This window comes from Pseudomonas carassii, assembly GCF_036324045.1.
GTDB lineage: Bacteria > Pseudomonadota > Gammaproteobacteria > Pseudomonadales > Pseudomonadaceae > Aquipseudomonas > Aquipseudomonas peradeniyensis.
Genome location: NZ_JAZDCT010000038.1, coordinates 1 through 56,860, shown reverse-complemented (window position 1 = coordinate 56,860; position 56,860 = coordinate 1). Strand labels below are relative to the sequence as shown.

Here is a 56,860-nt window from a genome sequence, read left to right as displayed (position 1 = left end):
CCGCCTTCTGAGCCTGCTGCGCTTGGCCAAGGTGCAGCGCGTCGCGCCCATCGCCCACCGCGTGGAAGGCAAGGCATCGCTGGACATGGACACTGCCATGGCGATCCTCAACAACCGCTTCCAGATCATGGCTCAGTACCGCAAGCTGGTGATCGGCCCGCTGGTCAAGCAGGAGCTGGACAAGGTCGACGCCTCGGTGCGCCACCGTTTCCGCCGTGCCAAGCGCCTGCTCTCGCGGGAAACCAGCCTGCTGCAGGACCGCCACCACGTGCGCATCGAGTCGATGCTGGCCCACAGCCAGGCACTCAAGACCATCTATGAAAAGCGCCTGGCGCTGCAGCAGATCTGGGCTCGCACCAGCGCCAATGGCCACGACATGCTCGCCGCGATGAAGGATTGGGTACACGAGGCCGAGGCCAGTGGCATCCACTCGCTGCGTGACTTCGCCGCCCAGCTCAAGACCTACTCACTGCGCCCCAACGGCGCCTGAGCACCGTTGATCGGCATGCCCCGCAATGGGGCGTGCTGACCGGAACTTCCCCTGCGCAAATCGACTCAAACCCGGCATATCGCCCGCGTGGCGGGCCGGACCGTGGCCGCACGCCCATCGTCGAGAAACGTTCCGTGCTCATGGCCAAAGACCTCCCACCCACACCTGCCGGCACTCCGCGCCCAGAAGCCGCCCAGACCCTGCTGGCCCTGCTCCACGCCCAAGGCGAAGTGGCTCGCTTAAGCGAACGCGAGCAGCTGTACAGCTCGCTGCTCGACAGCGTCAACGCCGTGCTCTGGGCCTTTGACTGGGAAACCCGCCAGGTGCTCTACGTCAGCCCCGCCTACGAGCGCATTTTCGGCCGCCCGGCCAGTCTGGTTCTGGCCGACTACAACGAATGGCGCGACGCCATCTACCCGGACGACCTGGAGTACGCCGAGCGCAGCCTGGCCCAAGTGCTGGTCAAGGGCACCGTCGAGGACCGCGAGTACCGCATCCTCAATGCCGCCGGCGAGGTGCGCTGGCTCAGCGACAAGTGCTACATCAACCAGCAGCGCGAGGGCGACCAGCGGGTGATCATCGTCGGCATCGCCGAGGACATCACCGATAAGAAGCAGCTCGAAGGCGAGTTGCAACGGCTGGCCACCACCGATGTGCTCACCCAGAGCAGCAACCGCCGGCACTTCTTCGAATGCGCCCAGCAGGCCTTCGACAGCGCCCGCGGGGATGGCACGCCGATGGCTTTCCTGCTGCTGGACATCGACGATTTCAAGCATATCAACGACACCTACGGCCACCAGGAAGGCGACCAGGTACTACAGCGCATCGCCGACAGCGGCAAGGCCGTGTTGCGCCGTGGCGATCAGTTCGGGCGTATCGGTGGCGAGGAGTTTGCGGCAGTGTTCCCCGGCTGCACTGCACAAGTGGCCGAGCAGATTGCCGAGCGTCTGCAGCGGGAAATCCAGCGGTTGAGTTTCATCCATGGCGAGCACACCTACGGGGTTACCGTAAGCCAAGGGCTGACCGGGCTGCAGGATGAGGATGAAACGCTCGACAGCCTGTTCGCCCGAGCAGACGCCGCCATGTACCGTGCCAAGCGCCAGGGCAAGAACCAGATCGTTAAAGGCTGAAGCGGATCACTTCACGGCTGCGGTACTCCACTCGTAATCGATCGGCCCGCTACGTGGCCCAGCCAGTTTCCCCCCGGGCTCTTTCTCCAGACCTTCCTTGAAGCCGACTTCAAGAAAATGCCATTGCTGATCGGTGATTTCACCCGCCAGAGCGATGGCTTGGGCTGTGTAGCGTTTGATCAATGCAGCCTTCCTGGAATCTTTCGAATAGCTCATAGGTACCTCCGATATGTGGAAAGTACATTGCTGGCTCATAGCCGCAACGGGTAGAACGAGACTCCCGGCTGAATCGCGAACGAAGCCAAGCGACTGATACAGGGGTTCAGCCCCCGGGTCGGGCTGTTGAACTTCGATTCGCGAGTACTTGAGCATCCTTGCGTACTCCGCAACCGCCAGCAGCGACAGTGATGCCACCAGTCCTCTCAGTGGGTTCCCAGGACCTGGCTTGCCCTCCAGCAGGATGATCTTGATGCAGCGCCTGCTTTGCCGGGGACTGGCATAGCAAAGACCGCAGAGCTCTCGTTCTGACCACAACGACAGGTCGAAACCTTTGAGATCGCAGTCAGTCCATCGCGGCACCTCCTCCCAAGGGAAGTGGTGAGTCTGCTCGCCCCAGCGCTGAAAAGCCTCGACAGCCCTGTGACCAATGGGTTCGAAACACAGCTTGTCGACGTCAAGCCCAGGCCTGAGCGAACGTTGACTCCTGCAGAATGCTTGCAGGGCGAGCTTTCGCGCCTGTGATCAATAGACCAGATAGCGCAGACCACGGTGTCTGTACGTGCTCATCTTCAGCCGCAACCTTCCTGCCATTCCGTTGATGGAGTGAAGGGAAAGCTACGCCTGAAGGACTTCTCTGGATACGAACAGTCGTCCGCAAAATCTGTAGGAAGGGTCCCAAGCCTGATACAACCCCGGCGATACGCCGATCAGGCCTGGCGCTCCTCGCCCTCGGCCGAGCCTGCATCGGTAGCCGGCGCAATGATCGGGGCAACCTCCGGCTCGCTCGCGACAGCTTCCGCCGCCAGACGCTCGGCCTCCTCCCGCGCCAGCGCCTCAGGGTCCACCTTGCGCAACCGCGTCAGCTCCGGCAACCCAAGCTTGAGCAGGCGCGCCGTCTTGCTGCTGGCGACCTTCTCCAGCCCTTCGCTGGGCTTGAGCCGCGACAGCTGTCCGGCCAGGTTCATCGCCAGGATTTCCCGGGAGTAGACGCCGCCGCCCAGCTGGTACACCGCGGCGATCAACTCGCGCAGGTCCAGCGGCAGACGCCAGCGGGTACGCAATGCCGAGCCGAACGGCGCGCCGAACTCGTTGAGCGACAGCTCCACCTGGTCCTCGTCCAGCTCGCCACCGGCCAGGCGCCACTCCTGCAAGGTGCGCAGCACCGCCAGGTCACCCAGGCAGTGCAGCAGCCCCGCGCAGTAGCAGCGCGCTTCGTCCACCTCGAGCATGCGCGCCAGGGTGCGGCCGTACTCGGCGGTGTGCAGCGACAGGTTCCAGTAATGGGTGGCGTGCCGGGTCAGCAGCGGGTCGGTCAACCGGGCGCTGCGCTTGAGCGTGAGGCCGAGGATGAGGTTCATGCTCTGGGTACTGCCGAGTTTGTTCAGCGCCTGCAGCAGGGTCTGTACCGGCGCTTCACGGTGCAGGGCGGCACTGTTGGCGGCGGCGATGAGCACGCCGGTGATCTGCGGGTCGTTGCGAACCTCTTCCTCGAGCACCTTGAGGTTGAGGCCATGGGGATTGAGGGCTCGCTTGACCGCCACCTGCACATCGGCGAACAGCGGGCCGCCATCGGCGGTGGCCCGGCGCTGTTCCAGGTAGGCCGGCAGTTGCGCGCCGGGTTGCAGCGGCGGTACCGGACAGGCGATCTGCTCGCCCACTGCCAGCAGCAGGTTCTCCAGGCGCTTGCGCAGGTTGTCCAGGTCGAGCGGTTTGCTCAGGTAGGCGGTCGGGTGCAACGGCAGCGCCTCGCGCACACTGGCGCTGTCGGTGCGGTCACTCATGAGGATGAACGGCAAGCCGGGCTTGTCGCCCTTGGCGCGTACCTTGCGCAGCAAATCGAGACCGTCGAACCCTGAGAGTTCACGGGCGGCGATGATCAGGTCGGGTTTGGCAGCCAGCGCGCTCAGCGCCTCGGAACCATCGGCACAGACCTGCAGGCGGGCGTCGCAGCGCACGCTGAGCAGCATTTCGCTGAGCATGTCGCGCACCCAGGGATCGCCTTCGGCAATCAGCACGCAGGGGGGGACGGGGTCGACAGCGCTCATGGGCTATTCTCCAGGCTATGACGCGCGATCCATCGCAGCTTCCACGGAATCCTCGTACAACCTTAGCGCCTGATGCCGGCAAACGGCACAAAAAAAACCCGCCGAGGCGGGTTTTTTTCTGAAGCGTGTCACATTTTTCAGGCCAGTTCGGCGAAGCACTCTTCGATGATGGCCAGGCCTTTGTCCAGCAGCGCGTCTTCGGCGGTCAGCGGAACCAGGATCCGCAGGACGTTGCCGTAGGTGCCGCAGGACAGCAGGATCAGGCCCTTGTCACGAGCCTTGGCGACCACCTGGGCAACAGCGGCGGCGTTCGGGGTGTGGGTGCCTTTCTCGAAGACTTCCACGGCGATCATCGAGCCCAGGCCACGGACATCGCCAATGATCGGGTGCTTCTTCTGGATTTCACGCAGGCCGGCGGTCAGGCGCTCGCCGACAGCCTTGCTGCGGTCCAGCAGCTTCTCTTCCTCGAACACTTCGATCACGGCCAGGGCCGCGGCGCAGGCGATCGGCGAACCGGCATAGGTGCCGCCCAGGCCGCCCGGGGCGATGGCGTCCATGTACTCGGCCTTGCCGCACACACCGGCCAGCGGGAAGCCACCGGCGATCGACTTGGCGAAGGTGGTCAGGTCAGGCGCGACGCCCATCTGCTCCATGGCGAAGAAGGTGCCGGTACGGCCGGCGCCAGTCTGCACTTCGTCGGCGATCAGCAGGATGCCGTGCTGGTCGCACAGGGCGCGCAGGCGCTTCATCAGCTCTTTCGGCGCTGGCAGGAAACCGCCTTCGCCTTGTACCGGCTCGAGGATGATCGCGGCGATGTCGCGCGGCTCGGCGTCGTTCTTGAAGATGCGCTCGACCGAAGCGATGGCGTCGTCGACGCTGATACCGTGCAGTTCGCTCGGGAACAGCGCGCGGAAGATGCCGCCTGGCATCAGGCCCATGCCGGCGGAGTACGGCACGACCTTGCCGGTCAGGCCCAGGGTCATCATGGTTCGGCCGTGGTAGCCGCCGGTGAAGGCGATCACGCCGGCACGGCCGGTGGCGGCACGGGCGATCTTCACGGCGTTTTCAACGGCTTCGGAGCCGGTGGTGACCAGCAGGGTCTTCTTGTCGAAGTTGCCTGGGACCAGCTTGTTGATCTTCTCGCACAGCTCGACGTAAGGCTCGTAGGCCAGTACCTGGAAGCAGGTGTGGCTGACCTTGGTCAGCTGCTCTTGCACGGCGGCAACCACTTTCGGGTGCAGGTGGCCGGTGTTCAGTACCGCGATGCCGCCGGCGAAGTCGATCAGTTCGCGGCCTTCGACGTCGATCACCGTCGAGTTCTTCGCGGTATCGACGAAGATCGGGTGAATCTGGCCGACGCCACGTGGGACGGCGGCGACACGGCGTTGCATCAGGGATTCGTTGGTCTTGCTCATAGTGCCCTCAATTGCGCCGGTTCTGCGGCGCTTTTATTCGGGGGTGGCTGGATGCAGGCGTGCACAGTATTCGTTGATCGACTGCCACACATGCCCTGGCCACCAGGTACCGCTATGTCAAAAAGGCCAGCGAGACGTCGCTCTCGCGCCCCGCTGGCAGAGGTAAAAGCGTTTACCTGGCGATCAGACGCTGATGCACAGGTATTTGATCTCGAGGTAGTCCTCGATACCGTACTTGGAACCCTCACGGCCCAGACCCGAAGCCTTGATGCCGCCGAACGGTGCCACTTCGTTGGAGATCAGGCCGGTGTTGATGCCGACCATGCCGTATTCCAGGGCCTCGGCGACGCGGAACACGCGGCTCATGTCACGGGCGTAGAAGTACGAGGCCAGGCCGAACTCGGTGTCGTTGGACATGGCGATGACTTCGGCCTCATCCTTGAAGCGGAACAGCGGCGCCAGCGGGCCGAAGGTCTCTTCCTTGGCGACAGCAGCGGTCTTCGGCACGTCGACCAGGATGGTCGGCTCGAAGAAGTTGCCTTCGATGATCTTGCCACCGGACAGCACCTTGGCGCCCTTGGCGACGGCGTCCTCGATGTGCTCCTGGACCTTGGCGACAGCCTTGCCGTCGATCAGCGGGCCAGTGGTGGTACCTTCTTCCAGGCCGTTACCGATCTTCAGCTTGGCGACCGCAGCCTTGAGCTTCTCGGCGAAGGCGTCGTAGACACCGTCCTGCACGTAGATACGGTTGGCGCAGACGCAGGTCTGACCGTTGTTACGGTACTTGGAGATGATCGCGCCCTCGACCGCCTTGTCCAGGTCGGCGTCGTCGAACACGATGAACGGCGCGTTGCCGCCCAGCTCCAGGGATACCTTCTTGATGTCCTTGGCGCATTCTTCCATCAGCTGGCGGCCGATTTCGGTCGAGCCGGTGAAGGAGAGCTTGCGCACCAGGGAGTTGCCGGTCAGCTCGGAGCCGACTTCGCCGGCGCTGCCGGTGATCACGCTCAGCACACCGGCCGGGATGCCGGCACGGGTAGCCAGCTCGACCAGGGCCAGGGCGGAGTACGGGGTCTGCGAAGCGGGCTTGAGCACCATGGTGCAACCGGCGGCCAGGGCCGGGCCGGCTTTGCGGGTGATCATCGCGGCCGGGAAGTTCCACGGGGTGATGGCGGCGGTGACACCGATCGGCTGCTTGATGACGATCAGGCGCTTGTCCGGCTGGTGGCCAGGGATGACGTCGCCGTACACACGCTTGGCTTCTTCGGCGAACCACTCGATGAACGAGGCGGCATAGGCGATCTCGCCCTTGGCTTCGGCCAGTGGCTTGCCCTGCTCGGTGGTCATCAGGCGGGCCAGGTCGTCCTGGTGCTCGATCATCAGCTCGAACCAGCGACGCAGCTTGCCGGCACGCTCTTTGGCAGTCAGTGCGCGCCAGGCCGGCAGGGCCTTGTCGGCGGCCTCGATGGCGCGGCGGGTCTCGGCGGCGCCCATCTTCGGCACGGTACCGATCACCTCACCGGTGGCCGGGTTGGTCACCTTGATGGTCTGACCGCTGTCCGCATCCAGCCATTCACCGTTGATGAAGGCCTGCTGGCGGAACAACTGAGCGTCTTTGAGCTGCATGTCGGCTTCCCTTTACTGCGAATTATTGATTGTTGAAAAGGCGCCCCCGAGAAGGGGGCGGCCGTCACAAATTCGTGCACCAGGGTGTTCGACGCCTGGGTGCCGAGCGTTTGAAATCTCAAACGGAATGCTAAGCGGGGGTTGGGGTGTTGGACAATAGGCTGTTCGAAAAAAAGAACGAATGGTCGGAATTCAGATCAGTGGAAATGCATCGCGGGGCAAGCCTGCTCCCACGCAGTCCGTGTAAAGACTACGTGGGAGCAGGCTTGCCCCGCGATAGGACCCTGGAAGGTTAGTCCATCAGAACGCCTTGTCGAGATCGATCACCAGCGCCCGGTAGCCCACGCTGCCCGGCTGGCGACTGTGCACTTTCAGCTCCACCGCCACCTCCTGGGTGCCGCGACGCACTTCATTGAGCACGCTGGTCGTCATCTTCTCGGGCGTCAGGAAATTCACCGAAGCCGAGTAGATGAACTGGGTATCGGTCTGCGCCCGGTACGCCACCACCGAGGTGATCGGGCTGTACCACTCGTCACCGCGCTCCTTGCCGTACTGCCACACCTGCTCGACCGTGCCCTTGGCCTCGTCGATGCGGTACTCCACCGCCCGGCTGTAGTTGCCGCTCAGTTTCGTCGGCCCGAAGTCCCGGCCCCAGCCGTTGTCGAACACGGTCAGCGTGCCACGCCCGGTAAGCCAGGCGGTGTGCTGGGTCCAGGACCACTCGAAGCCCTCGCCCACCGGTTTGAGCACTTTGTCCTGCAAACGTGCCGGCCAGCCTTGCGGCGCGGCGAGAATCCACTTTACCTGCTTGTCGCGGCCGATCTTCACCACGCCCTGGTGCCGTGCTGAAACGATGATGCTGTCGTCATCGGCATCGTAGTCGATGGCATTGACGTGGGCCCAGTTGCGCCCGGTACCGACGCCGGGCGTGTCGCCGAACGGCAGGTCGCCTTCAGCCAATTCGTTGGCCAGCCGGTCATCCTGTTTTTGCACACCGTCCGGCAGCTGGATCGCGGCCTTGCCCAGGGTTTCCAGCAACTCGCCGCGGTACGGGTCGAGGATCTGGTTCAGGTCCCAGAAGTCCAGCACATCGCCGGCCTCGTTGACCTCGATGATATGGTCGCGGATCGAGCGCACGCGCTTGCCATCCGGGCGGCGGTAGTCGCTGGTGCCGACCCGCAGCAGGTAGCTGCCGTTCACCGTCTCGCGGATCTCGTGGGAGAAGTCGGCGAACTTGTCCGGCAGGTTGCGCTGCCACACCTTGCGCCCCAGCAGGTCGTACTTGGAGTAGGTCTGGCCCTGGCCCCAGATCAGCTTGCCGTCGCGGGTCTGGTGGAAGCCCATGGTGCCGCCCAGGCCGTCGCGGTGGTTGGAGTCGTGGATCTGCTCGATGTCCAGGTACCAGCGCACGTCACCGTTGCTGTCGGCGATCCAGTTGTTGCCCACCGAGTCCCATTCGGCGGCGCCGCCCAGGCCATTCCACTTGAAGGCACGCCCGCCGGGGATCTCGGCCAGCAGGTGGTTGAACAGGTACAGGCGCTGCTCGAAACCGGGCGCGACCTTGATCGGCTCCACCTCGGGCAGCGCGGCGGTCTGCTTCGCCACTACCGGCAGGCGCACCGCCGGGGCGTAGATTTCGTAACGCTCGCGGATGCGTTCGCCATCGAGCTTGTAGCTCACCTCGACCTGGTTGACGTGGTCGGGGTACAGGCCGAACACCGGGATGCCGCCGTAGGTCCACAGCGAGCGGTCGGACACGTCGTAGACGATATCGACACCGCGCTCGCCGCGGCCCAGCACCCGCACATGGGCGGCGCTCAGGGTACGCCCGCCGTCACGGATGATCGCGGTCAACGGCGCCAGGCGGTACGGGTTGACCACCACGTCGCCGAGCAGGGCTTCGTCGCGGTCGGGCACCTTGGCGGTGAGGCAGGCGCCTTCGGGCAGGTCGTGCGGTTGGGTCTTGGCATTCATGGCAAAGCTCCTTGTGCTCAGAAGTCGTAACGGGCGGTGGCGCCCACGGTGCGCGGGGTGCCCAGCACGCCGGCATAGCCGCCGTTGGCGGAGTTCCACAGGCTGGTGAAGTAGGTCTTGTCGCCGGCGTTCTTCACCCACAGCGACAGGTCGAGCACACCGTCGCCCTGGTCCAGGCGCACGCCGGTGGACAGGTTGACGATCCCGTAGCTGGGGATCTGGCCGTAGTCGGAATCGTCGATGGTGCCGACGGCCTTGGAGCGGAACGCGTAGCTGGCAGTGACGTAGGGCTCGATGCGTTCGCTGAGCTGCCACTTGTACTGGCCGTTGAGGTTGGCGATGTACTTGGAGGCACCGACTACCTGGTGGCCGGACAGGTCGCAGGTGGCGGCGGAGTTGGCCAGGCTCACCTCGGGCGGGCATGGCGCGTCCTTGTAGTCGGTGTAGCGCACGTCGTTCCATGAACCGTTGAAGTTCACCGTAAGACCACGGATCGGCAGGGCCGTGGCCTCGAACTCCAGGCCACGCGAACGCACGCTGCCGGCGTTGGCCAGGTACTGCACGCGGTTGGCTTCGTCGTAGACGTTGGCCTGGTAGCCGTGCACTTCGGTCCAGAACAGGTTGGTGTTCAGCTGCAGGCGGTTGTCGAACAGGGTGCTCTTGAGCCCGAGTTCGGCGTTGTTGGCCCGCTCGGTACCCACCAGCAGCGAATCGGTGCCCAAGCGTGGGGCGGCACCGACGGTCAGATTGACACCCCCGGACTTCTCGCCGTGGGACAGGCTGGCATAGCCCAGCACGTCGTCGCTGAAGCGGTAGCTCAGGCTGAGCAGCCCGGACGGGGCGAAGCTGTACTGGTTGAGGTCACCTGAATCGTAGGCGCCCACCCGGCCCTGACGGGCGGCGGCCGCCGCACCAGTGACGGGCGCGCCACCGGACGGCGCATCACGGGTCACCCAGGCGCTTTTCTCCTCGTAGGTGCCACGCACCCCGGCGGTGAAGTCCAGGCGTTCGGTCAGGTGCCAGGTACCCTGGGCGAACAGGGCGTAGCTGTCGGTGTCGATGTGGCCATTGCCGATGGTGTTCACGTTGGCCAGGGCGCCGGCCGGGGTCAGGTTCCAGACATCGGCCTGCGGCCCGTAGTAAGTGAACGATTTATTGTCCAGGTCCTGCTTGAAGTAGTACGCGCCCAGTACGTAGTCGAAGAAGCCGCCGGTGGGTGAGGCCAGCCGAATTTCTTGCGAATACTGCTTGTCCCGTACCGAAACCCCGGCACTGTAGAACACCGGCACGTTGAGGCCGTCGTCGTTGCGCGGGGTGAAATCCCACCAGCGGTAGGCGCTGATCGAGGTGAGGGTGAAGTCGTTGGGCAGGGTCCAGTTGGCCTCCACCGAGGTGCCGCCCTGGAACACCTTGACCATCTGGTCGGCGTCGAAGTTGACCTTGCGGTCCTTGCCCGACACCAGGGTGGCGCCGGCCTGGGCGGCCAGGCTTTCGTAGCGGTTCACGCCATTGATGGTCGGGCCGGTGCTGTACAGGCTGAGGATGCCGTTATCGGAATCTTCTTCGTTGTACTCGCCGATCCAGCGCAGGTTGAAGGTTTCGCTGGGCTTGAACAGCAACTGGGTACGAAAGCCCTGGCGCTTGCCGCCATTGAGGTCGTGGCCGTTGTAGATGTTCTTAACATAGCCGTCGTCCTCGGTGTGGTAGGCGCTGATGCGCCCGGCGAGGGTGTCGGTCAGGGGGCCGGAGAAGCTGCCCTGGGTCTGCCAGTAGCCATCCTCGCCCAGCGACGACTGCACGCTGCCCTCCTGGTGGAAGGTCGGCTTGCGGGTGGTGATGTTGAGCACCCCGGCGGTGGTGTTCTTGCCGAACAGCGTGCCTTGCGGCCCGCGCAGCACCTCCAGCTGCTCGACATCGAGCAGGTCGAACACCGCCATGCCCGGGCGCCCCAGGTAGACATTGTCCAGATACACGCCGACGCTGCCTTCCAGGCCATCACTGGCCGGGTTGTTACCCAGCCCACGGATGGAGATGCTCGACTGGCGGGCGTGCACATAGGCGACGTTGGTACTCGGCACCAGCTGTTGCAGGTCCTGCACGCGATAGATGCGCTGGGTCTCCAGGGTTTCGCTGCCCAGCACGCTGATCGGCGTGGGCACGCTCTGGGCGGTCTCCTCACGGCGCCGGGCATTGACGGTGACGGTGCCGAGCTTGGCTTCCTGCTCGACGGCCGGTGCAGCCGAGCGTGGTTCTTCGGCGAAGCTGTTGCCGGCGGCGGCCAGCAGCACGCCAGCGGCCAAGGGTTGCAGAGCGAATACCGACGCGCGCGCCGGCCAACGGGAGAGTCGGGACATGCAGATGCTCCTTGGAGGCACAGGCCCTGGCGAGCATTTCCGTTGGCGGAACCGAATCGCGATCAGATGGGCTTTATTCTTTTAAGAGATATAAATATTTATATTTCATATTTTGTGGAATAAGTAACTCCCTTTATAAGGTTCCCAACCCTTCCCAGCAATTGCATTCCACCGAAAGTTTCCATGTAGAAAATGCATATCGACCTGCGCCAGCTCCGCCACTTCATCGCCCTTGTCGAGCACCGCAGCTTCGTCGCCGCCGCAGCGGCGGTGAACCTCTCGCAATCGGCCTTCAGCCGCAGCATCCAGACGCTGGAACACAACGTCGGCTGCCGCCTGGTCGACCGCGCCAGCAAGGAGCTGGCGCCGACCCGCCAGGGCCTGCTGGTGCTGGAGCATTCGCGGCGGCTGGTGCACGGGGCGCACAACCTGGTCAACGAGATCAACCAGTTCAATGGCGCCACCACCGGCGTGGTGCGCTTCGGTTCGGGGCCGGCCCCCGCCGGCGGGCTGGTGCCCCGGGCGGTGGCGCGGTTCGTCGCCGAGTACCCGGCGGCGCGCACCTGCTTCCAGGTGGACAACTGGCAGGCGCTGAACCGGCGGCTGATCGCCGAGGAGATCGAGTTCTTCGTCGCCGACACCCGCCAGTTCGAGGCCGACCCGGATTACCAGGTGCACAAGCTCAGGCCACAGCGCTGGCACTTCTGCTGCCGCCGGGGGCATCCATTGACCGAGCTGGCCGAGGTAAGGGCGCGGGACCTGTTCGATTACCCGCTGGCCACCACCTTTCGCCCGCCGAACATCCGCAAGATCCTCAGTGACCTGAGCGGGCGGCAGGACTTTCTGCCCAGCGTGGAATGCGAGCATGGTTATGCGCTGCTCAATGTCGTGCTGCACTCGGACACCATCGGCATCGCCTGCAGCGCGAACTTGCGGCCCTATGACGGCCTGGTGGCCCTCAACCTGGTGGACCTGGCGCCGGAGCAGGAGGAGGCGTTCTATACCCGCTATGGGGTGGTGAGCCGGGTGGGATATGGGTTGTCGGCGCTGGCGCAGGGGTTGGTGAGGCAGCTGGTGGCCTGCGATACCGAGTTGTAGCAAACAGGGGCTGCTGCGCAGCCCTTTCGCGGCGCAAGGCCGCTCCTACAGGGGAACAAGATCTCCTGTAGGAGCGGCCTCGTGCCGCGAAAGGGCCGCAAAGCGGCCCCAACGATCTCAGCCTTTACGCGTGGTCCGGCTCAGTTGCCCATCGACGCCCACCGGCACCTCGCCAGCCAGGGTCACACGGCGCACGATGCGCGGCTGGGTACCATAGTCATCCAACGCATAGTGCTGCGTCGCGCGGTTGTCCCAGATCGCCACGTCCCCCGCCTGCCAGCGCCAGCGCACGGTGTTTTCCAGGCGTGTCACATGCCCCTGCAGCAGCGCGAACAGATGCTGCGAGTCCGCCAGCGAGTAACCCTTGATACGCTTGACGAAATGCCCCAGCTGCAACGCCCGCTCGCCGCTGATCGGATGCACCCGCACCACCGGGTGCTCGGTCTCGTACACCGTCGAGGTGAACACCTTGCGGTAGCGCTCAAGCTTCGCCGGATCGACATCCGGCTTCACGCTGGCATAGTCGTATTCGTTGCTGTGCACCGCCCACAGCTTGTCGGCCAGTTCGCGCAGCGGCTCGGGCAGCTCCTGGTAAGCTGCGGCGGTGTTGGCCCACACCGTGTCGCCACCGGCAGCCGGGGCCACCACACTGCGCAGGATCGAGGCCTTGGGGTAGGCGTCGACGAAGGTCACATCGGTGTGCCAGGAGTTGGCCCGCTGCCCCTCGGCGCCATCGAGCTGCAACAGGTAGCTGGTGCCATCGACCACCGGCACCGTGGGGTGGGCGATCGGCTCGCCAAGCAATTGGGCAAAGGCCTCCTGGCCCACGTCATCCAGGTGCTCCTGGGCCCGGAAGAAGATCACCTTGTGGCGCACCAATGCCGCCTGGATGGCATCGATGGTGGCCGGATCGAGGTCGGCGGACAGCTTGATGCCACGGATCTCGGCGCCGATGCGCCCGGCAACGGGGTGGATGTCGAGTTCGAGGGTTTGCGGCGCGGTGGCCAGTGCGGCGTTGCTCATGGTCGTGCTCCTCACGGTTGTTGTCGGGTCAGCGGGCGGCCTGGACGGCCTGGTCCTGGCGCTGGGCGGCATCGATGAAACGCGGTTCGATCCAGTCGGCCACCTGGAAGCCACGGCGGATCAGGCGCTCCTTGACGGCCAGGTCCACGCCCTGTTGCAGCAGGCCGACGAAGCCGGCATCCAGGCGTGGGTCGAAGTAGTTGGCGAGGTTCTCCTCGGCCAGGTCGTCGCGCAGGATCGCCTTCGGCCAGTTGGCGGTGTTCGCCACCAGGTCCACATAGGCCTCGCGGTTGCGTTCGTCGCGCAGCCACTTCACCGCCTGCTCCTGGGCGTTGACCACCCGCTGTACCAGGTCGGGGTGCTGGCGGATGAACTCGCCGGTACCCAGCAGCACCGCCTGGGTGCTGCCGGCGCCTTTCAGGTCCCGCGAGTTGACCGGCAGCTCGACCAACCCGCGCTCGCGCAGCGACAGCAGGTTGGACAGGCCCCAGGTGGCGTCGATCTGCTTGGCGGCCAGGGCGGCGTTGGCCGCGTTGAAATCGAGGTTGATGACTTTCAGCTCACGTTCGGACAGCCCCTGGCTGGCCAGGGCGCTGGCGAACGACAGCTGGTTGGCGGTGCCGCGGAATACCGCCACGCGCTTGCCCTTGAGGTCCTGCAGGCTGTGGATGCCCGAGCCCGGCACCACGCCGAGGTAGCTCTTCACCCCACGCACCCCGGCCGACAGCACGCGGGTGTCGAGGCCGTTGGCCTTGCCGATGATCGCGGCCAGGTCGCCCAGGTAGGCGAAGTCCGCCTGACCGTTGGCCAGGGCCTCGTTGACCACGGGGCCGGCGCCCTTGAAGAAGCGCCAGTCGATACGGATGCCGTCCTTGGCGAACTCTTTCTCCAGCAGTTGCTGGTCGCGCAGCACATCCACCACGCCGCCGGCGCTGGGCTTGCTGCCGGCGCTGAGGTCGGGCACGGCGATACGGATCACATCCGGCTGGGCGGCATGGGCTGCCACGGGCAGGGCACTCAACAAGGCCGCGAGCAACGGGCTGAACAGATGGCGGAAGGCGGTTTTCATGGCAAGGCTCCTTGGCAGGCTGCCACCGGCGATGGCCGGCGCTATGGGCCAGAAGCTAGGCAGGTCCGGTTAGAACCTACAAAGATCAAAACTTCATTTTTTAGTAACCAGAAGACATAAACCAGACGCCATGCGGGCCTGCGACGGGCTTGCAGGAAACGCATGGAAAATATGAGGAAAACGCAACGGAGCGGGGCTTTCGCATGCACGGTGCGCATGCTCTTATCTCTTGAATGCTATTTGTGTGAATTTTTAATTCCATAAATGAATAAACAAGGAACGGTTTGGGAGATGCCTCGATGAGCGAAGTCTTGAGCGCAAGTCTGCGGCGCCTGTGGGGGCCGCTACGCGGCCCTTTCGCGGCGCAAGGCCGCTCCTACATACCGTGGATCGTGCCGCTGGCGGTGGCGGCCTTGTGGGTCGTCGCCAGCCGTGAGCACTGGATGAGCGAACAGATCCTGCCCGCTCCCGCACTCGTCTGGCAGAGCGCGCTGGAGTTCGGCTCGGGCGAGCTCTGGGGCCACCTGTGGATAAGTCTGCAGCGCCTGGTCTGGGGGCTGCTGGCAGGGATCGTCAGCGGCCTGCTGCTGGGCACCTGGCTGGGCGGATCGCGACGGGCGCAGACCCTGGTGCTGCCCACCTTCGTCGCCCTGGCGCAGATCCCGACCCTGGCCTGGATCCCGCTCTTCATGCTGTTCTTCGGCATCGGCGAGCTGCTCAAGCTGGTGGTGCTGGTCAAGGCCGTGGTGGTGCCGGTCACGCTGCATACCCTGGTCGGCGTACGCGACGCCCAGCCCAAGCTGCGCGAGGCCGCCGCCGTCCTGCGCCTGCCCCCTCACCTACTGTTCCTGCACCTGCTGCTGCCCGCCGCGCTGCCGGCGTTTCTCGCCGGTGTGCGGCTGGCCCTGGCCACTGGCTGGACCTCGCTGCTGGCCGTGGAGCTGCTGGCTTCCAGCGAAGGCATCGGCTACCTGATGGTCTGGGGGCGACAACTGTTCATGCTCGACCTGGTGTTCCTCTGCATCCTGTTGATCGGCCTGGTCGGTGCGCTGATGGATCGCGGCTTCACGCGCCTGGAGCGCGGCCTGTTGCACTGGCCGCAACCGGCCACAGGCGAACAGCTGCGCGGCCAGGTGCCACGCGGCTGGCAAAGCCTGCTGCTGCCTGCGGGGCTGTTGCTGCTGTGGCAGGCCGCCAACAGCCTTGGCTGGGTCGACGCCAACATCCTCACCTCGCCACTGGAGGTGCTGCGCAGCCTGTACGCAGGCCTGCTCGATGGCTCGTTGCCCGAGGCCCTGCGCCTGAGCCTGCAACGCACCCTGGCCGGGCTGCTGCTCGGCGGTGGCGCGGGCTTCGTGCTGGGCCTGCTGCTGGGCCTGTCAGCCAACGCCGAGCGGCTGCTCGGCCCGAGCCTGTCGGCGCTGCGCCAGGTGGCGCTGTTCGCCTGGGTGCCGCTGCTGACCGCCTGGTTCGGCCTGGGCGAGGGCGCCAAGCTAGTGTTCGTCGCGCTGGCGGCGTTCTTCCCGCTGCTGATCGCCACCCAGCGCGGCATCGCCAGCCTTCCGCCACAGCTGGGCGAAGCGGCCCAGGCCCTGCGCCTGGACCTGCCGCACCGGCTGCGTCTGCTGGTGCTGCCCGGCGCCGCCCCGGCGATCTTCGCCGGGCTGCGCCTGGCGCTGATCTACGCCTGGCTCGGCACCATCGGCGCCGAGTACTTCATGCCCTCGGACGGTGGCATCGCCAGCCTGATGATCGGCGCCCAGCAATTGTTCCGCATGGACCAGGTGATGGCCGCCATGGTCCTGATCGGCCTGGTCGGCGCCCTGCTCGGCCACCTCGGCCAACGCCTCGAATCGCGCGCCACGCGCTGGAGATCCGCATGAACGCCTTCATCACCCCGGCCCTGCACGCGGCCAACCAACCCGACGCCACGCCGCCACTGGTCAGTTTCGAGGGGGTCGGCAAGACCTTCAGCGTCGATGGCCAGCCGTTCGAGGCGATCCGCCACTTCGACCTGTCGATCAACGAAGGCGAGTTCATCGCCATCGTCGGCTCCTCCGGCTGCGGCAAGTCCACCCTGCTGCGTCTGCTGGTGGGACTGGACACCGACTACAGCGGCACGATCCGGGTCGACGGCCAGCCGGTCGACGGCATCGGCGGCGAACGCGGCATCGTGTTCCAGGAGCATCGCCTGTTCCCGTGGCTGACGGTGGCGCAGAACATCAGCCTGGGGCTGGTCAACGAGACGCTCACCCAGGGCGAGCGCGCCCGGCGCGTGCACGAGTACGTGCAACTGGTGGGCCTGGTCGGCTTCGAATCGGCCTATCCGCACCAGCTTTCCGGCGGCATGGCCCAGCGCGTGGCCATCGCCCGTGGCCTGGTAGCCAGCCCACGGATCCTGCTGCTGGACGAACCCTTCGGCGCCCTCGACGCCCTGACCCGCCAACAGTTGCAGGACGAACTGCTGGCGATTCGAGAACGCTCGGGGATCACCATCTTGCTGGTCACCCATGATGCCGAGGAGGCAACCTACTTGGCCGACCGGGTGGTGGTACTGGAGCCGAGGCCGGGGCGGATCAAGGCGGTGGTGGAAATCGAACTGCCGCACCCGCGCCAGCGCACCGGCGTGGCATTGCATGGCTTGCGCGAAAAGGTCCTGCACCAGATCACCGGCAACGGCGGGTACCTGAAGCCGGCGGTACAGCGGGTGGAAGGGCTGCGGCCAGAGCTGATCGCGCTGTGACCGGCACCCGCTGTCCCCCCGGGAAAAAACTCCACAGATCAAGGCCATGGACGCCACCGATACAGATGGGTATCATGCGGCCCGTTGCACTCGTAGCTCAGCTGGATAGAGTACTGCCCTCCGAAGGCAGGGGTCGTGGGTTCGAATCCCGCCGAGTGCGCCATCTTTTTAAGCGGTTGTTTTGGCTGTACTTTTCGGCAACCCCTTGATTCTCTAGACTTTCGGGCATCAGTAGCGTCATAAAGGTGGGGCATCGCAAAGGTGTCCACCATGCCAACCCGCCCCGACTACCTGTCGATCAGTCGCCACGGCACTTACTATTTTCGAATTGTGACCCCTCGTACGCTGCGTGCAGCTCTGGGAACGCAGAAGGAAATTAGACGCTCTCTCCAAACGGACAGCTTAAGACTGGCGCTTCGTCTCGCCCGACAATACGCTGCACGTTATCAATATCTGTTCGATAGGATGCTTGACGTGATTGGGCGTGACGACTACGAACCTACTGAAGAAGATCTTAAGCTCTACTCCGAACTTATCGCTGAGAGAAGCAAGCCTGACGCTTGGGGAGCTTGGGGAGACCAACTCGGACAGTCGAAAGCTTCGGAGCCTGAGCAGAGTAATGAGCAGCTCGAAGAAAAGCAGCGCTATGACGAGGTTGCCAAGCTCCTTACAGGAGCGTATGGGAGAGCTATCCCAGCGCAAAAACAGGACATCGCAAAGCAACTGTTAGAGGTATCTGAGCCCTACCCAGCAACTCAACTTCGTAAGGTGTTACCCGGTATTCTCGACAAGCTTGTTGCCCAAAGGATCAGCAGTACGACTACGACGAATGCGCCATCAACAATCGTCCTGCCGAAGCCAGAAGCCTCTACCATCACCCTGTACGAACTATGGAAGCTGCATTGGGATCATCTTGCCTCGCTCAACGTAGACAAAGCCCTTAACACCAGAGATGCCGAGGACGGCCACGCCCGCCGGTTAACCGTACTGAGCGGTGGGAAGGGAGTAGGGCAACTGACGCTGAATGACTTCAACCGAATCTACCGCCAGATTCCCGAGCTGAAACCCTTGCGTGGATGCAAAATTCCGAATAGTGGGGAAGCCAAGGACATCCTAGCAACAGGAGACGAAGCGACCATTTCTAGCGCAAGCGCCGATAAGGTAATGATCCGCCTTCACACTCTTCATAAGTTTGCTTACCTAAAAGAGCTTACGACGGTTGACCCGGCGAAAACGGACAGGCCTAAACTGATCCGTAAAAAAGCACCTGATGCTAACAAGAAGAACTCCTTCTCCACCGACGATCTAAATGCCATATTCTCCGGTTATCTGTACTGCGGCACAGAGATCGACGGCGTGGACCATATCTACCCTTACCAATTTTGGGCACCTTTGCTTGGCCTTTTTACGGGTGCAAGGCTTAACGAAATCTGCCAGCTAGACACCACCGACGTGCAGTTTGATAAAGAGTCCCAGCTCTGGACTATCTCTCTCACTGAGGACACAAATGACTCTAGTCTACCGAAATCCCTGAAAAATCAGCCAAGCTGGCGAGTGCTTCCAATTCACAACGAGCTCATACGCATAGGTTTTATCGATTTTGTAAAGGAAGCTGCCGAGGAGGGAAGAAACAAACTGTTTTCTGACGGCCTCGTGCATAACCCCAGGAAACACTGGGGAAGTATAGCTACAACTTTCTTCACCCGGATGCCGAGCGCCAGCACTAAGGCAGGGGGCTATTTTTACCGAGTGGGCATCCGTTCGCGTGATAAAGATGGCCGGACTGACAATAAGACCTTTCATGCTTTTCGGCATACGTTTGTTCATAGGATACGAAACATACCTGGTGAGGATGCAAAGCTCCGCGAGTCCCTTAGCGGCCATGCGGGAGAGCGAAATCAGAATGACGAGTATGGGGATGGTTTCGATCTTGTGAACAAGCACCGCGCCTTACATAAAGCTAATTTTCTGATTGACGCGTCAAAGATTTCCTATCGGGAATTCCAAACTCGCTTCAGGACGCTCCTTTCGGAATCTATACGCAAACATAGAGAAAAGCACGAGCTGAACCAAGGATAATTGAATATGCAGCGCCGTCCTTGTGGCGTAGAGTCCAAAGGATGGCGCCGCTTTTTCCTGCAGCATTGGGTTCGCTACGCGCCGATTGCGGACCTCAACTGCTCAGTTACGCTATTGCCTTTATGATCCCTCAATTGAGCCATGACATAAACACCCTTACCGTTGCTGCGAGCAGCCCACAAATCACCGACCAGCTTCTTTTCCTTTTCTTGATCTGCCGTGATGCGGTCGCCACCCTTGTATTCGACAACAAGTAATCGACCATCAGTCAGACGGGCCACGAAGTCGGGGTAAGTGCGCTGTCTAGACGTCGGCATCCAGAACTGGGAAGGGTGGACCAGATTGCGCACCCAGAACTCAACCTCATCAAGCATGTCGATTGCCTGAGCACAGGAAAACTCTTCCGTTACCTTGCCTTTTCCCGTCTTCCAATTTAAATCCCCTGGAACAGGGTAGTAGTGCTTCTTAAAGCGATATGGTCCTTGATAGTAGTAATGAGCCGGATATGCGGTCATGTCAGCTTGGTAGGTGTACGCGTGATCAGGGCCATCGCTGGTCACAACCTCTAGCCCACCGCTGAACAACGCCTGCTGGAAACCCTTTTTGTAAGCGGAAACTTTCGCAGCGGCCAATTGCTCAGACAGCTTGCGGCGGAGCACAAACTGTCCTTTAAGAAGCTGCTCCAGCGAGAAACCACGATCCAAAAGCCCCTCAACGGATTGCCTTAACCACTCACGCAGCACCGGTTGTTTGATTGTATGGTCGCGGATCTCCTGATCCAGCCACCCAATTAGATCGATAGCAGTTCTGTCCTGAGCGAAACCCGGCAAGTAGGTGGCCACGTCATCCTTGATGAGATGGTAACTTACACCCTTACCATCCAGGTCCACCTCGAACGTCTTGCTCTCTTCATTAAATCGGAAACTGGACAGGTCAGGCAGATTGGCCAGCAGATCCCATACAAAGTCAGCCGCGACCATGCCTCTGTCGATGAACTCCAGCTCACCTTGTTCCACCACACACAGCCGTGGGACGGTGAAAACGACCCCATTCTCGCTGGGTGCCTTGACCGCCACGGCCACCATCTGGTGTCGCCGCAGAGCTTCTGCCGTTTCTTCACGATGCTTAGTAGGAGCCGCTTCTACAATGGCCTCATTAGTAGCGGCATCCACCTCACCGGTGACTTCCACAACCCCACCGTTGCCTTCGTCATTAGGTACAAAGAGCACACGCTGCTGATCGCGGGCCGGCGAGTCGCTCAGATCTGGCTCCTTGGCCACGACCACCCGGACTACTGGAGTGGGAATCGGATTGCTGGAACCGCCCTGTAGATTCAGATCATCGCCGGGCTTGGGTTCGGTCCGAATACCGCTGGCAGCCTCCATCGGATTAAAACCGATGTTCACTAGCGCATCTGTCAATTCCCCCGCCACGGCTCCGAACTTTTCTGTCGTCACATGAGCATAAGCTTTGTTCATTGCCTCTTGCTTACGAGCAGTCGCATAGGGCATGCGAAGGACTCGACCCAATAGTTGCTGAATGTCCTTGTCGCTCTTGACGTGGGCCACCGAACAGAACACATAGGCGAAAGAACAGTCCCAGCCTTCCTTCAAGGCTTGCTTGGTTATGATGATCTCAATAGAGCAATCCTTGGCGAATAAGTCGACTCCGTCGATCTCGCGCTGATTGCCCGTGGCGATGGCGATTGCTTTCTCGGGAATCCTCTCCACTTCCATCAAGTGCTTTTTGACCTGCTCAACCGTAGCCGTGCCCCTGGCGCTTTCAGCTTGGATAAGCAAGATGGGACGGATGTAGTCCGGCTCAGCCATAGCGGTCTTTGCCAAAGCGTTACGCCGGGCCACCGCGCTGTTGACCGCCACCTCCCATTGCCCAGCGTGCTCTTTAAGCACCACTGGAAACTTGATCATCTTTTCATGCTTGAGCTCAAAAGCCGACACGCTCACCAAAACGTTCGAGCTCTTAGTGTCAGGTGTAGCGGTTAGCTCTACAACTGCCTTTGGGCCCAGCCTCTCATAGACCTCATAGGATAATTTGGTTGTGGCGTTATGCGCCTCGTCCATGATGACCAGCGGGCCATGAAGCTTAAGTAGATTGGCAAACGATGCCAGAGCCTTCCCATTCGGCCCCCTGTCCAAATAATCCAGATCAGCAGTCGAACCAGCGAAGTGCGGCTCTAGATCCTCGTGGTGCTCATAAACCTTTCTCCCTTCCTTGTCAGTTACACGTAACGCCGCCACCGTGCCGATAACTACGCACACTTTGGTTCCAAGATCTGCGGGGCGGATCTGAGCAAAATCAGCCACGTCGAAAATAGCGACCTGCCCCCCGAACGTCTCGTCCAACTCCTGGCGATAGGGGTGCCGTGAATTGCGAAAGGCGTCCAATGTCTGGGACTTAATCTGGGTGGTAGGAACCATCCAAAGGACCAGTGGATACTCACGCTCCAAGATTGTCTGTCCCGCGACCTTAATGATGTGCGCGCCCATGACGGTTTTGCCGCCGCCAGTGGGAATTCGTAGGCACACGTAAGGAACATGCGGCTGGCCAGGCATAGGCTTGTACTGTCCGAGCAATCCCTTGTCGGCATTATCTTCAAACGACTGGGCAGGACCTTTGAGGCGCGCGTCATCCAGATAGCTTTCCAAGCTCGCCAGTGAGCGCTTTTGGTAAATCTTGAGAGAAAGGGCCATAGTTTAGCGAGCCTTGATATCGTAAGGGGTTTGCCTAAAGGTGATGCCGAGCTCTCGTAGCTGCTCATCGGGCAGCGCGCATGCTTCACCATAAATCACCTTTTGCCCATCGAACGCAGGCAACTTGCGAAGCAAAGCGCGTGTGAGCACGTTACCGCCCCCCTGGCTTAAATCGCCCAAGATACCGTTGAAGAGCAGGTAGTAACCCGTCCCATTGTGCTCACCAAGAAATGCCTCTTTAGGCGCGCGGCTAGAGCGAGCGGTGCCGGTCTCAGCAAACCAGACGTGAGCGGCTAGATGTTCATAACGGATACCCTCTCGGATATGGCCGCTCTCATCGAATACAGGCACACCGAGCTTGTAGAAGCGGAATCCGCCACCACCCTGCCACCCAACAGCGGAAGTGACCCCTCCCGGGTCTTTGCCTTCAATGACTTTCGCCAACCTCGGGGCACAGAAACTCCTAGCGTGTTCTCCTATTTCAATGCCTATCCAGCGCCGTCCCATCTTGTGAGCTACTGAGGCCGTGGTTCCCGAGCCAAGGAAACTATCAAGAACGAGATCGCCTTCCTTGCTGGCAATTTCAAGGATTCCTTTGAGTAGTTTTTCTGGTTTAGGTGTTGAAAACACATTCTCAACTTCAGAAAACAAGCCTTTCAGGTGAATGCTCGCTTCTTTGTTGCTGCCGTATAGCTCATGCGGCCACCAGGTCATGGAGGTTAGACCGCCGTTCATCTCGTTGAGATATTTTTTCAACATGGGACGCCCGGTCCCTTTAAGACCAAATGTAATCCGGCCGTCTGCCAGCCACTTACGGTACTGCTCTTCATTGCATCGCCAATAGCGATTAGCAGGCGGCTTGAATCTCAACCCGGTAGGACCAATGATTTCAAACTGACCGGCGGCATAAAACTTACCAGCCGACAAGTTTTCAGCCTTCCACGGCCCCCTTGGATCATTATCCTGATTTTTAAATGTGGCTTTTTGTTCTTCTGTACGCCCAACCTTCCCGATGACGAGCTTGTCTATATTTTTGGCGTACACAAGGATATGGTCATGTGTATTGGAAATATGCTGAGCCGTCTGATTAGCGGTGTAAGCTTTTTGCCAAACAATATTTGCAACGAAATTCTTTCGCCCAAACACCTCATCCGCAATGACGCGCATGTAATGAGCTTCGTTATCGTCTAGGGTTATCCAAATTGACCCATCATCGGCCAGCAAACGTTTTAGCAACTCTAATCGCGGATAAATTATTGACAGCCATTGGGAATGCTCAATATTGTCTTCGTAGTGGAGACTTACCGCCGAACGGGTATTATAAGGTGGGTCAATGAAAATGCATTTCACCTCTCCCGCGTAATAGGGTAACAAGGCCTTAAGTGCATCTAGGTTGTCGCCCTCGATCAGCATGTTCGGCGAGTCTTCCTCCCCGTAGGAGAGCTTCGACACCGGTTCCAGCAGCCGGTAGGGAGCCAATGCGGCTCGGGTCAGGTCCTCGTCGCGGTTAAACCAGGAAAGAATTGGCATCCAGTGATCCTCTAAAACAGGGCGCCAGTATGCTTCAAGGGGGGGACGATGGGCCAGTTTCGGAAGGCGTTAGACGTGCCAACCGTTTGTTTTCAAAGCTTGCTCCATCACTGAGCGTCCACCTTCCCGTCCAGATCTGGCATCGCTGAATATCAGGCACTGCCTGACTGAAGCGGGTATCGAGCAGCAATTGAGCGGCGTCAGCCAGTTAGTGAAGACCCTTGCCTACGACCGCATACACCTCAATAGACCTCCCCAGCGGGATCAACAAACGACCGTTAAACGATACCGCTCGTCGCCCTACTTAAAGGTATCATCTAAATATCGTTTCACACTTTATGATCCCTTGCTATTGTGATGCTAGGTTTGTTGATTCCAACGAGGAAATGCCTAATGTCCCGCACCTTCCTTTACGCCAGGGTCTCTACAGCCAATCAGTTCACAGAGAACCAGTTGCAAGAAGTCAAAGCCGCCGGGTTCGACGTGCAGGCAAGCAGAGTCGTTGAGGAGACCGTTTCGGGCAGCGTCTCGGCGAAAGAGCGCCCAGGTTTCCAAAAGCTGCTTGACCGCATGGAATCGTCAGACGTGTTGATAGTGACCAAACTTGACCGACTAGGCCGCAATGCCATGGACGTCCGAATGACGGTTGAACAGCTCGCCTCAAATGGAATCAAGGTGCACTGCCTGGCTCTGGGGGGGGTAGACCTAACCTCAGCAGCCGGCAAGATGACGATGCAAGTCTTAGGGGCGGTTGCTGAGTTTGAACGAGACCTACTTGTCGAACGAACTCAAGCAGGCCTCAAACGCGCCAAAGCGGAAGGAAAGCGTCTTGGACGCCCTCAGGCAACCAATACCACTGCGGAAGTGCAGCGGTGCAAAGCGCAAGCCATGAGTCAAGCGGAGGTAGCTGCCAGGACTGGATTAGGGATCGCCACGGTAAAGCGTCACTGGAACAAGGCCTAACCCATTGGCCTTGCATGTTCTTCAGTCAGATGAGGCTTACAAAATGCCCGGAAAGAAAGTCACCCCAGATCAAGGCGCCCAAGCAGCAATTTTGCGAGAAGCGGGATGGACAATCTGCGCAATTGCCGAACGACTTGAACTGAGTATCAGCACTGTTCAGCGTCTGCTCAAACGGCACAAGGTGGTCCCAGGTGCCTCAGCCAACGCTCTGATTCAAAAAGCACGAGAGGAGATGCTGAATACCGCATTTTCTCTGGATACCGTGCGGCAACTAGCCGCTTCTAACGCCCTAGACGATCTTGCTTTGATCCAGAGAATCCGGACGAAGCTGGCTGAATCTTTGGATGCGCTTGATCCAGCAGCACCAACCGCATTTAGGTCGCTAGCAGCAAGCGCGACAGCGTTGAAGCTAACGCAAGACGTTGGCCGCCGAGCCCTACCTCTTGAGAAGCTGGCGGAGTCGCTAGAGATTGAAGAAATACCCGAGCTACAAATCAGATTCATGACAGAAAACGATGTCGCCATCATGCGAGCCCAGCAGCGATTGGATGAGGCAGAGTTAGCGGGCGATGACGAGGCAATTGCTGATGAGTTGGGCACCATAGCGTGGCTTCAGGAACAGGATCAGCTCAGGCCCCCAGAAGAAGGTGTCCTCGGTTAGCCTGACCTATGCTTGAATGGATCCTGACCTGTCCTTTTGTCAAAGCCTTAGAACTGTGTAAGGCAAGCCAAGCCCCTGGTGGCAGCCAGTACAAGAGGATTTTGAAAATCTGGGCGATCAATGAGAGGGACTTCTGGTGGGTGAAGAAGAACAGATCACCGAATCGACATCCCCCACCACGAGTACCCCTGACCCGGTTGGGAGTGGCGGTGAGGCTGCGGTTCTGCAAAAACCCGTAAAAAAGCGTGCTCGCAAAAATCCCGCAAGCCTAATAGCTATGGTGCGTGCAAAGGATTTTTCGAAAAATAAGAGAAGTATATTAAGGACAGATACTCCTCATCAGCCTGAGAAAAAACTGAAAGCGAACACTCTCCTAGTCCGACCTCCTCCCTTGTATGAGGAGTTGGGACATTGGAGGGCATTGCATGAGTTTGACAAATTGGCCGCAGCAGCAGAGCCGCTTGAGCGTATTGCTACCGCAAGGGGCTGGGATCTGCGGACCTTCACTCTGATTCTCACTGAAGCATTAAGCGACCGGATTGATGGAGGTGATGAGTCAACCCTGGAGTACATACGGGATCAAATGACCCGGCTCGTCTCCAATGCAATCGGTCCAGGGGCGGAGTTTCTGTATGGGGTGGAGAAAGCGCCAGCCGTACTTTCCGATCCATCAAGCCGGAGACGCTGGCATCTGCATGGGTTGATGATTGGACCTCCCGGATTTTCTGCACAAGGAACAACCTCGCTAAGAAAAAATCTGCGATCTCTAAAAGGCGAGGCAGATGCAGACCTCATGTTCAAATCTCCGGGCAGAGATTCTGACTCAGACATCAGGCAGTCAGCGGCGAGGTGGTGCTTCTACGCTTCTAAGAACGGCTTGTCTGTTCACTACGATCCATCGCTAGCTGAGGAATATGACTTACCCAAGGGAAAGCAGACTTTCATCTCTGCTCGACTGAAGAGGGAAGCCAAACGCTGGCACGAGGGAAAACTGAGTGGGTTGAAGGTCTCAGAGCTACTTGCAACAGCTCCTGTTGGGCTCTATGAGCCGAACGGCATCGCATAGGCAGAGGGAGTACGGCTACCTATACGGATGCCCGGAAATCAGTTTTTAACAGCTTTAGTGGTCATTGTGCAGTTGGTGGCGGCTTTGAACCACGGGTTGTCGGAATCACAAAACGCCAATGGCGTCATTGGAGTGCCGTTGATCGACCATCCCCCTGAAGGACTTCTCTCACGAATGTCCTGAGGCTCCACCAGTCCCGAGCATATCTTGTCCGAAACTAGAGCCGCCCCTTCCCCACCAAATGCAGGCCGGCTATACGTGTCAGCGCTATAGGCCCGGACCATCTCAATGACTACACAGGTGCTGTCTTTCTTCGGCCCCGTGTTCATGAACTCACATTTGGCCTCCCCGCTCATTTTCGTGCTGCAAGTCGCCTTCATTTCCGCAAAAGCGCCAGCAGAGGCCACCAAGCAAAACGCAGCGATCATCGTTTTTTCCATCATGGATCACCCTGTTTCGTGAGTTAAAAGGATCACTGATACGGCTGAATACGGTGCACACGACCTTCATCAGTCAACGTCATGCTAACTATAGTATGTCGAATCGTAGTATGCATCGCGCCACATTGGGTGCATGAGCAATGAGAAAAGCCCTCCCCCCTTGATCGATACCTTTGCCACCAACCTGCGGCGCCTTCGCTTAGAGCGAAAGCTGTCCCAAGAAGAGTTGGCCGAACGCGCCGGTGTCCATCGGACATACGTAGGGATGCTCGAAAGGTCCGAGAAAAACGTCACCATCCTCAATATCGAGCGTATTGCACGAGGGTTGGATGTATCTCCCGAGATTCTGTTAATCCGCCCGGCCGAGTAAGGAAGCGCTTCCTGAGGTAGCCGCATCGAGCACGGATACTCGCCTCAGAAAGCATCTAGGAGAAATCAATGGCCCGAATTGCCCTGCCTCAAAACCTATCACTCACTGAGGCGATCAATTTCTGTAACAGATTATGGGAAACCCCATCTGATACGAGATACGAATTCGACTTCCATCGGATGGGTATGGTGGAACCATTCACTATGGCCTATGTTGCAAACGAGCTAAAACGATTCCGCAGAAGCAGAGAAGAAGCTCATTTCACAGCCCTAAACTTTCATAACCATACGTACCCTGCACACATGGGGTTTTTCCAAGCATTTGGGTTGAAGCACGGCAATGCTCCGGGTCAGGCAAGCGGCAGTTCGACCTACATTCCCCTTACGCTTCTAAATGTCGCAGACATCGAAAGTGAGGCTGCTGAGAGAGCAGTGAACCCTGGAGACGTGATTGAGGAAAAAGCCGCACAGATAGCTCAATTGCTCGTTAGGCAGGCCCAAGGCAGTCTCGTTGACACACTGACATTCTCTATTCGCGAGATCATGCGCAACGTCGTTGAGCACTCCGGATCAGAATTCATCGAGTATTGCGGCCAATACTGGCCCAGTCGAAATATGGTTGAGGTCGCAATCCTCGACGTAGGGAATGGTGTCCGATACGGCTTGAGAGAGAACCCTTACCTCAACATTACATGTGATCGCGATGCGTTGCATTTGGCCCTTCTACCTGGGGTGTCTGGCAAAATGTATCGAGGTGTGAGAAGGCGTCCTAACGACGCTTGGCAGAACTCCGGCTTTGGTTTGTACATGACCAGTAGAATTTGCAGAGCTGGCGGGAGCTTTTTCATTGCTAGCAATGGAGCTGGCATTATCCTCGATTCGGCAGGCAAACAAGATCGTCTGACCTCCTACCAAGGGACAGCCCTGCGTTTGCGCTTCAACACGCGATCACTCACAAATCATGACGAGATGCTGGCGCGGTTTCGTCGACAAGGTTATGAAGCTGCCCGTCAGTTTGCGGGCGATCAGGCTATTGAGCCGTCCTTAGCGTCAACGATGTTGGCGAGAGACTTCCAAACGTCGTGATGCCACCTACCGGTGAGTGGAACTGCTCAGACGTGTGCTTAGGCTTGTTGCAGCTTATGGGTTCGAAGCTGTAAATTTGAATGCGACATTAACCAGCCCCTCCTAGGCGCGACCACCCAAGGTTTTTCGGCCTTTGAATCAAGGTAAGCAGTGAGGCGAGGTCGAATCCCGCCGAGTGCGCCATGACATCAGCCGTCACCCGTGTGTTTTCACCGGTGATGGCAAGCAAAAGCCCCGCTCAGATCGCTCTGGCGGGGCTTTTTCGTTTCCGGTGAAATTTATGAACCGCTCAAGCCTGGCGCTCTAGAAGAACATTCACAGCGGCCAAGTATCAAACCCTCTCCCCGTCAATGCGCACTGTGGCGGCAGAGCCCTCCGAACGGGGAAAGTGCACCTCGACTCGCCTACCGCTGCTGGTTGTGAGCTCAATCGTAACGCCGGTCGGCGGTGGGGCCAGGCCTTCGCCGCATATCAAATCCACCACCTCTGCGCTGGACGCCTCACCACTAAAGGGGCTCCACTGGCCACCATTCACAATTCGGGCAGTCACGCTGATACTCGGCATTGTGCTTCCTCCTGTATAAGCCAAATCGGCTACACCAAAATCTTAGCTGGGCATTGGGATGGCTCAATTATGCTGGGGTACCCTCATACGATAGGGAACCCCGAAAAATGGGGGAGGTCACTTTTGGTCATGGTTTCAGGTACGTAAATTCAGCCGGTGACCGCCTCAGTTGATTTTGCTGAAGTCAGGTACCCAGACCGGCACAGGTAGTTCATCCCCTACCTGCGGCGCGTATCCCTCTACAGCAGCCAGAGTAACGCAAGGCCAGCCGCTGACCGTTTGACAGAGTCTACGCTGCGAGAGGAGGGTCCAGCAGGCCTGCACTAGTCCTTAGCATCAATGAACTGAGACCAGGGTTAAAGCGGGCCCAGAGATCAGTCCAAAGCGGCCAGCCTTGAGCACTTGAGGGCTGGATAGGCGACCGCTCACAGCTGAAAACAGTCGACTCGCCACGACTGCGGAACTACTCGGCTTAGCGACCGGCGACCCACTTACCTTTCGACGCAGATAATTATTATAACTTCAAATTAAATATAACAATCAAAAATGACTGTTTAATAGAAATGCTTTTCGTCATTGTAACTTATTGATTTTTATTACTATTTTTTCCCAATAGTTCATTGCCTCTACATGAGCGGGAAATACGGCTTGTAATGCAAAAAAAAATGGGTAAGGCTTGCATCCTTCCCTCCGAAAGCCAGCCTGTATTCCAGCAAGAACCTGGGCCGACTCAAGAGGGGAGTGACAAACCTACCCATCTTTAAAACAAAGTGATCATATCATGGCTGACAACGTAACGAACCACCGGGTGCGTGAGCTGGAGCGAAAGGTAGCTGGCCTGCAAACTCAAGTTCAGATTCTTCACTCCCTCCGGGACACGGATAACAAAAAGCACGATCGCCAGATTCGCGATCTGGAGATCAACGCCGCCGTTAGCAAGGGTGTTCCCAAGAAGGAAGTGGCGAAAATCTTCAAGCTCTCTCCTGGCCGCATCAGCCAACTGACCCGCCGCTCGGCCTAACAACGGCGTAACCTGCTTGTTCAAACAGACGGCGAGGATTCCCTCGCCGTTTTTCGTTTGCAAACTACGCTCTACCGTCACCCACGTGTTTGCACGGTGACGGCAAAAGCAAAGCCCCGCTCAGACCACTCTGGCGGGGCTTTTGCGTTTCCGGGCCTCAGCCCTGCACGATGATCTGGCCCTGCAGGTCCCGGACCATGGTCTCGATGACCGGCTTCATCGCCTTGAACTCCTCAGGCGAGCACACCGCCTTCGGGTGCTTGAACTGCATGCGACGCTCGACCACCACGGCGTTGCCGTCCCGGGTGTAACGGGCGCTGTAGTCGAAACTGCCTTCCTTTACAGCAACGGCCTTGGGCGTCGCCAGGACGGTGACCCCGGCAGGGAACTCGAAGCGCGACTGCTCCAGCGTTTCGTTGGAGATGCAGACGAAGCCCTGGGTGCGCTCGTTCTCGGTGGCAAAGCCATAGACCGATTGGGCGATGCCGCCCACCAGGCTGCTCAGGGCTGGCACGCCCACCGGGCCGGGGAGGTTCACCAGGTTCTCGGTATGGCCCTGGACCTGGCTGCGGAAGTGCTCCGGCACCGTCGACGGCTGGATCAGGATCTTGCCGCTGCCCCGTTGCCCGTAGGCGTTGAGCACCTGCTCGACGATGCGATCGAGGTCCGTCGGTTTCATCGTCTTGGCGCCATAGCGGTTGACCTCGCTGGCCCAGCCTTCGATGGTCGAGTCGCCGGTGAAGTCCGCGGCCCCCGTGTCCTTGACCTTGAACAGCATTTCACCGACCTGCTTGCCGAACTGGGTGGCCGGGGTCTTGCCGAACGCGCCGGTGGCGGTCAGCAGCGTGGTCTTGTCCAGGTCCATCAGCGGCAGGTAACCGGCGGCCACCGACGGGTCGGTCGAGTCCAGGTACAGGTCGAGGCTCGGCACATAGGTCAGCACATGGTTGAGCACACCGAGTGTCGGCACCTTCGGCAACTGGTAGGCATTGCCGAGGTTGATCAGCGCCGGCGAGCTCTCGATACCCGCCGCCTTGAGCAGCGCCTCGAGCAGGGCCACATGGTCCTTGCAGTCGCCATAGCGGTTGTCGAGCACGCTCTGCGCCGCGTGCGGAACCACGCCGCCGGCACCGACATAGACCGCCACGTAGCGGATGTTCTCACGCACCCAGTCGCTGAGCTTGAGCGCCTTGGCCCGGGCGTCGGGCAGGTTCGCCGTCAATTGTCCGGCCAACGCGGCAATGGCCGGTGTCACTTGCACGTCGGCGCGCGCCTGGTAGCTGGCGGCAAGCCCTGCGTAGTCCTTGAAGGTCGAGACCGCGAGGTACTGGCCATAGTCCAGGTAGGACACGGCGCTCGCCTCGATCCTGGCCCTGTCGGTCGGCACGAAGTCCCAGCGGTAGACCTTGCGGCCCTTGCCAGCCTTGGGCGTGGACGCCTTGAAACCACGGGCGTCGGCATACAGCGGCAGGTCCGCCGGCAGGTCGTAGATCAGCGAGAACTGCCCCACGGGGTGGAATTCCGCCGCGGTGAGGTCCTCGAAATGGCCGGGGAACAGCGCGGTGGTGCGATGGCGCTTGTAGCGCAGCACCAGGCGGTCGCCGACGGCCACTTCCGGGAAGATCACCACCTTGACCCGGGAGTCCTGGAACATCGGCGCGTAGGTAGACGCCTGCTCCTGCTGCTCCTTGATCTGCGAGGCATCGACCATGACCTTGCGCCCGTCGGGCTTCTGGGTGAAGGCCTGGTCGACCTCCAGGGTCTCGTACCCACGGTTGTAGCTCAGTGCTTGCTGGGCCTTGGCCTGGATGGCGCGCTCTTCGTTGATGCGCGAGACCGATTCGACCGCGACCTGGAAACTGCCGTCGCGCTGCACGGTGAAGGTCTGCACGACCTTTTCAAGGGTGACGGAGTGGTCGGTGCCATCGTCCCGGGCCTGGGCAGGCGCGATGCAGGCCAGGGTGAATGCCAGCACCCCGGCCAGGGGTGCAAGGTAAGACATGAACATGAGGATCCTTCTCTTGTGACGCGAGGGTTATTACAAAAAACGCTAATGATACGCATTTTTGTCATAAACCTGCAGACCGCGCCGTATATGAACGCTTGCACGTTTGTGCAGAAAAGCACATTGCCACCTCTCCCGTGCCGGTGGTCATTGGTGATAGCGTGGGCATCTTCCGTTTGCGTAAACGGTCACCCTCCACCCCTTGCAAAGGAATGCGCACCCCCATGCCATTTACCAAGCTATCCGCCGCATCGCTCCTGCTGGCCAGCGTGGCCATGTTCTCGATCCCGGCCCAGGCCAACCTCTCCCAGCAGCAGTCCGCCGCCATCATCAAGGCCTACGACGGCAGCGACCCGGCCGACTTCAAGCAGTTCCTCGGCAAGCTGGCCGGCAGCGACCTGGCCAAGGCCGACAAGCTGGATGACACCCTCAAGCTGTACCTGGCCGGCAAGCCGCTGAGCGCCGAGCAGCAGGACGAGATCAACCGCCTGCTGGGCCTGTACACCCGCATCAAGTACGGCAAGGCCGCCAAGGAAACCCTGCGCGAGCTGGTGGAGATCCCGACCTACCGCAAAGAGGGCGTGGCGCAGCACGAGAACCCGGAATTTCTCAAGATCGCCGACAAGATCAAGGCCCTGGCCGAGGGCTTCGGCCTGACGTTCCGCAACATCGACAACCGCGTTTACGAGATCACCCTGGGTGAAGGCAAGGAAGTGATCGGCATCCACGCCCACGCCGACGTGGTACCGGTCACTCCGGAAAACTGGAAGCTCAAGGACGGCACCAAGCTCGACCCATTCAAGGTCACCCTGGTGGGCGACCGCATGTATGGCCGCGGCACCGAGGACGACAAGAACGGCATCGTCGTCGCGCTGTACGCGCTGAAGGTGGCCAAGGACGAGAAGCTGCCGCTGGCCCGCCAGTTCAAGCTGCTGGTGGACACCACCGAAGAAACCACCGGCGACGCCATCCCCTACTACTTCGAACGCAACGCCACCCCCGACTACAACCTGGCGCTGGACGGCGGCTACCCGGTGGTGATCGCCGAGAAGGGCTATGGCACCGTCATGGCCACCTTCGCCAAGCGTGCCGGTGACGGCAAAGGCGCCGAGGTGATCAACCTCACCGGCGGCCTGGCCACCAACCAGATCCCCGGCAGCTCGGTGGCGACATTGACCGGCGACAAGCCGGCCGACCTGGCCAAGGCGCTGAACAAGGCCGGCGCGGCCTACGCCAAACGCCATGGTGGCGACTTCAGCATCGACGCCAAGGTCGACGGCAAGCAGGTGCTGCTGACCGTGACCGGCGTGTCGGCGCACTCCTCCGAGCCCGAGTCCGGGGTCAACCCGGTGGCGCGCATGCTCGATTTCCTCAACGGCCTTGGCAAAGATGTGCCGCTCAAGCACAACCACATCACCGACGCCGCCCGCTACGCCGCCGACAACTGGGGGCTGGACTACCTGGGCAACAAGCTCGGCGTCGGCTTCAAGGACGACTTCATGGGCCCGCTGACCACCTCGCTGACCTTCGTCGGCCTGGATGACAAGGCGCTGAAGCTGGCGGTGAACCTGCGCATTCCCAAGGGCAAGTCGCTCGATACCCTGAAGGGCGAGATCGCCGGCAAGCTCGACGGCTGGAAGGCCAAGAGCAAGACCCAGGTGGCCTTCGACTACACCCTCGACGCACCGATGTACCGCAACCCCGAAGGCGAATGGGTCAAGGCCCTGCTGGCCGTGGCCAGCGAGAACCTGGGCATGAAGCACGAGTACGGCACCTCCGCCGGCGCCACCTCGGTGCATGACCTGCCCAACGGCGTGCAGTTCGGCCTGGCCATGCCGGACGTGAAGTACACCGGACACAACGACAACGAGTTCAAGACCGTGGAGCAGTTCATGCTCGACCTGCAGATCGTCAGCGAGATGGTGGCGCGGATCGGGCAGATGCCGAAGCTCTGATGACCCACTTGGGGCCGCGTTGCGGCCCCTTGCCGCAATGACGTTTTTCAATCACCTCGATGCCGTTTCCTGCATTGCCGTGCAGAGCGCCGTGCCGGATGCTTTATTTACTCCGACACGTCGCGTTTCCACCCACAGAGGCCCGTATGAAGAACGTCGAACAAATCCTCAAAGCCAAGTCCCAGCACCACACCGTCTATACCATCAACCCTGACGACTCGGTGCTGGATGCCTTGAGGCTGCTGGCGGAGAAGAACGTCGGTGCACTGCCGGTGGTGGAGAACGACCAGGTGGTGGGAATCGTCAGCGAACGCGACTACGCCCGCAAGCTGGTGCTCAAGGGTCGGTCCTCGGCGGCCACGCCGGTACGCGACATCATGAGTTCTCCGGTGGTCACGGTTGAGCCCAAGCAGAACCTCGAGTACTGCATGAACCTGATGACCAACCGCCACCTGCGCCACCTGCCGGTGGTTCACGAAGGCAAGCTGCTCGGACTGCTGTCGATCGGCGACCTGGTCAAGGAAACCATCGCCGAACAGGCCAACCTGATCCTGCAACTGGAGCAGTACATTCGCGGTGAATGACCCTGCTCAGTGATAGGCGCGCTCCAGCTCGTCCAGCTGATGGTCGAAGCTGCGCAGGCGCGCCGACCAGGTGTACACCAGCACTTCCAGATCCCTGTTGAGCACGGCGGTGTTGCCGCCGTCACGGGCCGGTGCGTCGCACAGGTCCAGCTGGTAGCGCTCGCGGGCCATGGCCGTGGCCACGCTGGACAGGTCGCGGGCATTGGCCAGCCAGTGATGGTGATGGTCGTGCACTTCCCGGTCGAGTTCCCGGCACTGGCGCTTGAGCGCGTCCAGGCTTTGCTCCAGCGGCGTGCCCTTGAGCTCGCCCATCACCTCCTCGAAGGTGCGCCCGGAGTGCCAGTAGCTGCCCCAGAAATAACGGTCGAACACCGTCTCGACCCGGCGCAGGGCGACCTTGGTGTTCCAGATGGTCAGCAACGTTCGTCCCTGGGCGACTTCGCGCCTGTTCAGGTGCAACTGCTGCCAGGCGATCCACGCCAGGCCGCACAACGCCACCGCCGCGGTCACGGCGGCGGCGGCATAGAGAAACTGCACGGCCTGGTTCATCGTGTGGGTGTGCCGGATACCGTAGAAGTAGCCGGCGGTCAGGGTGCCCAGGATCGTCACGGTGCACCAGAAACCTGGTGCGTAGGGATCTTTCATTGCGCCATCCCCTCTTGTTTTCCCTGAGCATAGCAACGCCCCGATCACCCATCAGGTGCCACTCGGCGCTTTATTGGCGGGGACGGCGCAGCGCTTCGTTGAGTTGGTCGAACAGCTCCGCCCAATCGGCATCTTCAAGGATGCTGTCCCTGAGGAACGAGCGCTGGGACTCGTTCCAGAACGGCGCATCCACCAACTTCACATCCCCCTTGAGCGGCGAATGGCTGGTGATGAACTGGTCGATGCCCAGCGCATCGTCCGGCAGGCCCAGTTGCTTGAACAGTTCGGAAAACTTGTGGATCGGCGCTTCCATGATTCACTCCTATGGCCGGGCCGGTCGTCCACGACGCCAGCCCGGCGTGGGTTGCGAGCATCAGCTCAGTTCGCGCACTTCGGCGTGCGGCACCAGTTTCAAGTATTGCTCCATGCTCATGTGGATAAGGTGATCGTGGTCACCTGCCTCGAGATAGACATCACCCTGGCGGGTAAGGGTCCGGTCGAGCAGCATGGGAATGTTGTAGGCGTCGCCCAGGGCCGGGATGGCGCCGCGTTCGCAATCGCCGAACAGGCTCGGCAGGTTGCTTTCGCGGGTCAGCTGCCAGGCGCCGGTCATGCGCACCTCGGTCATGTCCAGATGCCGGTTGGCCGGCAGCACGGCCATGATGTAGTTGCCATGGCGGTCATCGAGCATCACCGACTTGGCGACCCGCTCGGCGGGTACGCCGGCCGTGCGCGCCGACTCCAGGCTGGTGGCCGAATGGGGATGGGGAATGATGTCGTAGTCGCAGTTGGCCTGGTCCAGGCGCTGCTGAAGGGTCTTGGCCATACGCATGATGCACCTCCGGTTTTGCCCCCACCCTCAAGTTTAGGCCGTGGCCCGGCAGCCACGGCTAAACTTCAAGGACAGGTCCGCATGAGGTGACGACAGGTGATCGCCCGGCGCTGGCGCATGCTGCTGTTGCTGCTGATCCTGGGCTTCGCCCCAGGAGGGCAGGCTGCGCCCGGCGGCAACGTGTGGCTGCTGAGCGTCGACGACGCCATCGGCCCGGCCAGTGCCGACTACCTTTTGCGCGGGCTGGACCAAGCGCAGGCACAGGGCGCGCAGCTGGTGATCATCCGCCTCGACACCCCCGGCGGGCTCGACAGCGCCATGCGCCAGATCATCAAGGCCATCCTCGCCAGCCCCGTGCCGGTGGCCACCTACGTCGCCCCGGGCGGTGCCAGGGCGGCCAGCGCCGGCACCTACATCCTCTATGCCAGCCACGTGGCGGCCATGGCCCCGGGGACCAACCTGGGCGCGGCGACGCCGGTACAGATCGGTGTCCCCGGCACGGAGGAAAAGCCCGCCGCGAACAGCGAGCAGGACACCCTCGCCCGCAAACAGGTCAACGACGCCGCGGCCTACATCCGCGGCCTGGCGCAACTGCGCGGGCGCAACGCCGACTGGGCGGAAAAGGCCGTGCGCGAGGCGGTCAGCCTGTCGGCCAGTGAAGCCCAGCGGTTGAAGGTGATCGACCTGGTCGCCGTTGACCTGCCCGACCTGCTGCGCCAGCTCGATGGCCGGACGCTGACCGTCGCCGGCCAGGTCTTGCCCCTGCAGACCGCCAGCGCCAATGTGGTGGAGCACCTGCCGGACTGGCGCACTCGCCTGCTGGCGGTGATCACCAACCCCAGCGTGGCGCTGATCCTGATCATGATCGGCGTGTACGGCCTGCTGTTCGAATTCATGAACCCAGGCTCCGGGGTCGGCGGCGTGGTCGGCGGCATCTGCCTGCTGCTGGCGCTGTACGCCCTGCAATTGCTGCCGGTCAGCCACGCCGGGGTGGCGTTGATCCTGCTCGGGGTGGCGTTCATGGTCGCCGAGGCGTTCCTGCCCAGTTTCGGGGTGATCGGCTTCGGCGGCATCGTCGCCTTCGTGGTCGGCGCGGTGATCCTGATGGACACCGACGCCCCTGGCTTTGGCATTCCGCTGACGCTGATCGTCAGCCTGGCGGTGCTGTCGGCGCTGTTGCTCGGCGGCGTGCTGGGCATGGCGCTGAAGGCCCGCAGGCGCGCCCTGGTCAGCGGCGATGCCGGGCTGGTGGGCAGCCTGGTGACGGTGACCCAGGTGCGCGCGGACAACCCGTTCTGTGGCTCGGTACAGGCCCAGGGCGAACAGTGGCAGGCGCAGTGCGCGACACCGCTGCAGCCGGGCCAGCACGTGCGGGTAACGGCCCGTCATGGCGTGACGCTGGAGGTCAGCGCCACTGCGCCCACGGCGCAAGGAGAGTAGACGATGTTCATGCAATTCGGATTCAGCGCCGTGCTGGTGCTGCTGGGCATACTGCTGCTGTCGGCCCTGCGCATCCTGCGCGAGTACGAGCGCGGCGTGGTGTTCCAGCTCGGGCGCTTCTGGCAGGTCAAGGGCCCGGGGCTGATCATCCTGATTCCCGGCATCCAGCAGATGGTCCGGGTCGATCTGCGCACCGTAGTGCTCGACGTGCCGCCCCAGGACGTGATTACCCGCGACAACGTCTCGGTCAAGGTCAACGCGGTGCTGTACTTTCGCGTGCTCGACCCACAGAAGGCGATCATCCAGGTCGAAGACTTCCTCACCGCCACCAGCCAGCTGGCCCAGACCACCCTGCGCGCCGTGCTCGGCAAGCACGAGCTGGACGAACTGCTGGCCGAGCGCGAGCAACTGAATTCGGACATCCGCGAGGTGCTGGACGCGCAGACCGACGCCTGGGGCATCAAGGTGGCCAACGTCGAGATCAAGCATGTCGACCTCAACGAGTCGATGGTCCGCGCCATTGCCCGCCAGGCCGAGGCTGAGCGCGAACGACGGGCCAAGGTGATCCATGCCGAAGGCGAGCTGCAGGCATCGGAGAAACTGATGCAGGCGGCGCAGATGCTGGGCAAGGAGCCGGGAGCGATGCAGCTGCGCTACATGCAGACGCTGGGGTCGATTGCCGGGGACAAGAGCTCGACCATCGTGTTTCCGCTGCCGGTGGATCTGCTCAAGGGGCTGGTGGACAAGCAGCGCTGAAAACAATCGCGGGGTGCCGATGCGACTGGCCCCGCGATGATCATCGGACGTTCGAAATCAGAGCGGCGCCCGGCGCAGAGTGGCGAGGAACGTCGCCGCACCGATGAACAGCCCGGCAAAAGTGCGGTTCAGGCGCTTCTGCTGCTTCGGCGTGCGCAACAGGCGCAGCACCCGCGAAGCCAGTCCGGTGTAGCCCGCCATCACCAGCATGTCGACACTGATCATGGTCACGGTGATCGCCACATACTGCGGCAACAGCGCCTCATGCGGGTTGATGAACTGCGGCAGCACCGCCAGCATGAACACCAGCGCCTTGGGGTTGCTGACGTTGACCAGGAAGCCGCGGAACACCAGGCTCAATGGCTTGCCTATCGGCCGCACGCCGGACTCGTCGCTCATGTCCATCGGCAGAGCGCGCCATTGCTTGTAGGCGAGGTAGACCAGGTAGACGACACCGAACCACTTGATGACCTGGAAGGCGGTGGCCGACGCGGCGAGGATGGCGCCGACACCGGCGGCGATGATGGCGATCTGCACGATCAGGCCCAGTTGCAAGCCCAGGGCGTTCCAGTAACCACGCCAGAAACCGTACTGCAGCCCACTGGACATCGAGGCGATTGCCCCGGCACCCGGCGACAGGCTGATCACCCAGCACGCGGCAAAGAAGGCCAACCACGTTTCCATCGACATCGCACACCTCGCTCGAACAGCTTTTGCAAACCGCTAAGCTAAGGTGTTGGCGAAAAAATAACCAGTGGTTTTTGCAGTGTCTCTGCAGGCCTCTTCGCGGGTAAACCCGCTGGCCACGCCGACCTGCGCGTTCCCTGTAGGAGCGGCCTTGTGCCGCGAAAGGGCTGCAAAGCAGCCCTGGGTTTCAGTACTGGCAACGTTCGTGGGGGCCGCTTTGCGGCCCTTTCGCGGCACAAGGCCGCTCCTACAGACGAATGAGCCAGCCTTAATCGGCCTCGATGGCTGGGTCCTTGGCTGTAGCAGGTGCTTCAGCCCCCCGCCAACGCCGCACGGCCTTCTGAAAGAACTGGCTGTTCGGCACCTGCACCAGCGCCCCGCCCGCCTCCGGCGTCTCCATCAGTGTGGTGTACAGCAGGTTGATGGCGATCACCCGGCCTTTCACCCCCGGCTTGTCGAGGGTATCGACCAGCTCGACCACATCGCCGATGCGAAACGGCCCGACGGTGAAGATCAGCACCGCGCACAGCAGGTTGGACAGCACGCTCCAGATGGCGAAGAACGCCACCGCCGCCACCGCGACGAAGCCCGACAGTGCCGTCCACAGCACCGTGGCGGACACTCCCATGCGCTCGAGCACGAACAGCAGCGCGCTGCCCATGATCAGCCAGCGCAGTGCGCCGCGCACCGGTACCATCAGCTCGTGCGGCAACGGGTAGCGTTCGCCCAGGCTGCGCAGGCCGCGGGCGACCATGCGCTGCAGGACGAACGCGGCGATCAGGATCAGCAGGATCTGCAGCCCCAGCCAGAACGTGTCCATCCACTGCCCCGGCAGCAGCGAACGCAGCTCCTCCATCAGGACAGCGCCTCGAGCTCGGCCTGCATGCTTTCCAGCGTCTCCAGGGCTTCCATCCAGGCTTCCTCAAGCTCGCCTTCGCGTTGCTTGAGCTTGGTCTGGCGGGCCAGCAAGTCGCGCAGCTCATCCTTGCGCGAGGCCTCGTACAGACCGCTGTCGCCCAACGCCGTTTCGATCTCGGCCAGTTGCTGGTGCACCTGGTTGAGTTCGGTCTCCAGCTTGTCGGCCGCCTTCTTGTGCGGCGCCAACTGCTGGCGCAAGGCCGCAGCGGCCTGGCGCTGGGCCTTCTTGTCGGTCTTGTCCGGGTTCGCGGGCGTGCTGCTCACCGGCGCGTTGCGCTGGCGGTACTCGACCAGCCAGCGGCTGTAGTCGTCCAGGTCGCCGTCGAAGGTGTCGACCTTGCCATCGGCCACCAGCAGGAAGTCGTTGGTGGTGCTCTTGAGCAGGTGACGGTCGTGGGACACCACCACCACGGCACCGGCGAACTCCTGCAGGGCCATGGTCAGCGCCAGGCGCATCTCAAGGTCGAGGTGGTTGGTCGGTTCGTCGAGCAGCAACAGGTTCGGCCGCTCCCAGGCGATCAGCGCCAGGGCCAGGCGGGCCTTTTCGCCACCGGAGAAATTCACCACCGGCTCGTCGACACGGTTGCCGTGGAAATCGAAGCCGCCGAGGAAGTCGCGCAGGGTCTGCTCGCGCTCGCCCGGGGCGATGCGCTGCAGGTGCAGCAGCGGGCTGGCCTTGTCGTCCAGCGAGTCGAGCTGGTGCTGGGCGAAGTAGCCGACGGCGAGGTTCTCGCCGCGCACCAGGCGCCCGGACAACGGCTGCAGCTCGCCGGCGAGGTTCTTGATCAGGGTCGACTTGCCCGCGCCGTTGGGGCCGAGCAGACCGATCCGCGCACCCGGCGCCAGTTGCAGCTTGACCTTCTCGAGGATGGCCTTGTCGCCATAGCCCAGGCGGCCTTCGGACAGGTCGAGCAAGGGGCTGGAGATCTTCTCCGACTCGCGGAAGACGAAGTCGAACGGCGAGTCGACGTGGGCCGCCGACAGCTCCTCCATGCGCTCCAGGGCCTTGATCCGGCTCTGCGCCTGGCGGGCCTTGGTGGCCTGGGCCTTGAAGCGGGCGATGTACTTTTCCATGTGCGCGCGCTGCGCCTGCTGCTTCTCGTAGGCCTGCTGCTGTTGCGCCAGGCGTTCGGCGCGGGTGCGCTCGAAGGCGCTGTAGCCGCCCTTGTAGAGATTGAGCTTGCGCTGTTCGACATGCAGCACATGGTCGACCACGGCATCGAGGAAGTCGCGGTCGTGGGAGATCAGCAGCAGCGTGCCCGGGTAGCCCTTGAGCCATTCTTCCAGCCAGAGGATGGCATCGAGGTCCAGGTGGTTGGTGGGCTCGTCGAGCAGCAGCAGGTCGGACGGGCACATCAGTGCCTGGGCCAGGTTCAGGCGCATCCGCCAGCCACCGGAGAAGTCGCCGACGCGGCGGTCCATCTGCTCGTTGGTGAAACCCAGGCCGGCCAGCAGCTTGCGCGCGCGGGCATCGGCGGTGTAGCCGTCGGCGCTGTCCAGCTCACTGTGCAGGCGCGCCAGGGCGGTGCCGTCGTGGGCCTGCTCGGCGGCCGCGAGATCTGCCTGGACCTTGCGCAGGCGGGCATCGCCGTCGAGCACATAGTCCACGGCGATGCGGTCGAGGGTGTCGACCTCCTGGCGCATGTGGGCAATGCGCCAGTCGCCGGGCAGCAGGCAATCGCCGGCATCGGGCGACAGCTCGCCGCGCAGCAGGGCGAACAGGCTGGATTTGCCGGCGCCGTTGGCGCCGATCAGGCCGGCCTTGTGACCGGTGTGCAGGGTCATCTCGGCGCCTTCTAGCAGGCGCTGGGGACCACGCTGTAAAGTGAGGTTCGATAGTCTGATCATGATGGTCGCGGAGTCTACCAGCTTCGCCGATCACTGGCGCGAGTGAAACCATGCACACCGACCTGTGGAATCACGCCCTGGCCTTGTATGCCCGGCCAGGCGTCGAAGCCGCCAGCCTGGCTCTCCAGGAACTGGGCGGCGATGTCTGCCTGCTGCTCTGCGGCACCTGGCTGCAGGCCCGCAGCGTGGCCGCCGATGAACAGCGGATCGCCGCCCTGCAGGCCCTGGCCGGCCCCTGGCAACGCGATGTGGTGACGCCGCTGCGCGCGCTACGCCGGCAATGGCGCGAGCAGGCGCTGGCCGACCCGCGACTGAGCGTGATGCGTGAGCAGGTGAAGGCGCTGGAGTTGCAGGCTGAACGCACCTTGCTGGAGCGTCTGGAGGCGTTGGCGCACGAGTGGCCTGCGCAAGCGGGCGCCGCGCAGGACTGGCTGACCCGGCTGGCGCCGGACCAGGCCCGGGACCACGACGCGCTGCATCAGCTGCGCGCCGCGGCCCGTGAGCTTCAGGACGCCGAAGTCGGCGACTGAGCCGGTGTGGCGGTTGCCGCAGGCGTGGCCGCGCTGGTCGCAGGCGCCGGGGTGGCGCTGGCGGGCGGCGTGGCTGGCTTGCTTTCGGCTGGCTTGCTGGCTACAGGCTTGGCCGGAGCTTTGGCAGCGGCCGGTTTGGCTGCTGGCTTGGCTGCAGGTTTGGCGGCGGGCTTGGCTGCTGCTGGCTTGGCCGGAGCCTTGGCGGCGGCAGGCTTGGCCGCTGGTTTGGCTGCTGGTTTCGCTGCAGCGGTCTTTGCCGGTGCCTTGGCAGCAGCTGGCTTGGCCGCTGGCTTGGCGGCAGGTTTCGCGGCGGCGGTCTTCGCCGGTGCCTTGGCAGCAGCTGGCTTGGCCGCTGGCTTGGCGGCAGGTTTCGCGGCGGCGGTCTTCGCCGGCGCCTTGGCGGCAGCAGGCTTGGCCGCTGGCTTGGCGGCAGGTCTCGCGGCTGCAGTCTTCGCCGGTGCCTTGGCAGCAGCAGGCTTGGCCGTTGGCTTGGCGGCAGGTTTCGCTGCAGCGGTTTTCGCGGGAGCCTTGGCAGCAGCCGGTTTGGCCGCTGGCTTGGCGGCAGGTTTCGCGGCTGCAGTCCTCGCCGGTGCCTTGGCGGCAGCAGGCTTGGCCGCTGGTTTGGCAGCAGGTTTCGCGGCCGCTTTCGGTGCCGTAGTACGCGAGTCCAGGGCCTTGGCGGCCGCCTCACGCACCTTGCCGACACCCTGGGCCAGTTTCAGGCTTTCCTGGGCATCACGCTTGAGTTGCTGGATATAAGTACGGGTCTGGGCCTGGCGATCCTTGAGCGAATCGAGCAAGTGTTCAAGTTCACCCGCGGCTTTTTGCGCCTTGCCCTGGGCCTTGGCTTTACCGGCCTTGGCGGCGTCCTGCAACTTCAGGCGAGCGTTGTGCAGTTTCTCCTGGGCCTTGCCACGTTGTTTTTCCAACTTGGCCAACAGTTTCTCGGCATCCGCCAGCGCTTGGGAGCAGGCATCTTCCAAATGTTCGAGCAAGCTACCCGAAAGTTGCTGGAGCAGGTGCAACGGCGTACTGACTGCTTTCTTCTTGGCCGACATGGTTTACCTCCTGGCTGACGAGAGTGCGGCTCATACTATGCTTCTGCTGCTACCGCCGCTAGGGCATGTTGACAGTCTCAGTAGCGCCGCGTTGCATGCCTGGGCAAAGTTGTTGTCTTGCAGCTGGAAACAAGTGTAGTTGCCCATTAGTGCACTGCCGATATTTACACATCTTCGCCCAACAACGCTGGCATACTTTGCGCTCTTTACCGCAGGAACCGTCCATGCCTCGTTATCTGATTCTGGGCCTGTGCGTGGTGATGCCGCTCTCCCTCGCCAACGCCGAAACCGCCCCCGCCAACGACAGCGATCTGGCCTACAGCCTCGGTGCCAGCCTGGGCGAGCGCCTGCGCCAGGAAGTCCCCGGCCTGCAGCTCGACGCCCTGGTCGAAGGCCTGCGCCAGGCCTACCAGGGCCAGCCGCCACGCATTGCCAAATCACGCATGCAGGCGATCCTCGAGCAGCACGAGACGCAAGCCAACGCCGCCGCCGAACAGGCCCAGGTGGACAAACTGGTGGAAGCGGAAAACCGCTTCATCGCCGGTGAACGGGCCAAGGCCGGGGTCCGCGAGCTGCCCGAGGGCATCCTCTACAGCGAACTCGCCAGCGGCAACGGCGCGCAACCCAAGGCCAGCGGTCGCGTGCAGGTGCGCTATGTGGGGAAACTGCCGGATGGCACGGTGTTCGACCAGAACCTGCAACCGCAATGGTTCAAGCTGGACTCGGTGATCGAGGGCTGGCAGGTGGCGCTGCCACGCATGAAAGCGGGGGCGAAGTGGCGGCTGGTGATCCCGTCGGCGCAAGCCTACGGCGCCGACGGTGCGGGTGACCTGATCGCACCCTATACCCCACTGGTGTTCGAGATCGAACTGCTGGACGTGGCCGACTGAATCAGGCCTGCAGCGCGTCCTCTTCCTTGTGCGCGGTATGTAGCACTTCGATGAGGCAGTCCTCCAGCTCGAAGCGCTCTCGCAACAGGCCGCCCAGCTTGCCCAGCTTATCCGCAAAGCGCTCGGGGTCGGTGCACTCGCCCTTCTCACAATGGTCGTTGAAAGCCAGCGCGATCTGGGTGCTGTCATCGATACGCGGGTTGATCTGTGTGGCAAGCTCCAGGGCCTTGGTATCGCCAAAGGCCTTGGCTTCGCTGACCAGCTGCTCGCTGACTTCGAAGTGCCAGGCCGAGACATAGTCGACCAGGAGCGCGCAAAAATCGCGGTTCTTGTCCTTGTCGGCAAAGGCCGGCTTGGCATCGCGCAAGGCGCGGAAGGCATGCACCAGCTCCTGGCGCTCCTCCAGCCAACGATCGATCAGCTTGTGAACACCGCCCCAGCGTTCCTGGGCGTTCTGGCAACTATCGAGCATGGCGATCTCTTCCCTTCTGGGTAGATGCCGCTGCACCTCGCGACACAACACCGTGGCACAAAGGTGACATCAGCAAACGGCATCGAGCAGTTGTATTTTCGGTAAGCGTGCTGGGAGATTATTCCCGCGCGACCTGCCCTTCAAGGTACGCAGCAGACAAAGTTCATACAAGCGTTTAATCCCGTTGCCGGCCACCGCTGGTCGCGCAACACCCGGTGCATTGCCGTGGATCAACCCGCCGGGTCTTGGCGCAATCGATACAGCACCAGCCACGACAACGGCACCGCCGCCAGCAACAGGAACGCCAGCAGGCTCCATTCCGGCAGGGTCAGGTCGAGGAAGCTCCAGTTGACCGACACGCAGTCCGGGCTGCCCAGCAGGAACGCCTGCAGGATCTCGTGCCACGGGCGTTCGACCAGGTGTGCCAGGGGCAGGTGGCAACCGCTGACCGGCAGCGGCTCGGCCTGCAGCCAGACATGCCGCCCCGCCAGCAAGGCGCCCGCCGACGCGAACAGCAGCGCCAGCCAAGCATGCCAGCGACGGCCGCCGGCGTGGAGCGTGGCGACCAGGCAGGCCAGCGCAAAACCGCCCAGCATCAGGCGCTGGCTGAAACACAACGCGCAGGGGTCCAGGCCGACCACGTTCTCGAGACGGAACGATGCGACCAGCACCGCCACGGCGGCCAGGAAGGCGGGAAGGAACGAGCTGCGCAAGCAGGCCAGCGACATGGGCAGAAGTGATCCGAAAATGAAGGAAGTGGTTTGAAACGGTAGAGGAAAGGGGCGCTTTGTATCAAGGCGCTACAGTGCAGACAAGTCGCTGAATGGCTAGGGAATCATTTTCGTGGAACGTGGGAATATTCCGACGCGGACGAAGGACGATTCGACGCCCTCTACGTAGAGGGCGTCTTGAGTCATCGCTCATCAGAGAATGCAACGCGTCGCTGGCAAAACATCGCACCTGCACAAGCAAGTATGCCCGCGATGCGCGACAGGTCCATCCCTTTCAAGGTCTTTGCGATTTTTCGGATATGGCCGCTTCAATTCAGTATTGCCGGGGCTGCTTTGCAGCCCATTCGCGACACAAGGCCGCTCCTACAGGATGGCGCGATCACCTGTAGGAGCGGCCTTGTGTCGCGAAAGGGTCGCAAAGCGACCCCGGCAAGTCCAAGTCGAACGCCCCATCTCAACACCTTGAAAGGGTTGGGCCTCAGGCCCGAACACCCTCCGGCAGCGGCAACGCCAGCAGGCGCTCATCCAGCAGCCCCAGGCCCTCCTGGAACAACTGATTGCTGCGCTCGGTCTCGCCGAGCCCGGCCAGCAAGCGTGCCAGCTCGGCGCAGGTTTCCGGATTGCGCTCCATGCGCAGACTGCTCTCCAGATAATCCCGTGCCTTGCCCCACAAGCGGTTCTGCAGACTCAGCCGGCCGAGGGTGAGCAGCAGGCTCGGGTCCTGTGGATGCTCCTTCAGCCAGCCCTCGGCCGTCTGCAGCTGGCGCGCCGGATCGTCGCCGCGTACCAGCCCGTACAGACGCGCCAGGTGGCTCTCATAGCCACGCTTGAGCGCGCCGCGAAGCACCTGCTCGGCCTCGCCCTGGGCACCGACCTGACGCAGTTGCTCGGCGTAGGCCGACACCAGCTGCGGTTCCTGGCGCTGGGCGTTGGTCAGCTGCTGCCAGGCGCGCTCGAGCGCCTGACGTGCCGTCTGCGAATCCTCGCCACGGGTCGCCGCCAGGCCCAGGTTCTGGCCCCAGGCGCGCTGTTCCAGGTCGGCCAGTTCCGCCGCGGGCAGCACCTTGTGCTTGCGCAGGTCCGGCAGCAGACGGATCAGCGCCGGCCAGTCACCGCGCTCCAGGTGCAGGCGCTGCAACAGGCGCAGCACCTGGGCGTTGTGCGGGTGACGCACCTGCATCGCCTGCAGGGCCTCCAGTGCACCCTCGCTCTCGCCTCGGTCCATCTGCAACTGGGCATGGGTCAGGGCAACGGCGAGCTCGGCTTGGGGCTGGCGTTCCAGGGCGCGTTCGAGCAGGTTGTCGCGCTCCTCGACCCGTCCCAGCTCGTTGGCGGCGCGAGCCGCGCCGAGGTAGTAGAGCAGCGGCTGGCGATCGGACTCGGCGGCCCGCTGCAAGTGGCGCTGGGCACTGGCCCAACGCCCCTCGGCCAGGTCCAGCTGGCCTTGCTCGACAGCGATGCGGGTGCGCCGGCTGCGGTTGCGCCGCGACCACGGGTTGACCACTCCGGACGAGGTCAGCACCAGGCCGACCAGGTAGCGCAGCAGCAACAGCAGCAGGATGATGCCGACCAGCGCGCCGAGCGCCGCCCACAGCCCCGACTGGTAGCGGAAGCCGCCGTAGGCGATCAGCACATAGCCGCTGTGCTTGGCGATCGCAATGCCCAGTGCTGCGGCGACGACGATCGCCAGCACCGCCAGCAGGTAGACACGCTTCATGGCTTGGCCCCTTCGGCGGCGGCCGGCAGGTGGCGACGCTGGATGTAGGCCTGCACTGCGGCCAGGCTCTCGCTCAGGTCAGGCGTGACCACCGACACCGGCTGTTCGGCCAACTGGTTGAGGTTGTCGAGCATCGCCTTGCTTTGCGGGTTGTCCGGGTTGAAGTTGGCCAGCAACACGCTGCGCGCATCGTCCAGGGCCTGGGCATAGACCTTGGCCTCGCCGTTGAGGGCCGCCCACTGCGCCTGCTCGATGGTCAGGCTCAGGGCCAGGCGCAACTGGTTGAGCGACTGCCCGGACAGCAGCGGGCGGACGTTGTCGTCGGCATTGAACTCGATCTGGAAGTACTTGGAGATCTCCGCCCACCACTGCGACCAGCGACTGGCACCGTCGCCATCGGCGGTCAGCGCGCCCATGGCGTCGGCCTTGCTGTCGAATTCCGGCGACTGGGCGCTGAGCTGCTGCACCAGTTCGCGTTGCGCGGCGAGCTTGAGGAACAGCCCGGTGCGATCCGGCTGCTCGGTGCTGGACAGCGTCGCCAGGCTGCGGGCCAGCTGTTCGCGGGCGGCGAAGGCGCCGGGGTCGCTCTGCTCGCGGAGGATTTCATCGGCACCTTCGACCAGCGCCTTGGCGCTGGTGATGTCCTGCAGCGCCGACAGGCGCAGGGTGGCCAGGCGCAGCAGGTGCTCGGCCTCGGCCAGGCGCCATTCCTTGCGACTCTCGCCGAGCACGGTCTCCAGGCGCTGGCTCAGGCGCTGCTGGTCGCCCTGCAGTTGCGCCACCAGGCGCCGACGGTCTTCCAGTTCACTGGCCGCCGGCAGGCTGGCCAACTGCGCGCTGAGCTGCTGCTCGCGCTGCTGCAGCGCGTCGGCGCGTTGGTTGAGGGCTTGCAGGTGTTCGCCCTGGCCTTGCTCGCTGCCTTGCAGCTGGCGGACCTGCCAGACGCCCCAGCCGCCGACCGCGACGCCGGCGGCGCCCAGCAGCAGGGCCAGCAGCGCCAGGCCGTTGCCGGAGCGTCGGGCGGGCTTGGCGGTGGCGGATTGCGGCGCCTCGGGCGCCACGGGCTGTTCGGTGTTGGACAAGACAGTTTCGCTCACGTATCCATCCTTTGCATGGTGGCGCATCGCTCTCTAGCTTAGCGCCTTAAGGGGCAGGCGCAGCGGTTCGCTGCACGGCTGCCAGCAAGGCCGCGGCGCTGGCGCCACGGCAATCCACAATGTCTTTCGCCCCGAGCGCTCGGGCCTGCTCGGCCACCCGGGGACTGGGCACGAACAGCGGCAAGCGGGAAAACCGCAGCCAATCCGCACCTGCCAGTCGATGCAAGTGTTCCAGACCCTGCCCACTGCTGACCACCAGGCCATTGAGGCGTTCCCCATCGATGCGCTGGGCGAGGGTCGTGGCGGGGTAGTGCGGCAGGCAGCGGCGATACAACTCCAGATAATCGACACTAGCACCTTGCTCGGCAAGACGCTCGGCCAGCAGTTCACGACCTCCGACGCCGCGAACGATAAGGACGCGGGGTCCCGGCCCGGCGATAGCCTCGCGCAGGGCGGGCAGTGCAAGCAAGGCTTCGCTGTCGTCGCCGGCCGCCGGAAAGGCCACCTGCAGCCGGTGCTCCTGAAGGATCCGTGCGGTTGCCTCGCCCACCGTGAACCAACCAGCGAGCGGCGGCGTCACCCCCGCCTGGGCCAGTTGCTCCAGCAGCAGGCGGGCCGCCGGCTTGCTGACCACGATGATGGCCTGGGCCTCGGTGATCGCGCGCAGGCGCTGCACCTGCGCAGCGTCCGGCGCAATCGCCTCGATCACCAGCAATGGCAGGCTGGCGCTGGCAATGCCCGCGTCGGCCAGGGTCTGCGCCAGCGCCGCACAGTCCTCTTCAGGCCGGGTCAGCAGCAGGCGCCATGGGCTCACGGATGGCCGGCCTCGCCGTAGACTTCCTTGAGGATCGCCTCGGCGCCCTGCCCGAGCAGGTCTTCGGCGACCTGCACGCCCAGGCGCTCGGCATCGGCACGCGGCGCCCGGGCCTCGGCCACCAGCAAGGTGCCGCCGGAGGGCTGGCCGACCAGGCCGCGCAGCCACAGCTGCTCGCCTTCGAGCACCGCGTAGCAGGCGATCGGCACCTGGCAGCCGCCATTGAGACGCTTGTTCAGGGCACGCTCGGCCACCACCCGGTCGGCGGTGTCGGCATGGTGCAACGGCGCCAGCAAGGCATGGATCTCGGCGTCGGCGCTGCGGCATTCGATGCCCACCGCGCCCTGGCCGCCCGCCGGCAGGCTGTCATCGACGCTGATGGAGGCAGTGATGCGGTCCTCGAAGCCGAGGCGGATCAGGCCGGCGGCGGCGAGGATGATGGCGTCGTACTCACTGGCATCGAGCTTGGCCAGGCGAGTGTTGACGTTACCGCGCAGGAAGCGGATTTCGAGGTCGGGTCGGCGCGCCAGCAACTGGGCCTGGCGGCGCAGGCTGGAAGTGCCGACGATGCTACCGGCCGGCAAGGCCTCGAGGCTGGCGAAGGTGTTGGAAACGAAGGCGTCGCGCGGGTCTTCACGCTCGCAGATGCAGTAGAGGCCCAGGCCCTCGGGGAAGTCCATGGGGACGTCCTTCATCGAGTGCACGGCGATATCGGCCTCGTTGTCGAGCAGGGCGGTTTCCAGCTCCTTGACGAACAGGCCCTTGCCGCCGATCTTCGCCAGCGGCGCGTCGAGCAGCTTGTCGCCACGGCTGACCATTGGCACCAGGGTCACCAGCAGGCCGGGATGCGCCTGTTCCAGGCGGGCTTTGACGTATTCGGCCTGCCACAGGGCCAAGGCACTTTTACGGGTGGCAATGCGGATTTCGCGAGTGGACATGAAACGCACCGATCCAGAGAAATACCGCCGATGATAACAGCATCGTCAGTATCGCTTGCAGATACGGATCAATAGCTCATGCGCGGTCTGGTGTGGGAGCGGCCTTGCCGAGGCCGCTCCCACAAGGGCCGAGCAGATTCAGAGGTTTGTGCAGACACCTTCAGTGCAGGCTCTGCATCATCTTGCGCACCCCTGCCACATGGCGGCGGCTGACGGTCAGGGCGTCGCCTTCCAGGCCCTTGAGATAGAGCTGGAAATGCCCCAGCGGCGTGCGCTGCAGCCGTTCGATGCGCTCGCGGGCAACCAGCGCGTTGCGGTGGATGCGCACGAAACGCTCGCCAAACTCGTCCTCCAGGGCCTTGAGCGGTTCATCGAGCAGCACCTCGCCCGCTTCATGGCGCAGGGTGACGTACTTGTGGTCGGCGATGAAGTAGATGACCTGGGGAATGGGGATCAACTCGATGCCCTTGCGGGTACGGGCACTGATATGGCTGCGCGGGCCGCCACCGGCGTCGCCGGCGGGGCGGGTCAATGCCGCCAGCTGAGCACGGTTGGGTTTTTCCGCCCGACGCAGGGCATCGCGCAGAGCCTGCGGCTGGATGGGCTTCTCGACATGGCTCAGGGTGCTGTCCCTGAAGGCTTCGCTGCCGTATTCATCGTCGCCGGTGCAGAACACCACCGCTGGCGGCGACTCGCGCTCGCACAGCCGGGCGGCGACCTGCAGGCCATCGAGGCCCGGCATGCCGATATCCAGCAGCACGACGTCGGGCTTGAGGCTTTCGATCAGGGTCAGGGCCTCCTCGCCGTTGGTGGCGCTGGGTTCCATCACGGTGTACCCCTCCAGCTCGCCAAGCAGCCGGCTCAGGCGCTCGCGGGCCTGGGGTTCATCATCAACGATCAGGACATTCATAATTGCGCTGGATTCCTGAGTGAGTCTCGCACGGGTATAGCGTAGACAAGTGTGGGGCGACCGAAACGCGGTCACGCTACAGACCGGTGCGAAGGCCAAAGATTCACTGGTCTGGCAGATTCAGCACCAGTCCTTTGTCCAACTGTAGACGCTCCGTGGAACACTGCCGTTCAATCGTTGAATATGCCGCACCCCCTTGTAACCGGACGATTCTCGCGACCAGCGCCCTGCGGCGGCGGGCGCAACCCTGCTATGATCGCCGCACTTTTTCCGTTCACGCCTTCAACGAGTGAATCCATGAGCACCGACAAGACCAATCAGTCCTGGGGCGGCCGCTTCAGTGAGCCCGTCGACGCCTTCGTCGCCCGCTTCACCGCCTCGGTCGATTTCGACAAGCGCCTGTACCGCCACGACATCATGGGTTCGATCGCCCACGCCACCATGCTGGCGCAGGTCGGCGTCCTCACCGATGCCGAGCGCGACACCATCATCGATGGCCTGAAGACCATCCAGGGCGAAATCGAGGCTGGCACCTTCGACTGGCGCGTCGACCTCGAAGACGTGCACATGAACATCGAGGCGCGGCTGACCGACCGCATCGGCATCACCGGCAAGAAGCTGCACACCGGCCGCAGCCGCAACGACCAGGTGGCCACCGACATCCGCCTGTGGCTGCGCGACGAGATCGACCTGATCCTGGCCGAGATCACCCGCCTGCAGCAGGGCCTGCTGGAGCAGGCCGAGCGCGAGGCCGAGACCATCATGCCCGGCTTCACCCACCTGCAGACCGCGCAGCCGGTGACCTTCGGCCACCACCTGCTGGCCTGGTTCGAGATGCTCAGCCGCGACTACGAGCGCCTGGTGGATTGCCGCAAGCGCGCCAACCGCATGCCCCTGGGCAGCGCCGCCCTGGCCGGCACCACCTACCCGATCGACCGCGAACTGACCTGCAAGCTGCTGGGCTTCGAGGCCGTGGGCGGCAACTCGCTGGACAGCGTCTCGGACCGCGACTTCGCCATCGAATTCTGCTCGGCGGCAAGCATCGCGATGATGCACCTGTCGCGCTTCTCCGAAGAGCTGGTGCTGTGGACCAGCGCCCAGTTCCAGTTCGTCGACCTGCCTGATCGTTTCTGCACCGGCAGCTCGATCATGCCGCAGAAGAAGAACCCGGACGTGCCGGAGCTGGTGCGCGGCAAGAGCGGCCGCGTGTTCGGCGCCCTGACCGGCCTGCTGACCCTGATGAAAGGTCAGCCGCTGGCCTACAACAAGGACAACCAGGAAGACAAAGAGCCGCTGTTCGACGCCGCCGACACCCTGCGCGACTCGCTGCGCGCCTTTGCCGACATGATCCCGGCGATCAAGCCCAAGCACGCGATCATGCGCGAAGCGGCCCTGCGCGGTTTCTCCACCGCCACGGACCTGGCCGACTACCTGGTACGCCGCGGCCTGCCGTTCCGTGATTGCCACGAGATCGTCGGCCATGCGGTGAAGTACGGCGTCGATACCGGCAAGGACCTGGCCGAGATGAGCCTGGACGAGCTGCGTCAGTTCAGCGACCAGATCGAGCAGGATGTGTTCGCCGTGCTGACCCTGGAAGGTTCGGTCAACGCCCGCAACCACATCGGCGGCACCGCGCCGGCCCAGGTGCGTGCAGCCGTTGCACGCGGCAAGGCCTTACTGGCTTCGCGCTGATAACGCCATCGCGGGGCAAGTCGGGCCGCCGGCTTGCCCCGCGATCGTTTGTGGCCTCAGCGCTTGCTCTTGATCATTTCGAGGAACGCCGGCATCGCCGCGTCCTTGTCTGCCACGATCCGCGCCATGTGCGGGTTCTCTCGCAGTTTCTCCAGCAACGCCGCCGCCTGCGGGAAGTCCGCCAGGAAATCGACGTTCAGCACCTTTTTGCCCACCGCGCAGGCCAGGTCGACCGAGAAGCAGAACATCAGGTCGGCGATGGTCAGTTGCTCACCGGCCACGTAAGGCTGGAACCGCCCATTGCGCTTGAGGGTGGCAAAACCCGCCAGCAGGTCCGCCCGCGCCCGCTCCTTGATCAGCGGCTCCACCGCCGCGCCGAAGAACGCCTCGGCGTAGCAGGTACGCGCCGGCAGCTCGATGTACAGCTCGATCTCCCGCAGCAGCTCGCGCACCTTGGCCTGCCCGAAAGCGTCGGCCGGCAGCAGCGCCTTGCCCGGCTGGGTCTGCTCGATGTAGTCGAGGATGACCCCGGTCTCGCTGATGAAACCGTGCTCGGTCTGCAGCACCGGCACCTTGCCGCGAGGGCTGATGGCCAGGGCTTGAGGCAACTGACCGCCGAAGAACGGTACCTCCTCGAAGGGCACGCCTTTCTCCAGCAAGGCCAGCTTGACCATGTTGTAGTAGTTGCTGACCGCGAATCCATGAAGCTTGAGCATTGAGACAGCCTCCAAGGCCGTATGGGGTTGGCCCGGCTGTTATAGCCCCCTGCCCGTCCCTTGGCCAGTGCCATGCTCGGCGCTGATGGCCGGGCATTGCCAACGCAGACATGGCACACTGTGCGCTTCACCACAGGAGTACCGCCATGAGCGAGCACGACGAGATCGACGGCAACGACGAAGAAGCCTTCACCGAGGCCACCCTCACCCAGGCCATCGAGAACCAGATCGAAAGCGGCGAACCCGCGGCGGCCAAGGCCACCTTCAACAAGCTGACCCTGGTCGGCTACGAGCGCGAGGACATCCTCAACCTCATGGCCCATGTGCTGGCCATCGAAATCGACGCCATGCTCGACGAAGACCGCCCGTTCAACACCGAATGGTATGAAACCGCCCTGCGCGCCCTGCCGGAGCTGCCACCTGAGGCGGATCAAAGCGACATCGAATAAGCCCGTCTACACTCCTGACTTCCATCCTTGTCTCGAAGTCAGGAGTTGCCCATGTCCTTCACCCCGGAACTGATCGCCGAACTGGAAGTGCTTGCCCTGTTCAACCTGGACAGCCACCAGGAAGGCATCAAGGTTGGCAGCAGCGCCTCCCCGGCCCTGATCGCCGCCGCCCAGCGTCTGTACGACAAAGAGCTCACCGACCAGCCTGATGGTGGCTACCTCACCAGCCTGGGCAACGACGCCGCCGAAAGCGTCCAACTGCTCCTGACCATCCTAAAGACCCCGCAGCCCGCCTGATTTCACCAAGCCCGCCCTCACCCCGTGGGAGCGGGCTTGCCCCGCGATGAGCCCCCAGACGAACGTTGTAAAACTGACGTCAAAAAGCCACCAACCCCTTATCCGACCGCTCCACTCAGGCTAAACTCGCCAGTGCTCCCCCTGCCTGCCTGAGTGCGCAATGAACCACCCCCATGAAATCCGCCCCGATCTCGACCAAGGCATCGACCGCAAGGAGCTGTCCAAGCTGCGCGCGCGCTTCCTGAAGATCAACCAGGGCCGCCTGGCACGGGCCATGGAGGGGCTGTCCACGCGCCAGCAGCAGGTCCTCACCCTGTTGCCACTGTTCTTCCACGTCAATCACCCGCTGTTGCCGGGCTATGTCTCGGGCACCACCCCCGCCGGCGTGTCCGGCTTCGAGCCCGACAGCGACCTGCTGGCCGAGGCCCAGCGCCTGACCCGCTCGTTCACCTACAAGCCGCGCCACACCAAGCCGCCGCAACCGATCCACGGCCTGTTCCTGATGGGCAGCCTGGGCACCCTGGCTCAGGCCGAGCAGAGCGACATGGACCTGTGGGTCTGCCACGCCCCCGACCTGGACGAGCAGGCCCTGGCCGACCTGCGGCGCAAATGCCAGCTGCTCGAGGCCTGGGCCGCCAGCCAGGGCGCCGAGGCGCACCTGTTCCTGATCGAGCCCCGCGGCTTCGTCCAGGGCGAGCGCGACAGCCAGCTCAGCTCCGACGACTGCGGCACCACCCAGCACTACCTGCTGCTCGACGAGTTCTACCGCACCGCCATCTGGCTGGCCGGGCGCACACCGCTGTGGTGGCTGGTGCCGGTGTACCAGGAGCATAACTACCGGGACTTTACCCAGACCCTGCTGTCCAAGCGCTTCATCCGCATCACCGACGCCCTGGACCTCGGCAACCTGGCGCACATACCGCCTGGCGAGTATGTCGGCGCCGGGCTGTGGCAACTGTTCAAGGGCATCGACTCGCCCTACAAGTCGCTGCTCAAGCTGCTGCTCACCGAAGCCTACGCCAGCGAACACCCGCAGGTGCGCTGCCTGAGCCTGGACTACAAGCAGGCCGTGTTCGCCAACCAGTTGGACCTGGACGAGCTAGACCCCTACGTCATGGTCTACCGGCGCATCGAACGCTACCTGCTCCAGCGCGGCGAATCGGCGCGCCTGGAACTGGTGCGGCGCAGCCTGTACCTGAAGGTGAACAAGAAGCTCAGCGACCTGGGCCGCACCCGCAGCGGCGGCTGGCAGCGCCAGCTGCTCGGGCGCCTGACCGAGGAATGGGGCTGGGACGAGCGCCAGCTGGCGCTGCTCGACAGCCGCAGCCAGTGGAAAGTACGCCAGGTGGCGGTCGAGCGCCGCGAACTGGTGGCCGAGCTGAACCACAGCTACCGCTTCCTGACCCAATTCGCCCGCCTGCAGAACGCCAACAGCCGCGCCGACCAGCGCGACCTGAACGTCCTCGGTCGGCGCCTGTACGCCGCCTTCGAGCGTCGGGCCGGCAAGATCGAGGTGATCAACCCGGGCATCGCTCCGGACTTGGCCGAAGACACCCTCACCCTGGTGCACTCGCCCAACCGCAAGGAACCCGGCACCCATCACTGGGGCCTGTACAACGGCAACCTCGGCGTGCACGAGTGGGAGCATTTCAGCCCGATCAAGCGCTGCCGCGAACTGCTCGAACTGCTCACCTGGGCCCATCGCAACGGCGTGATCGACAGCGGCACCCGCCTGGCCCTGCACCCTGGCGCCAGCGACCTGAGCGAGTTCGAGCTGTTCAACCTGATCGGCAGCCTGCAACAGAGCATCCCCCTGCCGCTGGAGACGGTCAGCGAGGTGCGCCTGCTGCAACCGAGCGTGGCCGATGAGATCCTGCTGCTGGTGAATGTCGGGGTCGATCCACTGCGCCATCACCGCGACCTGAACATCCTGATGACCACCGAGCGCACCGACTCGCTGAGCTACGCCGGGGTGCGCGAAAACCTGGTGCTGACCCTCGACCAGATCACCCTCAACAGCTGGAACGAAGTGCTGGTGCAGCGCTACGACGGCGAGCATGCGCTGGTGCGCTGCCTGCGCGACTTCCTCAACAGCCTGGGCCAGCGCAGCCACCGCCCGCGGGTGCGAGTGCGCTGCTACTGCCACAACCGCGCCCAGGCCATCAGCCAGCGGGTCGAGGACATCTTCGACACCGTGCAGCTGCTGCTCGACCAGGGTATGAATCACCGTTACCTGCTGCAGGTGGCCCAGCACACCCACATCCTCGACCTGCAGCCCGGGCAAGTGACCCTGGCCAGCCTCGCCGACCACGACGCGGTGCTCGCGGCCCTCGGCGAGGAGCGCAGCCGCTACAGCCCGCTGCATCTGGACGCCCATGCCCTGCAGGACCACGACCTGCCGCTGGTCCTGGCCCAGGGCCGCCCCGGCTGCATCCAGGTGTTCTACCGGCTGTTCGAAGGCTGGGCCGACCTGTACGTGCTCGACGAGCACAACGCGCTCTGGCAGCAACGGCTGCCGCTGCAGGACGAGCAGCACCTGCTGCTGCCGCTGCAACGCTTCCTGCAGTCAATGCTGATGCGCCGCGACGCCCAGCTACCCCTGGACAGCCTGCCCCTGGCGTCGCTGGACATCCTTTACTATCAACTGCTGCCCTCCGGCCTCGGCAAGGCCCGTAGCCTGGAGCCGCGACAGACGCCAATGGACAGTCAGAACCAGGCCTACTACGAGGTCCAGGCGATCCTCCAGGTGGGGACCGGCGAGGGTGTGCACGTCACGCTCTACTGCGACCAGCAGGAGTTTTCCGAACTGGAGCATGGCGACCAGCTGTATGCCGTGGTCGCCCGGCAGATCCTGAGCCAGCGCCGCAGCAGCGGCCGTTACCGCTGCTACATCACCGACCTCGACCTGTCCGAGCTGCTGGAGGACGAGCAGGGGTCCACCAGCCTGTACCTGCGCTACAAGCGCGAGCTGGAGCAGGCGCTCAACGATGGGCTGGAACAGCTGCAGGCGCGGCTTGAGCCCTGATTCTCTCGGCATTCACCGATACCTGTAGGAGCGGCCTTGTGCCGCGAAAGGGGTGCGAAGCGCCCCCCAGATCTTCGCATCATGCAAGACCGCCGGGGCTGCTTCGCAGCCCTTTCGCGGCACCAGGCCGCTCCTACAGGGTCTTGATCCGCTCAGAAGGCCGCCGCGCGCCGGCCA

49 protein-coding genes and 1 tRNA gene (1 of these 50 cut by a window edge) are annotated in these 56,860 nt (G+C 62.7%); 23 read left to right on the top strand and 27 right to left on the bottom strand.

What is annotated here, in order from left to right; translation table 11 throughout:
• Positions 1–490: the 3' end of a delta-9 fatty acid desaturase DesA gene (gene desA / locus V0R62_RS22745; protein ID WP_330105310.1), read on the top strand. The gene continues 695 nt to the left of window position 1, outside the view; only the last 490 of its 1,185 coding nucleotides appear in the window; the start codon falls outside the window, past its left edge; its stop codon occupies positions 488–490.
• Between the two features lie 140 nt (positions 491–630).
• Positions 631–1,620 carry a GGDEF domain-containing protein gene (locus V0R62_RS22740; protein WP_330105309.1) on the top strand — a complete coding sequence of 330 codons (990 nt, stop codon included), beginning with the start codon at positions 631–633 and terminating at the stop codon, positions 1,618–1,620.
• A gap of 6 nt (positions 1,621–1,626) precedes the next feature.
• On the opposite strand, the gene V0R62_RS22735 is transcribed toward V0R62_RS22740, so the two are convergent.
• The 6 genes from V0R62_RS22735 to V0R62_RS22710 form a co-directional block, all read right to left on the bottom strand.
• On the bottom strand, positions 1,627–1,836 hold the full coding sequence (locus V0R62_RS22735) for a hypothetical protein (protein WP_330105308.1): 210 nt from the start codon (positions 1,834–1,836) through the stop codon (positions 1,627–1,629).
• A gap of 710 nt (positions 1,837–2,546) precedes the next feature.
• Positions 2,547–3,884, bottom strand: a complete 1,338-nt coding sequence (locus V0R62_RS22730) for a response regulator (protein WP_330105307.1) — start codon at positions 3,882–3,884, stop codon at positions 2,547–2,549.
• A 137-nt stretch (positions 3,885–4,021) separates the two neighbouring features.
• Complete coding sequence (gene gabT, locus V0R62_RS22725) at positions 4,022–5,299, bottom strand: 4-aminobutyrate--2-oxoglutarate transaminase (RefSeq protein WP_050703304.1); 1,278 nt, start codon at positions 5,297–5,299, stop codon at positions 4,022–4,024.
• A gap of 183 nt (positions 5,300–5,482) precedes the next feature.
• Positions 5,483–6,925, bottom strand: a complete 1,443-nt coding sequence (gabD, locus tag V0R62_RS22720; protein WP_028688580.1) for an NADP-dependent succinate-semialdehyde dehydrogenase — start codon at positions 6,923–6,925, stop codon at positions 5,483–5,485.
• Positions 6,926–7,225: 300 nt separating this feature from the next.
• Positions 7,226–8,899, bottom strand: a complete 1,674-nt coding sequence (locus V0R62_RS22715) for an aryl-sulfate sulfotransferase (RefSeq protein ID WP_330105306.1) — start codon at positions 8,897–8,899, stop codon at positions 7,226–7,228.
• Positions 8,900–8,916: 17 nt separating this feature from the next.
• Complete coding sequence (locus V0R62_RS22710) at positions 8,917–11,253, bottom strand: TonB-dependent receptor (RefSeq protein ID WP_330105305.1); 2,337 nt, start codon at positions 11,251–11,253, stop codon at positions 8,917–8,919.
• 192 nt (positions 11,254–11,445) lie between these two features.
• Between V0R62_RS22710 and V0R62_RS22705 the strand changes: the two genes are divergently transcribed.
• A complete protein-coding gene (locus V0R62_RS22705) occupies positions 11,446–12,351 on the top strand; it encodes a LysR family transcriptional regulator (RefSeq protein ID WP_330105304.1) in 906 nt (301 codons plus the stop codon).
• A gap of 117 nt (positions 12,352–12,468) precedes the next feature.
• Here V0R62_RS22705 and V0R62_RS22700 read toward each other — a convergent pair whose 3' ends face one another.
• On the bottom strand, positions 12,469–13,374 hold the full coding sequence (locus V0R62_RS22700; protein ID WP_330105303.1) for a TauD/TfdA dioxygenase family protein: 906 nt from the start codon (positions 13,372–13,374) through the stop codon (positions 12,469–12,471).
• 28 nt (positions 13,375–13,402) lie between these two features.
• Positions 13,403–14,443 carry an ABC transporter substrate-binding protein gene (locus tag V0R62_RS22695; protein WP_330105302.1) on the bottom strand — a complete coding sequence of 347 codons (1,041 nt, stop codon included), beginning with the start codon at positions 14,441–14,443 and terminating at the stop codon, positions 13,403–13,405.
• A 299-nt stretch (positions 14,444–14,742) separates the two neighbouring features.
• On the opposite strand from V0R62_RS22695, the gene V0R62_RS22690 reads away from it, so the two are divergent.
• The 4 genes from V0R62_RS22690 to V0R62_RS22675 all read left to right on the top strand — a co-directional run bounded on the left by V0R62_RS22690 (position 14,743) and on the right by V0R62_RS22675 (position 19,265).
• Positions 14,743–16,326 (top strand): ABC transporter permease, encoded by a 1,584-nt coding sequence (locus V0R62_RS22690; protein WP_330105301.1) that lies wholly within the window; start codon positions 14,743–14,745, stop codon positions 16,324–16,326.
• Complete coding sequence (locus tag V0R62_RS22685) at positions 16,323–17,186, top strand: ABC transporter ATP-binding protein (RefSeq protein WP_330105300.1); 864 nt, start codon at positions 16,323–16,325, stop codon at positions 17,184–17,186. The genes V0R62_RS22690 and V0R62_RS22685 overlap by 4 nt, the downstream gene beginning before the upstream one ends.
• Positions 17,187–17,272: 86 nt before the next feature.
• A tRNA-Arg gene (locus V0R62_RS22680) sits at positions 17,273–17,349 on the top strand.
• Positions 17,350–17,456: 107 nt separating this feature from the next.
• Positions 17,457–19,265: a DUF6538 domain-containing protein gene (locus V0R62_RS22675; protein ID WP_330105299.1), complete on the top strand. Its 1,809-nt coding sequence runs from the start codon at positions 17,457–17,459 to the stop codon at positions 19,263–19,265.
• A 74-nt stretch (positions 19,266–19,339) separates the two neighbouring features.
• Here V0R62_RS22675 and V0R62_RS22670 read toward each other — a convergent pair whose 3' ends face one another.
• Positions 19,340–21,976 carry a DEAD/DEAH box helicase gene (locus V0R62_RS22670; protein WP_330105298.1) on the bottom strand — a complete coding sequence of 879 codons (2,637 nt, stop codon included), beginning with the start codon at positions 21,974–21,976 and terminating at the stop codon, positions 19,340–19,342.
• Between the two features lie 3 nt (positions 21,977–21,979).
• Positions 21,980–23,506, bottom strand: a complete 1,527-nt coding sequence (locus tag V0R62_RS22665; protein ID WP_330105297.1) for a site-specific DNA-methyltransferase — start codon at positions 23,504–23,506, stop codon at positions 21,980–21,982.
• A gap of 393 nt (positions 23,507–23,899) precedes the next feature.
• Between V0R62_RS22665 and V0R62_RS22660 the strand changes: the two genes are divergently transcribed.
• From V0R62_RS22660 to V0R62_RS22650, 3 genes are all read left to right on the top strand, one after another.
• Positions 23,900–24,469 carry a recombinase family protein gene (locus tag V0R62_RS22660; protein ID WP_330105296.1) on the top strand — a complete coding sequence of 190 codons (570 nt, stop codon included), beginning with the start codon at positions 23,900–23,902 and terminating at the stop codon, positions 24,467–24,469.
• Between the two features lie 43 nt (positions 24,470–24,512).
• Positions 24,513–25,130: a helix-turn-helix domain-containing protein gene (locus V0R62_RS22655; protein ID WP_330105295.1), complete on the top strand. Its 618-nt coding sequence runs from the start codon at positions 24,513–24,515 to the stop codon at positions 25,128–25,130.
• A gap of 136 nt (positions 25,131–25,266) precedes the next feature.
• Positions 25,267–26,196: a hypothetical protein gene (locus V0R62_RS22650; protein ID WP_330105294.1), complete on the top strand. Its 930-nt coding sequence runs from the start codon at positions 25,267–25,269 to the stop codon at positions 26,194–26,196.
• A 38-nt stretch (positions 26,197–26,234) separates the two neighbouring features.
• Here V0R62_RS22650 and V0R62_RS22645 read toward each other — a convergent pair whose 3' ends face one another.
• On the bottom strand, positions 26,235–26,639 hold the full coding sequence (locus tag V0R62_RS22645; protein WP_330105293.1) for a hypothetical protein: 405 nt from the start codon (positions 26,637–26,639) through the stop codon (positions 26,235–26,237).
• Positions 26,640–26,769: 130 nt separating this feature from the next.
• Here V0R62_RS22645 and V0R62_RS22640 point away from each other — a divergent pair, with 130 nt between their 5' ends.
• From V0R62_RS22640 to V0R62_RS22630, 3 genes are all read left to right on the top strand, one after another.
• Positions 26,770–27,006 carry a helix-turn-helix domain-containing protein gene (locus tag V0R62_RS22640; RefSeq protein WP_070085920.1) on the top strand — a complete coding sequence of 79 codons (237 nt, stop codon included), beginning with the start codon at positions 26,770–26,772 and terminating at the stop codon, positions 27,004–27,006.
• A 68-nt stretch (positions 27,007–27,074) separates the two neighbouring features.
• A complete protein-coding gene (locus V0R62_RS22635) occupies positions 27,075–28,091 on the top strand; it encodes a hypothetical protein (protein WP_330105292.1) in 1,017 nt (338 codons plus the stop codon).
• 1,346 nt (positions 28,092–29,437) lie between these two features.
• Positions 29,438–29,677: a hypothetical protein gene (locus tag V0R62_RS22630; protein ID WP_197866685.1), complete on the top strand. Its 240-nt coding sequence runs from the start codon at positions 29,438–29,440 to the stop codon at positions 29,675–29,677.
• A gap of 157 nt (positions 29,678–29,834) precedes the next feature.
• Here V0R62_RS22630 and V0R62_RS22625 read toward each other — a convergent pair whose 3' ends face one another.
• Positions 29,835–31,679 carry a DUF3857 domain-containing transglutaminase family protein gene (locus V0R62_RS22625; RefSeq protein ID WP_330105291.1) on the bottom strand — a complete coding sequence of 615 codons (1,845 nt, stop codon included), beginning with the start codon at positions 31,677–31,679 and terminating at the stop codon, positions 29,835–29,837.
• Positions 31,680–31,906: 227 nt separating this feature from the next.
• Here V0R62_RS22625 and V0R62_RS22620 point away from each other — a divergent pair, with 227 nt between their 5' ends.
• Together V0R62_RS22620 and V0R62_RS22615 are read left to right on the top strand one after the other, a co-directional pair.
• Positions 31,907–33,637: a dipeptidase gene (locus V0R62_RS22620; protein WP_330105290.1), complete on the top strand. Its 1,731-nt coding sequence runs from the start codon at positions 31,907–31,909 to the stop codon at positions 33,635–33,637.
• A gap of 146 nt (positions 33,638–33,783) precedes the next feature.
• Positions 33,784–34,221, top strand: coding sequence for a CBS domain-containing protein (locus V0R62_RS22615; RefSeq protein ID WP_050703295.1), 438 nt, complete (start codon positions 33,784–33,786; stop codon positions 34,219–34,221).
• Between the two features lie 6 nt (positions 34,222–34,227).
• Here V0R62_RS22615 and V0R62_RS22610 read toward each other — a convergent pair whose 3' ends face one another.
• The 3 genes from V0R62_RS22610 to V0R62_RS22600 form a co-directional block, all read right to left on the bottom strand.
• Complete coding sequence (locus tag V0R62_RS22610; protein WP_028688591.1) at positions 34,228–34,866, bottom strand: hypothetical protein; 639 nt, start codon at positions 34,864–34,866, stop codon at positions 34,228–34,230.
• A 70-nt stretch (positions 34,867–34,936) separates the two neighbouring features.
• Positions 34,937–35,179, bottom strand: a complete 243-nt coding sequence (locus tag V0R62_RS22605; protein ID WP_028688592.1) for a DUF2789 domain-containing protein — start codon at positions 35,177–35,179, stop codon at positions 34,937–34,939.
• A gap of 60 nt (positions 35,180–35,239) precedes the next feature.
• Positions 35,240–35,698, bottom strand: a complete 459-nt coding sequence (locus V0R62_RS22600; RefSeq protein WP_028688593.1) for an aminoacyl-tRNA deacylase — start codon at positions 35,696–35,698, stop codon at positions 35,240–35,242.
• 96 nt (positions 35,699–35,794) lie between these two features.
• Between V0R62_RS22600 and V0R62_RS22595 the strand changes: the two genes are divergently transcribed.
• Both V0R62_RS22595 and V0R62_RS22590 read left to right on the top strand, forming a co-directional pair.
• Positions 35,795–37,138, top strand: coding sequence for an NfeD family protein (locus tag V0R62_RS22595; protein ID WP_330105289.1), 1,344 nt, complete (start codon positions 35,795–35,797; stop codon positions 37,136–37,138).
• A 3-nt stretch (positions 37,139–37,141) separates the two neighbouring features.
• The gene (locus V0R62_RS22590; RefSeq protein WP_186712140.1) at positions 37,142–37,894 is read left to right on the top strand and encodes a slipin family protein; all 753 of its coding nucleotides are present in this window, start codon (positions 37,142–37,144) and stop codon (positions 37,892–37,894) included.
• Positions 37,895–37,951: 57 nt separating this feature from the next.
• Here V0R62_RS22590 and V0R62_RS22585 read toward each other — a convergent pair whose 3' ends face one another.
• From V0R62_RS22585 to V0R62_RS22575, 3 genes are all read right to left on the bottom strand, one after another.
• Positions 37,952–38,584 carry a LysE family transporter gene (locus V0R62_RS22585; RefSeq protein WP_330105288.1) on the bottom strand — a complete coding sequence of 211 codons (633 nt, stop codon included), beginning with the start codon at positions 38,582–38,584 and terminating at the stop codon, positions 37,952–37,954.
• Positions 38,585–38,849: 265 nt separating this feature from the next.
• Entirely contained in the window at positions 38,850–39,437 is a 588-nt protein-coding gene (locus V0R62_RS22580) for a mechanosensitive ion channel family protein (RefSeq protein WP_330105287.1), read from the bottom strand.
• Positions 39,437–41,347 carry an ATP-binding cassette domain-containing protein gene (locus tag V0R62_RS22575; RefSeq protein WP_330105286.1) on the bottom strand — a complete coding sequence of 637 codons (1,911 nt, stop codon included), beginning with the start codon at positions 41,345–41,347 and terminating at the stop codon, positions 39,437–39,439. Before V0R62_RS22575 ends, V0R62_RS22580 begins: the two co-directional genes overlap by 1 nt.
• Positions 41,348–41,397: 50 nt before the next feature.
• Between V0R62_RS22575 and V0R62_RS22570 the strand changes: the two genes are divergently transcribed.
• Positions 41,398–41,877 (top strand): TIGR02444 family protein, encoded by a 480-nt coding sequence (locus V0R62_RS22570; protein WP_330105285.1) that lies wholly within the window; start codon positions 41,398–41,400, stop codon positions 41,875–41,877.
• On the opposite strand, the gene V0R62_RS22565 is transcribed toward V0R62_RS22570, so the two are convergent.
• Positions 41,853–42,935 (bottom strand): AlgP family protein, encoded by a 1,083-nt coding sequence (locus V0R62_RS22565; protein ID WP_330105284.1) that lies wholly within the window; start codon positions 42,933–42,935, stop codon positions 41,853–41,855. The genes V0R62_RS22570 and V0R62_RS22565 overlap by 25 nt on opposite strands.
• Before the next feature lie 224 nt (positions 42,936–43,159).
• Here V0R62_RS22565 and V0R62_RS22560 point away from each other — a divergent pair, with 224 nt between their 5' ends.
• The gene (locus V0R62_RS22560) at positions 43,160–43,825 is read left to right on the top strand and encodes an FKBP-type peptidyl-prolyl cis-trans isomerase (RefSeq protein ID WP_330105283.1); all 666 of its coding nucleotides are present in this window, start codon (positions 43,160–43,162) and stop codon (positions 43,823–43,825) included.
• Between the two features lies 1 nt (position 43,826).
• Here V0R62_RS22560 and V0R62_RS22555 read toward each other — a convergent pair whose 3' ends face one another.
• The 7 genes from V0R62_RS22555 to V0R62_RS22525 form a co-directional block, all read right to left on the bottom strand.
• The gene (locus tag V0R62_RS22555) at positions 43,827–44,297 is read right to left on the bottom strand and encodes an Rsd/AlgQ family anti-sigma factor (RefSeq protein WP_050703285.1); all 471 of its coding nucleotides are present in this window, start codon (positions 44,295–44,297) and stop codon (positions 43,827–43,829) included.
• A gap of 230 nt (positions 44,298–44,527) precedes the next feature.
• Positions 44,528–45,025, bottom strand: coding sequence for a disulfide bond formation protein B (locus tag V0R62_RS22550; RefSeq protein WP_330105282.1), 498 nt, complete (start codon positions 45,023–45,025; stop codon positions 44,528–44,530).
• A 481-nt stretch (positions 45,026–45,506) separates the two neighbouring features.
• Complete coding sequence (locus tag V0R62_RS22545; RefSeq protein WP_330105281.1) at positions 45,507–46,745, bottom strand: heme biosynthesis protein HemY; 1,239 nt, start codon at positions 46,743–46,745, stop codon at positions 45,507–45,509.
• Complete coding sequence (locus tag V0R62_RS22540) at positions 46,742–47,842, bottom strand: uroporphyrinogen-III C-methyltransferase (protein ID WP_186712149.1); 1,101 nt, start codon at positions 47,840–47,842, stop codon at positions 46,742–46,744. The genes V0R62_RS22545 and V0R62_RS22540 overlap by 4 nt, the downstream gene beginning before the upstream one ends.
• A gap of 46 nt (positions 47,843–47,888) precedes the next feature.
• Positions 47,889–48,656, bottom strand: coding sequence for a uroporphyrinogen-III synthase (locus V0R62_RS22535; protein WP_330105280.1), 768 nt, complete (start codon positions 48,654–48,656; stop codon positions 47,889–47,891).
• Positions 48,653–49,594 carry a hydroxymethylbilane synthase gene (gene hemC / locus V0R62_RS22530; RefSeq protein WP_330105279.1) on the bottom strand — a complete coding sequence of 314 codons (942 nt, stop codon included), beginning with the start codon at positions 49,592–49,594 and terminating at the stop codon, positions 48,653–48,655. Before hemC ends, V0R62_RS22535 begins: the two co-directional genes overlap by 4 nt.
• A gap of 160 nt (positions 49,595–49,754) precedes the next feature.
• Positions 49,755–50,504: a LytR/AlgR family response regulator transcription factor gene (locus V0R62_RS22525; RefSeq protein ID WP_050703278.1), complete on the bottom strand. Its 750-nt coding sequence runs from the start codon at positions 50,502–50,504 to the stop codon at positions 49,755–49,757.
• 297 nt (positions 50,505–50,801) lie between these two features.
• Between V0R62_RS22525 and argH the strand changes: the two genes are divergently transcribed.
• A complete protein-coding gene (gene argH, locus V0R62_RS22520) occupies positions 50,802–52,196 on the top strand; it encodes an argininosuccinate lyase (protein ID WP_330105278.1) in 1,395 nt (464 codons plus the stop codon).
• 56 nt (positions 52,197–52,252) lie between these two features.
• Here argH and V0R62_RS22515 read toward each other — a convergent pair whose 3' ends face one another.
• Entirely contained in the window at positions 52,253–52,912 is a 660-nt protein-coding gene (locus V0R62_RS22515; RefSeq protein ID WP_330105277.1) for a glutathione S-transferase, read from the bottom strand.
• Positions 52,913–53,058: 146 nt separating this feature from the next.
• Between V0R62_RS22515 and V0R62_RS22510 the strand changes: the two genes are divergently transcribed.
• The 3 genes from V0R62_RS22510 (at position 53,059) to V0R62_RS22500 (ending at position 56,683) form a co-directional block, all read left to right on the top strand.
• Entirely contained in the window at positions 53,059–53,361 is a 303-nt protein-coding gene (locus tag V0R62_RS22510) for a hypothetical protein (protein WP_330105276.1), read from the top strand.
• Positions 53,362–53,412: 51 nt separating this feature from the next.
• Complete coding sequence (locus V0R62_RS22505) at positions 53,413–53,658, top strand: TIGR02647 family protein (RefSeq protein ID WP_110697049.1); 246 nt, start codon at positions 53,413–53,415, stop codon at positions 53,656–53,658.
• Positions 53,659–53,818: 160 nt separating this feature from the next.
• On the top strand, positions 53,819–56,683 hold the full coding sequence (locus V0R62_RS22500; RefSeq protein WP_330105275.1) for a class I adenylate cyclase: 2,865 nt from the start codon (positions 53,819–53,821) through the stop codon (positions 56,681–56,683).
• The last annotated feature ends 177 nt before the right edge of the window (positions 56,684–56,860 follow it).

Coding starts and splice junctions, on each gene's coding strand:
- V0R62_RS22560 (WP_330105283.1), top strand. CDS start 43,160: ATGCCTCGTTATCTGATTCTGGGCCTGTGCGTGGTGATGCCGCTCTCC.
- V0R62_RS22615 (WP_050703295.1), top strand. CDS start 33,784: ATGAAGAACGTCGAACAAATCCTCAAAGCCAAGTCCCAGCACCACACC.
- V0R62_RS22590 (WP_186712140.1), top strand. CDS start 37,142: ATGTTCATGCAATTCGGATTCAGCGCCGTGCTGGTGCTGCTGGGCATA.
- V0R62_RS22525 (WP_050703278.1), bottom strand. CDS start 50,504: ATGAATGTCCTGATCGTTGATGATGAACCCCAGGCCCGCGAGCGCCTG.
- argH (WP_330105278.1), top strand. CDS start 50,802: ATGAGCACCGACAAGACCAATCAGTCCTGGGGCGGCCGCTTCAGTGAG.
- V0R62_RS22550 (WP_330105282.1), bottom strand. CDS start 45,025: ATGTCGCTGGCCTGCTTGCGCAGCTCGTTCCTTCCCGCCTTCCTGGCC.
- V0R62_RS22565 (WP_330105284.1), bottom strand. CDS start 42,935: ATGTCGGCCAAGAAGAAAGCAGTCAGTACGCCGTTGCACCTGCTCCAG.
- V0R62_RS22575 (WP_330105286.1), bottom strand. CDS start 41,347: ATGATCAGACTATCGAACCTCACTTTACAGCGTGGTCCCCAGCGCCTG.
- V0R62_RS22585 (WP_330105288.1), bottom strand. CDS start 38,584: ATGTCGATGGAAACGTGGTTGGCCTTCTTTGCCGCGTGCTGGGTGATC.
- V0R62_RS22610 (WP_028688591.1), bottom strand. CDS start 34,866: ATGAAAGATCCCTACGCACCAGGTTTCTGGTGCACCGTGACGATCCTG.
- V0R62_RS22605 (WP_028688592.1), bottom strand. CDS start 35,179: ATGGAAGCGCCGATCCACAAGTTTTCCGAACTGTTCAAGCAACTGGGC.
- V0R62_RS22710 (WP_330105305.1), bottom strand. CDS start 11,253: ATGTCCCGACTCTCCCGTTGGCCGGCGCGCGCGTCGGTATTCGCTCTG.
- V0R62_RS22515 (WP_330105277.1), bottom strand. CDS start 52,912: ATGCTCAAGCTTCATGGATTCGCGGTCAGCAACTACTACAACATGGTC.
- V0R62_RS22600 (WP_028688593.1), bottom strand. CDS start 35,698: ATGCGTATGGCCAAGACCCTTCAGCAGCGCCTGGACCAGGCCAACTGC.
- V0R62_RS22625 (WP_330105291.1), bottom strand. CDS start 31,679: ATGTCTTACCTTGCACCCCTGGCCGGGGTGCTGGCATTCACCCTGGCC.
- V0R62_RS22505 (WP_110697049.1), top strand. CDS start 53,413: ATGTCCTTCACCCCGGAACTGATCGCCGAACTGGAAGTGCTTGCCCTG.
- V0R62_RS22690 (WP_330105301.1), top strand. CDS start 14,743: ATGAGCGAAGTCTTGAGCGCAAGTCTGCGGCGCCTGTGGGGGCCGCTA.
- V0R62_RS22555 (WP_050703285.1), bottom strand. CDS start 44,297: ATGCTCGATAGTTGCCAGAACGCCCAGGAACGCTGGGGCGGTGTTCAC.
- V0R62_RS22715 (WP_330105306.1), bottom strand. CDS start 8,899: ATGAATGCCAAGACCCAACCGCACGACCTGCCCGAAGGCGCCTGCCTC.
- V0R62_RS22735 (WP_330105308.1), bottom strand. CDS start 1,836: ATGAGCTATTCGAAAGATTCCAGGAAGGCTGCATTGATCAAACGCTAC.
- V0R62_RS22500 (WP_330105275.1), top strand. CDS start 53,819: ATGAACCACCCCCATGAAATCCGCCCCGATCTCGACCAAGGCATCGAC.
- V0R62_RS22630 (WP_197866685.1), top strand. CDS start 29,438: ATGGCTGACAACGTAACGAACCACCGGGTGCGTGAGCTGGAGCGAAAG.
- V0R62_RS22570 (WP_330105285.1), top strand. CDS start 41,398: ATGCACACCGACCTGTGGAATCACGCCCTGGCCTTGTATGCCCGGCCA.
- V0R62_RS22685 (WP_330105300.1), top strand. CDS start 16,323: ATGAACGCCTTCATCACCCCGGCCCTGCACGCGGCCAACCAACCCGAC.
- hemC (WP_330105279.1), bottom strand. CDS start 49,594: ATGTCCACTCGCGAAATCCGCATTGCCACCCGTAAAAGTGCCTTGGCC.
- V0R62_RS22665 (WP_330105297.1), bottom strand. CDS start 23,506: ATGCCAATTCTTTCCTGGTTTAACCGCGACGAGGACCTGACCCGAGCC.
- V0R62_RS22510 (WP_330105276.1), top strand. CDS start 53,059: ATGAGCGAGCACGACGAGATCGACGGCAACGACGAAGAAGCCTTCACC.
- V0R62_RS22700 (WP_330105303.1), bottom strand. CDS start 13,374: ATGAGCAACGCCGCACTGGCCACCGCGCCGCAAACCCTCGAACTCGAC.
- V0R62_RS22635 (WP_330105292.1), top strand. CDS start 27,075: ATGGCCCGAATTGCCCTGCCTCAAAACCTATCACTCACTGAGGCGATC.
- V0R62_RS22645 (WP_330105293.1), bottom strand. CDS start 26,639: ATGATGGAAAAAACGATGATCGCTGCGTTTTGCTTGGTGGCCTCTGCT.
- V0R62_RS22730 (WP_330105307.1), bottom strand. CDS start 3,884: ATGAGCGCTGTCGACCCCGTCCCCCCCTGCGTGCTGATTGCCGAAGGC.
- V0R62_RS22545 (WP_330105281.1), bottom strand. CDS start 46,745: ATGAAGCGTGTCTACCTGCTGGCGGTGCTGGCGATCGTCGTCGCCGCA.
- V0R62_RS22620 (WP_330105290.1), top strand. CDS start 31,907: ATGCCATTTACCAAGCTATCCGCCGCATCGCTCCTGCTGGCCAGCGTG.
- gabT (WP_050703304.1), bottom strand. CDS start 5,299: ATGAGCAAGACCAACGAATCCCTGATGCAACGCCGTGTCGCCGCCGTC.
- V0R62_RS22580 (WP_330105287.1), bottom strand. CDS start 39,437: ATGGAGGAGCTGCGTTCGCTGCTGCCGGGGCAGTGGATGGACACGTTC.
- V0R62_RS22655 (WP_330105295.1), top strand. CDS start 24,513: ATGCCCGGAAAGAAAGTCACCCCAGATCAAGGCGCCCAAGCAGCAATT.
- V0R62_RS22670 (WP_330105298.1), bottom strand. CDS start 21,976: ATGGCCCTTTCTCTCAAGATTTACCAAAAGCGCTCACTGGCGAGCTTG.
- gabD (WP_028688580.1), bottom strand. CDS start 6,925: ATGCAGCTCAAAGACGCTCAGTTGTTCCGCCAGCAGGCCTTCATCAAC.
- V0R62_RS22705 (WP_330105304.1), top strand. CDS start 11,446: ATGCATATCGACCTGCGCCAGCTCCGCCACTTCATCGCCCTTGTCGAG.
- V0R62_RS22695 (WP_330105302.1), bottom strand. CDS start 14,443: ATGAAAACCGCCTTCCGCCATCTGTTCAGCCCGTTGCTCGCGGCCTTG.
- V0R62_RS22675 (WP_330105299.1), top strand. CDS start 17,457: ATGCCAACCCGCCCCGACTACCTGTCGATCAGTCGCCACGGCACTTAC.
- V0R62_RS22640 (WP_070085920.1), top strand. CDS start 26,770: ATGAGCAATGAGAAAAGCCCTCCCCCCTTGATCGATACCTTTGCCACC.
- V0R62_RS22660 (WP_330105296.1), top strand. CDS start 23,900: ATGTCCCGCACCTTCCTTTACGCCAGGGTCTCTACAGCCAATCAGTTC.
- V0R62_RS22740 (WP_330105309.1), top strand. CDS start 631: ATGGCCAAAGACCTCCCACCCACACCTGCCGGCACTCCGCGCCCAGAA.